A 57,671-nucleotide genomic window follows, 5' to 3' on the forward strand; every position below is an offset into this window, starting at 1 on the left:
ACCATGTAACACAGCGCACCGACAGCGACTTTTGGCGTTACTGTAAAAACATGCCAATTCCAGAGTCGCTTGCCAAACGCATTGAGCTATTTAAGCAAAGTGGGCATGTTTATAAAGCAGAGCAAGAGTTATTTGGTGAAGCCTCGTGGTTACAAGTGATGTTAGGGCAAGGGCTAGTGCCGCAAAATTATCACCCGATTGTTGATAGCATGAGCGATGATGAGCTTAAACGATTTTTAGAGTCAATAAAAAATCATGTTGCTAAAAAAGCAGATAGCTTACCGAGTCACATTGATTTTATTAATCATTATTGCAAGGCTAAGTAAGCAATATGCTAACACTTGGCAATAATTTACAGCCGCAGTATGAGTTTATAGGGCAAGAGCAAACGCCAATTATTATAATTGACGACTACCTGAGTGAGCCGCAAAAACTTATAAACTTAGCTAAAAGTGCTGAGAACAACAGTGGCGAGTTTAAGCCTGACGAACTCACTCAATACCCTGGTTTACGCATGCCGCTGCCAAAGCAATGTGTGGTTGATTACTTAAAGCCGCTTATACAGGGGTTTTATAACGTATTTAATATTGAGCAAACACTTACCCCATACCCAAAAGATAATACCTTATCGTTAATTACTAAAACGCAGCAGCAGCTATCACCAATACAAACCTTGCCACACTTTGATACCAATGATCCTAACTTAATTGCCATTATTCATTACCTTGGCAGAGGCGAGCACGGCGGCACTGGATTTTTTAGGCATAAAAAAACAGGGTTTGAAACAATCAGCACCAAGCGCAAAAACACGTATGTAACACATGCTCAGCAATACCTTGAACGCAGTAAGGTAAAGCCTAGTTACTGCACCACACAGCACAGTGAGTTTGAGTGCTACAAGCACATAGAATATAAGCCAAATAGGCTTATTGTGTTTCCTGGGTATTTGCTGCACACCAGTTTACTTAATACGTCTACCGATATTTCGTCGTGTCCACAAACAGGGCGGCTAACGGCTAATATGTTTGTTCATTTTAAATAGGAATATTATGTTTTTTTCTTTATCTAGATTCGCATATAAAGGTTGGCTATTATGCTTTGTTGTATTGACGCTGAGTATGGTAACAGTGCAAAAAAGTCATGCTACAGGGTTTGATACGCTCCCTAAAAAGCAATTTAATGTGCTGCTATTTACAAAAACCGCAGGGTGGCACCATAAGTCGCAAACCGAAGGGGTTAAAGCGTTAGAGGTCTTAGCCGATAAGCATTTTTTTAACTTAATTTGGCACGAAGAGAGCCATTACTTTAACGACGATTACTTAAAAAATGTTGATGTAGTGGTATTTTTATCAACCACGGGCGATATTTTAAACCTAAAAGAGCAAGCCGCGCTTGAGCGATTTATAAAAGCAGGTAAAGGCTTTGTTGGCATTCATAGCGCATCAGATACCGAATACGACTGGCCTTGGTACCAAAAGCTGGTGGGGCGCACCTTTAACATTCATCCTGTTATTCAAACTGGCGTACTACGTAAAGTGCCGAATACTGTCTTTATTGGCTTAAACCATATGCCGCAGGAGATACTTTGGACCGACGAGTGGTACGAGTTTGGGCCCGAGCTAACTAAGTTAAACTACTTACTCACGGTTGATGAGCAAACTTACAACCCAAATGCCGATTGGGGTAATAACAAAACAGGCTCAGGCATGGGGGCGTTTCATCCTATTTCGTGGTATCACAATTACGATGGTGGTCGCTCGTTTTATACAGCCCTTGGGCATACTAATGCGGTGTATAAAAGTGAATTTTTAACCGAGCATATCTATGGCGGAATTTATTGGGCAGCAACAGGGAAAGGACTAAAAGAGCTGTAGGCAATATGTCGGGTAATCATCAATAACGAACCACATAAAGGTAATACATTGATGCAATGATTTTGTTGAGTTTACGTTTCTTTAATGTTAAAAAGACAACGTTGTCATAATGTTTGTTTAACTTTATGCTTTAAGTACTACGGGCAATTGAGCGTAAAATTAAATTTAGACAGATAGAGCAAATCAAAAAAGACAACGTTGTTTATTTGCAAGGGTAAATAGACATGCAATGAGAAAACACACAATTTAAGCATTTTAAAACCATAATTATCAAGGTATTGGGTATTGCTCTTATACACTGATTTAGCGCATCTAATTACCAGATAAGTATGTAACTTAAAGCTTTAATAAGAATATAAATGCGCCCATTGTCGTGCTTTGATTAAATTGGCGCCTATAAGCAATAAGAGTTGATATGAATAAGATTATTTACTGGTCAATAACAGTCGCTGTAGCGGGGTTTTTATTTGGCTTCGACACGGCGGTTATATCTGGGGCAGATAAGCCCATTCAAGCAATGTGGGATACGAGTTCGTTATTTCATGGCTTATTTATTATGTCTTCAGCTTTATGGGGCACATTAATTGGAGCCTTAGGAGGTAATTACCCTTGTGATAAATTTGGCCGCAAACCCACATTAGTGTTGGTTGGCGTATTATTTTTAGTTTCTGCTATTGGTTCTGCAATTGCGCAAGACCCTTATACTTTTGCCTTGCTGAGGTTTATTGGCGGTGTAGGTGTGGGTATCTCTTCTATAGTGGTACCCGCTTATATATCAGAAATAGCCCCTGCTAAATATCGCGGGCGGTTAGTTGCGCTTTATCAGTTTCAAATTGTGTTTGGGATTTTAATTGCATTTATTTCAAATTTCCTAATTTCAGGTACATCTGGAAACGATTGGCGTTTAATGCTTGCCGTAGAGGCAATACCTGCCGTTATCTATTTACTTATGGTTGTGAGAGCGCCTGAAAGTCCACGTTGGTTAGTACAAAATAAAAACGCTATAAAAAAAGCGCGGTCAATATTAATCCAACTAGGAGAGTCAAAGCCAGATACCGTTTTACTAGCAATTGAAAAAGATAAAAAACAAAATGTTGAGTCTAAACTGTTTTCAGGTACTTACAGTAAAGCCGCTCTACTCGCATTTTTGTTTGCGGCATTTAATCAATTATCGGGTATTAATTTCATTATTTACTATGCTCCTCGGCTTTTTGAGCTAGCAGGATTAGATGTAAACCAGGCACTACTATCAGGTGCAGGGATAGGCCTAGTTAACTTATGTTTTACTATGCTTGGCTTATTATTAATTGATAAATATGGCCGCCGTTCATTAATGTATGTTGGTTCTATTGGTTACATTATTTCATTGGCTGTCGTTGCATGGGCATTTAGCAACCAAACAGGAGGAGTATTGGTTGTTGCGTTTGTATTTGTATTTATAGCCGCACATGCAATTGGACAAGGCACAGTAATTTGGGTTTTTATAGCCGAAATATTCCCAAATAAAATACGCTCTAAAGGTCAGTCTTTAGGCTCAGGTACACATTGGTTGTTTGCTGCAGCAATCACTTTATTTATGCCTTATTTTTTAGAAAAATTTAGTCCAGCAGAGATTTTTGGCTTTTTCACTTTAATGATGGTGGGGCAGCTTATTTTTGTAGCTCGTTTTATGCCTGAAACAAAAGGGCGTTCTTTAGAAAATATTTCTATTAATACCAATAACTAAGTGTGGGGCATTCGATGCAACTAATAATTATAATACTCGTTTTGTCTTTTTTAACTGCATGTGATGCAGTAAATCAATCTCAAAACAACAAGCAATATGTAAAAGAACAATTGGCAAACGAAGCGTTTAGGCCTGCTTATCATTTCACACCTTCTAAAAATTGGATGAATGATCCTAACGGAATGGTGTATTACCAAGGTGAATACCATTTATTTTATCAATATAACCCTTATGGTTCGGTGTGGGGCCCTATGCACTGGGGGCACGCAATAAGTTCTGATATGGTTGAATGGCAACATCAAGGTGTAAAGCTGTACCCAGATCAACACGGAACGATATTCTCAGGCAGTGCCGTTGTTGATTGGAAAAATAGCAGTGGCTTTGGTACAAAAGAAAACCCACCTTTGGTGGCTATTTACACATACCATAATGAGGAAAGAGCAAAACAAGGGTTAGGCGATATTCAGACACAAGGATTAGCGTATAGCATAGATAAAGGGCGTACTTGGCAAAAATATAAACATAATCCTGTACTTAAAAATTCAAATATCCGTGATTTTCGAGATCCAAAAGTTAAATGGCATCCAGCAACAAAGCAGTGGGTTATGGTATTGGCCCAAGATGACCACATAGGTTTTTATACTTCAACTAATCTAAAAGATTGGCAGTTTAAAAGTACTTTTGGAGCCCAATGGGGTAGCCATGGTGGAGTGTGGGAATGTCCTGATTTAATCCGTGTAAAAATACGCGGCACTGATAATTATAAATATGTTCTACTAGTAAGCATTAACCCAGGTGCACCTAATGGCGGCTCAGGAACTCAATATTTTATAGGTGATTTTGATGGAACAAAATTCACTTTAGATGAAAACTATCAGAAAATGCTAGCGCCTACATCGGCTGTATTTCCACAAGGTGTAGAGTTTGCAAATTTTAAAAATGGATTAAGTAAATGGCAGGTAGAAGGAAATGCATTTCATATTGCAAGTGATCAACAAGGAAAGCCAATACTGAGCTCATTTAACCAATCTGACGAAGCAACTGGTTCAGCTTTATCTGAGGCTTTTAATATTGAGCACGATTATATCAATTTTAAAATATTAGGTGGTAAACATAAAAATCGAACTGCAATTGAGTTATTGATTAACGGTGAAGTAGTTAAAAGTACAGTAGGTAGTAACTCAAATGTTATGTTAGAAACTGCGTGGGATGTGCGCAGCTTTAAAAATAAGCAAGGAGTAATTAAAGTAATCGATAGTAAAAAGGGTGATTGGGGCCACATTAAAGTTGCTGATATCACCTTTTCTGACCAAGCAGCTAGGCCAAAAATAGAGCCTGCAATTTGGCTAGATTATGGCACTGACAATTATGCTGGAGTGACTTTTTCTGATGCACCTGATAATCGTCATTTATTTATGGGCTGGATGAGCAATTGGCAGTACGCTAATTTTGTGCCAACAACAACCTGGCGTAGTGCAATGACCTTACCAAGGGAACTTGAGTTGATAAAAACATCTCAAGGGTTACGCTTTGCATCACAGCCAGTTAAAGAGTTGCAGAAAATTTTGGCCAGTACTCAAACCAAAGCTGTGCTAGAAGGTAAAAATAATTACCAACTTGACCAGGTATTTAATGTTGCTCCTGGGCAATTTAAACTAAGTTTTACCTTAGTAAACGCCAATCAAGCAATTGATATTATATTAAGTGCCGACTCGGGGGAGCAAACAATACTCTCGCTCAACCCACTAAAAGGAACACTTGTTTTAGATAGGACTAAGTCTGGACTGATTGACTTTGAGGCTGATTTTGCATCTATTCAAACGAGCCCACTGCAAAAAAACCTTACAGATTATCATGTAGATATCTGGGTTGATAAAGCGTCTGTCGAGGTGTTTGTAAATAAAGGAGTAAGTACAATGACCTCTATTGTTTTTCCTACTCAGCCGTACCATAAGGTGAGCGTAAAAGCCCTGCAGCAATTTACCTTAAAAGACATTCAATTTAATAATGTTGCTATAACAAAATAAATTCAAACACGTCTCTATATCACTTAGGGCCGTTTGGGTTTTATCGGCAAAAAATAATTTACTAGTGATTACACAGACAATACTCTTGTACCAATTTTAAAAAGCACTTAATTATTTTTAGGCTGAATTTTATGTTAACAGCATTAAAAGTGAACATTTAAAACAACTAAATAGCGCAATTTCTTAGCTACCAGCACGTTTTTATGCTTTAAAGTAGATCACTTAAGTAAATTGATACTAGGGCGTGCTGACCTTTCGTGGGTGAATTTGCAGCTGTATGTTTGGTTTTTAGGCAAGGCCGAGCCTATGTAGTGTGGTTATTCCTCATAAATAGGCGATAACGCAGCATAAATACCAAACATGCGCTGCCCGTTGGGTTCTTTCTAGGGACGATTAACTCTTTGTTGCCTACATGGATGTAGGTAAGGGGCGTGAGCAGGACGCGGAAGCTTTGCTCGGTTTTTACTTAGCCCACTAGGTTACAAACCTCGCGCCGCGATTAAATCGCCCCTAGATTGAACAAATTGCAATCCACAAAGATCAACACGCCCTAAAAGGAATCTCGTTTTATTAATTTAAATGGCAAATGTTGATGAACTAAGTCGACTCTAAGGTCTATAAGGTATTCCATAGCCCAGCGACCCATTTGTAGGTGCGGTAAAGCCATAGTGGTTAAATTTGGTTGTAATAATTCAGGTATACTGCCCCAATTATCAAAGCTAGCTATACCTATATCATCGCCTATTACCATGTTTTTTTCATGCGCCACAAAGTAAATTTCCATAGCCATTGGGTCTTGCCCACAAATAATAGCATCGGGTTTAAAGCTATCGATAATTTTAGCAGCAGACTCTCGAGATATAGAGCGTTCAATTCCGTCATCTTGCTTAATGATAACCGATTCAATAAGTAAATTGCTTAAAGGTAAGCCGTGGCGCGTAAATGCATTAATAACACCTTGCTTTCGGCCTTTTGCAGCAATTATATCTTCATTTAAATTTAGAAATGCAATTCGGCGATAGCCTTTATTGATTAGTGCTGTGGTAATTTCTTCCCCGGCTTGTACTTCATCAGGTACAACACACGGAAAATCCCCATTTATTGGAAAGCAATTAGCCAATATAGTCGGGATTTTTTTTAATTCATCGGGTAATTGAACTGCACGGTGGCACATTGCTGAATAAATAACACCTTCAACCCTATTCTCTAATAGACTTACTATAGCCCTATCTATGCTTGCTTTTGTTTCATTGATGTTGAGGATTAGCAGTTCTTTGTTCTTTTTCCAGGCAACTTCTTGAGCGCCCCGAATAATATCAAAAGTGTAGGGTACGTTAAGCAGCTCATCAGCAATAATGGCGTATATATTTGTTTTTTTTCGGCGTGTTAGGCTTGCTGCTCGATTTGGGCGATAGTTTAATTCTTTTATCGCATTTAGCACTTTTTCACGGTTTACACTTTTAACACTCGGATCGTTGTTAACCACACGAGAGACTGTCTTAAATGAAACGCCAGCACGGGCAGCCACTTGCTTGATTGTAACCATACTAAATAATACCTCTTAAGAATAAAAAGAGTATACCAGCACATCTTATTTTATTTTTATGTTTTTACACTGCTTTATTGCTAATACTAAGCAAAATCTTACATACCTTTCTTTCGAGTTCATATTATCTAGGTACGAAATGAATGCGTCATTGATATGGTATTTACTGGGTGCATATTTTATTAAATTGCGACATTTTAATTGATTAAGTAAAAATTTAAGTTTTATCGAAAGTAAAATAAATGTGAAAATATCTTGATCAAATAGTCTAAAAGACTATATTGGTTTTGCACGCTGATATAATTCACAAAAAGAGGATAAATATGAACGTAATTTTAAAATCTACGGCTATGTTGTTAGTGCTTGCATCTAGCCACTCTTATGCAGCTTTTAACGTAAATCCCCCGAGTGTTGGTGCTGATAGCTCGGGTACTTACCGTAACCTTGCACAGGAAATGGGTAAAACAAACATACAACAAAAGGTGAATAGTACTTTTGACAATATGTTTGGCTATAACAACACTCAACAACTTTATTACCCGTACACCGAAAACGGTGTTTATAAAGCACACTATATAAAAGCAATTAACCCAGACGAGGGCGACGATATAAGAACAGAAGGGCAGTCGTGGGGAATGACCGCCGCTGTCATGCTAAACAAACAGCAAGAGTTTGATAACCTATGGCGCTTTGCAAAAGCGTATCAAAAAAATCCAGACAACCACCCTGATGCTAAAAAACAAGGCGTTTACGCGTGGAAACTAAAGCTTAATCAAAACGGCTTTGTTTATAAAGTAGATGAAGGCCCCGCTCCCGATGGCGAAGAGTACTTTGCTTTTGCACTACTTAATGCCTCCGCTCGTTGGGGCAATTCGGGTGAGTTTAACTACTACAACGATGCCATTACCATGTTAAACACGATTAAAAGTAAGTTGATGGAAAACCAAATAATTCGCTTTTCACCTTACATTGATAACCTAACAGACCCTTCTTATCACATACCTGCGTTTTATGACTACTTTGCAAATAACGTAACTAACCAAGCAGACAAAACTTACTGGCGACAAGTCGCCACAAAAAGTAGAACCTTACTTAAAAACCATTTTACAAAAGTAAGTGGTAGCCCGCATTGGAACTTACCTACATTTTTATCGCGCTTAGATGGCAGCCCTGTTATTGGCTACATTTTTAACGGCCAAGCAAACCCAGGTCAATGGTATGAATTTGATGCATGGCGCGTAATTATGAATGTGGGTTTAGACGCGCATTTAATGGGTGCTCAAGCGTGGCATAAAAGCGCAGTAAATAAAGCACTGGGCTTTTTAAGTTATGCAAAAACTAACAACAGCAATAACTGTTACGAGCAAGTGTATTCGTACGGTGGAGCGCAAAACAGAGGCTGTGCGGGCGAAGGTCAAAAAGCCGCGAATGCAGTAGCGTTACTTGCTTCAACAAACGCTGGGCAAGCAACTGAGTTTTTTAACGAATTTTGGTCTTTATCGCAACCAACGGGTGACTACCGTTACTATAATGGTTCGTTATATATGTTAGCTATGCTGCATGTATCGGGTAATTTTAAGTTTTATAACAACACGTTTAATTAAAATAACGCTACCTAAGTAGCAAAAACTTAGATAATAAAAAACCGGTGTAACTAAGTTACACCGGTTTTTATACTTAACGAGTGAGCTTAACTTTCTCTTTAATACGTTGCTTAACTAATTTAGCTAATTAGCCAAACCCGCTACTTTTACATCAAGCGTAAACAAGCCCTTAGCGGTGGTTATTAATAACGTTTTGCGATTTTTACCACCAAACGCAAGGTTAGTTACATTAGGGCCAAGTTCAATTTTATCGATAAGTGAGCCGCGTGGCGTGTAAATATTAATAACGCCTTTGCTATGGCTGCTTATATAAATATTGCCAGCAGAGTCTACTTTTATACCATCGGGTGAGGTTACTTTAATAAAGTCTTCGCGCGGTAAAATATCACCGTTTTCATCAATAGTGTATTTGCTGACGCGGTTGCTAAAGTCGCCAACATAAAGGGTATGCTGATCTGGGGATAGTGCAACACCGTTGGGCTTTTCAAGCGTAGCGTCAATTAAACTAAGTACGCCCATATTACTTAACTTATACACACCGGTATAAGGTATTTGCTGAGTGCGTTCGCCTAGTTGCCAATTAGGATCTGTAAAGTAAATATCGCCATTTCTGTGCATAGTCATATCGTTTGGCGAGCTAAAGCTTAACCCATCAAACTTATTGACTATTACGGTATTGGTCTTGCTTTTTATATTAATTTTAGAAAGCGACTGCGTATTGTGGTTAAGGTTATAAAGGTTGCCGCTTGTTGCATACAGGCCATTTGTACCACTGTGTTTTAAATAAGTGGTGATGGTATTAGGCAATTGCAATTTATAAATGGTGGAGTCGGGGCCTAGTGCTTGCAGGCTTGCAAAGTTCATTTCTGAAAAATAAAACGCATTGTCTTGGCTTGACCACGTTGGGCCTTCTAAAAACAAAAAATCGTCACTAACAAGTGTGGGTATTACGCCCTTTATTAGCGGTGATTGCTCATTGCTTTGGCTGTTTACAGCGTTTAACAAAGCTGGGTTTTGAAGTTGTTGTGCCAGCGCTGTTTTATTTATACAGAGCATTAATATAACTAAGCTTAGCGTTTTTTTGTGTGTTTTTAGCATAGACGTTTACTCAGGTTTGTTTAATTTATAATTAATGGTCATTTCGACTATATCATTTATTTTTTTCGTTGTATGATATTTATCGAAAATAATAACGATTCAACGGAGCACACACATGCATAAAAAACACACACTCAGCCTGCTTTTACTTGCAGGATCATTAAGTGTAAACGCTGCACAAGACCCAGCCCTTAAAAACACCTTTGCAGACTCATTTAAAATGGGGGTTGCTGTAAATCAAGATATAGTGACAGGCAAAAACGCAGCCGCGCAGTCAATTATTGCTAAGCAATTTAATACAGTCACCCTAGAAAACGCCATGAAAGCAGAAGTAATTTACCCACAGCAAGGTAAGGTCGATTTTAGTGGTGCAGATGCGTTTATAGATTTTGCCAAGCAAAATAACATGTTTACCGTAGCCCACACCTTAGTGTGGCATAACCAAACACCTGACTGGTTTTTTACAAATAGTAAAAATGAGCCAAATACCCCAGCAGAGCAGCTTGAGCAAATGCGCAAACACATAGAGCTGGTAGCAGGACGCTATAAAAACAAAGTAGATGCATGGGACGTAGTTAACGAAGTAATTGCTGATGACGGCTCTTATCGCCCAACTGTGTGGGTTAACCGCGTAGGTGATGGCGATACCATGGTAAAAGCCGCATTTAAATACGCCCAGCAGTATTCACCTAATACCGAGCTTTACTACAATGACTTTAATGCATGGCGACCAGAAAAAAGAGACGGCATTATACGTATGATCAAAATGCTGCAAAAAGAAGGTATTCGAATCGATGGCATTGGCATACAAGCGCACTGGGGGCTTAACTTTCCTAAAATGCAATATATTGAACAAGCCATTGACGCCTACGCCGCGCTGGGTATAAAAGTGATGATCACCGAGCTTGATATAGACGTGCTGCCTTTAACAAAAGAAGGGCAGATTACCGGCACCGATATGATGAAACCGCAGTTTCAGCTAGAAGAGTTTGAAACTTACCTCGACCCATACAAAAATGGCTTGCCAAGCGACGTAGAGGCGCAATTAAACGCTCGTTATAAAGCCTTGTTTGAACTGTTTTACGCAAAACGCGATAAAATAGACCGCGTAACCTTTTGGGGATTACACGATGGTATGTCGTGGAAAAACGATTACCCAATCCCAAACAGAACAAACTACCCATTATTATGGAACCGCAATTTAACCCCTAAACCAATTATAAAAACAATTTCTGACGTAGCTCAGTAAACAAGTCGATGTGTGAAGTGTAAAGCCGAGTATTTTTAAATGCTCGGCTTTTTTTGTTGTCGCCTCTAGCTTATACCAATCCGCAATAATACTTAATCATTTTGAGGGGCTAAAAGTGTCGCTATCAGCGTTAAAAAATTCTCATGTAAAACAATTGAATAGCAATTTTTTTGCCTAGCTATCAACACGTTTTTCCATCCTCAAAATAGATCACTTAATTAAGCGGATTGGTATTAAAACAAAAAGGTACCCTAAACATATTTCAGCGTTTGTTACCGAATAGAGTAAATATTGCACTTGATCGTTATTGTTAATTGGACTATAACTATGTTGGTTTTTAGTTAAATTAATAACACTGTATTTACACACACAATAAAGCAGTAATAATTTAATTTTAATCTAAGTGTAAGTTATTGTAATTATTGCTTTGTATTATCTTTAATGAAGCGTAAATAATTCAATAGTAATTAAAAAAATAAAAGTAAATGTATAATTATTTGACTTATTTACCTAGTGGTCAAATTGAATAAAAGGCGAGATTTTTCCATCGTTCATATTCTTAAAAAATGCATTTATTACTCAAACTTAAGGATTAAAAATGAAGAAATTTTTTATTCAAACCACTGGATTAGTGGCCTTGATGTCACTGATTGTCGCATGCGGAGATAATAATAAAGACCCCGAGGTGCCTGTGGTTGTGGAAGTTGTAGTCCCCGATACCCCTGAGGTCGAAGCGCCAGAAGCCGCTAAAATAACGAATGGCGGTTTTGAAGATGATGCCGCGGGAGAAACCACAGCAACAGGAAACTGGGTTTTTAGACCCGATCAAGAGCCTACTGCGTCCTCCACAATAAACATTATTGAGTCAGAAGAAGGGGTGAATACTTACAAAGGCACAAAAGCAGTTGAAGTGGTTGTTAATACGCTGGGCGATAATCCATGGGGCATTGAAATAGCCTACGAGGATATACCTGTCACGGGTGGTAAAAATTATGAGTTTAGTGTTTGGGCAAAAGGTGAAGAGGGCACCAGTGCAGATTTTTGGATACAGACTCCAGCCCCAGAATACGGCCAGCTAAGCTTAGTAAAAGAAACACTCACTGGAGAGTGGCAAAAAATAACATTAACAGCCGCTACCGCTGAAACGGATTCACTGATCAGATTAGCTATACATTTTTCTAAAGAAGAAAACATCGAGAAACCACTATTTATTGATGAGTTTTCGGGCATCGTTTTAGAAGATGTACCAGCAGAAGAAATACCTGATGTTCAATACAGCGAAGTGACAGCACAAAGTTTAAAAGCATTAGCACCTAATTTTAATATTGGCGTGGCTGTGCCAGCGGGTGGATTTGGTAACAGCATAATAGACAGACCAGAGATTAAAACGATTATTGAAAAACATTTTAATCAACTCTCTGCTGAAAACATTATGAAGCCTACCTATTTACAACCAACCCAAGGTGAATTCTTTTACGATGATTCTGATGAGCTAGTTAACTACGCCAAAGACAACTCACTTACTGTACATGGTCATGTTTTGGTTTGGCACTCTCAAATTGCGCCTTGGATGCAAAGTTTTCAAGGTGATAAAGCCGCGTGGATAACCATGATGGAAAATCACATCACTCAAGTTGCCACTCATTTTGAAGAAGAAGGCGATAACGATACCGTAGTTAGCTGGGATGTAGTTAACGAAGCGTTTATGGAAAACGGTAAATACCGTGGTGAAAAAACCACAAGTGACAGTGCCGACGAATCTGTGTGGTTTGAAAACATAGGTGCAGAATTTTTACCGTTAGCCTATAAAGCAGCAAGAGCAGCCGACCCCGATGCCGACTTATACTACAACGATTACAACCTGATTTGGAACGCCGACAAATTAGATGCCGTTATATCTATGGTTAACGATTTTCACAACAATGGCGTGCCTATTGATGGCATAGGGTTTCAATCTCATATTTCACTTAACAGCCCTGACATTTCAACCATTCAGGCACACCTTCAAAAAGTGGTCGATATTCGCCCTAAAATAAAAGTGAAAATTACCGAGCTAGATGTTCGTATGAACAACGAAGGCGGCATTCCTCTAACTTACTTAACAAGTGAAAGAGCGGATGAACAAAAGCAGTACTATTACGATATTGTTAAAACCTACCTAGAAACGGTACCTGAAGATCAGCGCGGTGGTATTACTATTTGGGGTGTAATTGATGGTGATAGTTGGTTACAAACTTGGCCAGAACCGACAACTGAATGGCCACTGTTATTCTTTAATGACTATACACCAAAACCGGCTTTGCAAGGTGTTGCCGATGCGCTGCAAGAGCTAATTGAAGTAGCAGAGCCAGAGCCTTCAGCTGAGTTGCTAACTAATGGTGACTTTGAAGCAGGGCTTGATTCATGGCAATCACGAGGCAGTGCTACTATTTCACTTGAAACAACCCAAGCTCACAGTGGTAATAATAGCGCTTTAGTACAAGGGCGAACTGAAACGTGGAATGGGTTACAAAAAGATGTAAAAGGCTTATTTACAGCAGGTAAAACCTATAATGTATCTGCGTGGGTTAAGTTATCTGACGATAGCACCGCGGTATCGCCTGGAGTTAAGCTCACACTGCAAATTGAGCATGCGAGCACTGAATACCTCGAGCTAACCACTGTTACAAACGTAGTTGCAGGCGATTGGGTACAGCTTTCGGGCACTTATACCCATTCAATTACAACCGAGGAAAGCGCCGCTTTACTTTATGTGGAGTCAAACGAACTGACTGCTGATTTTTATGTAGACGACGTATCGGTCACTTTGGTAGAACAATAAACCAAACTAACAGTAATTAACCCCACATTTGATAGTCTGTATTTTTATACAGACTATTTTTTGAGGGCTTTCATAAAAAGAAGTGCACTATGCTTTTATATTAGTAATGGGTATCGCTTTAAAGCGACATATACCGTCGGTATAAATAAATTAGCACGATAACGCCGGTGCGTGAAAAGCTATATTAGTTTGACTCAAATGACGAAAGTTTCTTTTGAACGTTATTTCGTAATACATCGTCTATGTACTCATTAAATGCCTTATTACCGGTTACCACGGGGTTTTGTTGATCAGATTTACGATTTTTTAATGTATTAATTTGATTAATTAGATCATGTGAAAACGGGTGGTTTGAGATACTTCCATCAACATCGTTTTTGTTTGCAATTTTTTGAAAATAATTTAAAGAGTGCAAATAAGTTTGATTTGCTTCTTTAGTATCCGGTAAACCGGTACCTCCCCAAAGTGCAACTGTATGAGGTATGCCATTATCTGTAACAGGTATTATCAAAGACAACCCACCAGGCGTATGCCCTGGTGTAGCAAGTACAGTTAAATTAGTTTTACCTAAATTTATTTTTTCACCATCGATAACTTGGGTGTAAGTGCTAGGTAATGGTATTTCGGTAGAAAAATTACCGAAAGGATCAGTTAATACAGGTGCATTTGGATTATGGATGTAGTCCCACTCATTTTTTCTCATTAAAATTTTAGCGCCATAATGTGATTCAAAGTAGTGAGCGCCACCATAATGGTCGCTGTGGCCGTGAGTAACTATTACGTATTTAATATCTTCAGGATTTAAGCCTAACTCTCTCAGTCCAGGAACAATCACATGTTTGGCATCGTGCGGGGTCCACATGGTATCGATTAAAATAATGCCCTCAGTTGTAGTGATAACAAAAGTGCCTACGCTGATATATCCTACAAAATAAAGATTATCAAATAGCTGAGTGGGTTCAACAACAGTGGTATTGAACAAATCACTAGAGGTTAGCGAGGAAGGTAATTTATTTAATCTAGTACTTATTTTATCTTCACTCAATTTTGTAATATTACCGTTATTTGATGTTGTGCAGCCGCTCAGTAAGTAAGTTATTACTGTAATCGAGAAAATGCCTAAAAATGTTTTTTTCATATTTTACACCTTAGTTAATTAGGCATATTAAAAGCCCAAGTAATAAACTTTAGTACGTCGTCTATTTAATTATTAAATACAGGGTATGAACTCAAAATTAAAATTTAATGAATAAAACAACCTTAGCCTTTGTTTGTTTAGAGATCGAGTTTGTTATCTTTATCCTAAATTAGAGATGCGAAAGCATTTGTCATTTTGTAAATGAGGGTTTGAATAACGATAGAAGCGAATATATCGTTATTCATTGTATTGAAAATAGCTCTAGGTTACTTACTATCCAAGGCGTTTATATCATTGACTCGGTTAATTATGATATTAATTAAAAAAGCACATAAAATAACGGCAGGTATTGCATTGGCAACACTGTCGTAAACTACATGAAAAAATGTTGCACCAGCCATAATAACTAACAAACCACTTGCAGCTAAAATGCTTAGTTTTTTTATCCAAATAGCAATAGCACCTGCAAGTTCACTTGCACCAATAAAATAGCCAAACCAAGCAGGTAAACCCATGAGTGCAAAAGATAAGTGCATTTGCTCAACTCCTACTAGTTTTGCAGAGCCTGCAGCTATAAAGGCAAGTGTTGTTAATCCTAGTGATGTATACATAAAAATTCTTTTTACTTTTGTGCTCATGTTATTCCCAGCTTTAATAAGAGTGATTTAAGCAGATGCTTAGCTTTTGACGTTAGAATAATCACAGTTCTTATTAATTAATATTGAATGTTTTTTTATAAGATATAAACTTTAGCTTTACATGTTTGGCGTAAATTATGAAATTAGAACAGCTTAGTATGTTTGTTACTGTTGCTCAGGTTGGATCATTGAGTGAAGCAAGTGCTCTTTTACACAAAACTCAACCAGCTATAAGTCAAGGTATTAAGCAACTAGAAAATACCCTTAACTTTGCCTTATTTAGTCGTAATGGTTATCGGTTAGAGCTTACCAGTGCAGGAAAAACTATGTTTCATAAGGCTATGAAATTGCTAGATGATGCAGCACAACTTAAACAAGTTGCACACCACATAGCACAGGGAAACGAGGTAAGTATAACGATTGCAATTGAAGCATCATTTAATTTAAAAGGTATTTTACCATTACTAAAAAATATGCAAAATCAGTTCCCTGAAACTCAAATAATAATCATGCAAGAGTACATAACAGGTGCAATTGAAGCCTTACTTGATGGCGGTGCCGAACTGTGTATAACACCAACAATGGAATTTTCTGCACAAGAAGAGAAAATTGAAAAGCATTTGTTAAATAGCGGCTCATTAATCAATGTAGCTTCCCCTTTGTTGTTAAAGCGAAATCCAAACCTTAGGCAAGCCACTGATTTGTTGAACGAATACCAAATAATTGTGCAGGACTCAGGCACTGGTTCAAAAAACATAGAGTGGGGTGTACAGCAAGGTCAGCGACGATGGTATGTAAATGACTTTCCAACTAAAAAAATGCTTATCGAAAGTGCAATGGGTTGGGGCAAATTACCAGGTTATTTAGCTGATGAAGGTATTGCAAATAATACTCTGAAAATGCTGTCACTTAGTGATGTGCAAAATATAACGCCTCTAAAATATTACATTATTAAGAAAAGGGGAGAAGTGTTGGGACCTGTAGGTGAGGCCGTGTGGGAGCAATTTAAAAACTATCAGATATAGCAATTACATATATGTGAAAAACGTATTTAAATTACTTCCCTAAAAAAGCCACTAAAACCTACTTAGTTCGATATCTTACTACCACAAACTTAAGCGGCACATCGCCGTTATTATAAATGCCGTGTACGTCGTTAGGGGCTGCAAATAAGATATCTCCAGTATGAGCAGGCTGGCTTTTGCCATTAAGCGTCCAGGTACCTGACCCCTCTAAAATCATTAAGTATTCTTCATCGGGATGCTGGTGGGCGGGGTGTATTTCGTTATTAGGTTTAATAACCGCAACGCCCGTAATAGCGCCTTTGGTGAGTGGTGTATCGCCATGAAAGTAGGTATGAAAATCGCCGCCTTCGTAATGAGTAATGTGCGCGTCTTTTTGACTCACAATAGCTGATGTAAGTTGAGTGGGTTTATCAGCTGCGTTTACAGTTAATGCAAAGATGGCTACTGCTATTAATGATAAGGTGGTTGTTATATTTTTCATGTGTGTCCTTGCTAATTTTCGTGCTACTTAAAAGTGTTATTTTTGTTCAGTCTATTTTAATAAAACGTTGTTGTCAAAAAGACTATATGGTGTTAAGTTTACGTTGCACACTAAAAAACACACAACAGGTACATCATGCATAAAAATAAATTTACGATTACTATTTTATTAGGAATGTCGAGCCTTGCACTTGGCTGTAATGGCTCAGCAGAGCAAAGTAAACCAACATTAAAAGCGCCGGAGCAATTAACGCTAAAAGCGCAATTTAAAGGCCACTTTAAAATTGGTACAGCGATTAGCCGTGACCAAATATTAGGGGCTTTGCCTGAAGATTTAAACGTAGCTAAAGCGCAATTTAATACCTTTACGCCAGAAAACTCAATGAAGTGGGAGCGTATACACCCAGAGCTAGAAACCTATGATTTTGAAGCCGCTGATGCGTTAGTTCAGTACGCACAAGAGAACAACCAAGAATTAGTTGGGCATACATTAGTGTGGCATTCGCAAACTCCTGACTGGGTTTTTGAAGACGAACAAGGCGAGCCGCTAACCCGCGATGCATTACTTAAGCGCATGCAAAACCATATTAATGCTGTTGCAGGGCGTTATCAAAACCGCATTTTTGCATGGGACGTGGTAAACGAAGCACTTAACGAAGACGGCACACTGCGTGAATCTAAATGGAGCACCATTATTGGTGACGACTTTATAGAATATGCGTTTAAATACGCTAAGCAGGCAGCGCCTAATGCCAAGCTATACTACAACGATTACAACTTATATAAGCCAGAAAAAAGAGCCGGTGCAATTGCGCTTATTAAAAATTTACAAAGCAAAGGCATTGAAATAGATGGTATTGGTATGCAAGCGCATTATTCGCTTGATAACCCAGAGCTTTCGTTAATGGAAGACTCTATTGTGGCATACGCTGCAACGGGTATTGATGTGATGATAACCGAGCTTGATATTTCGGTATTACCATTCCCTGAGGGTGAAGAACAAGGGGCTGATATTTCGTTAGATATTGCGCTGCAAGAGCGATTTAACCCATACCCAGATGGTTTACCGAGTGAAGTAAATACCCAGTTAGGCGAGCGCTACAAAGCCGTGTTTGACATACTTAAAAAACATGACGATAAAGTAAGCCGTGTTACTTTTTGGGGCATAAGCGATGCACGCACTTGGCGCAACGATTGGCCAATGCAAGGGCGCACCGATTACCCATTATTAATTGACCGTGAGTTAAAACTTAAAAGCTTTGTAAGCGATTTATAATCGCACTAAACATTTAATCTCCCGTAAAGGATCGCTTAATAGCGATCCTTTTTTGGTTTATAAAATAGCTATTTTTTATTGGTTTTAGTTAAGCAGTAACTAATATGCGTTTGCAAAGGCACTTGTGGTGTTAAATAGCTAAATGGGAAGTGTGGGTTATTAGGGCTGTCGGGGCAAAATTGCGGCTCTAGGCAAATACCGTCAAATTGGTTAAACGGGCTTTTTAAATGCTGCCCTGTATACACCTGAATGGCAGGGTAGTTAGAAAGCACACTCAGCATGAGTTTTTCATCGGCGCTTGTAAGCGTCGCGTGTTGCTTATTGGCTTGCAGATTAAGTACTTGCTCGGTTACAAAGTTATGATCGAGTTTATCGGTTTTATTAAGCACCCGCGCATTTGTGTAGTCAAAAGTTGTATTTGCTACAGGGGCTATTAAACCTGTGGGAATGGAGTTTGTATCTACGGGGGTATAATGCGCGGCGGCCAGTTTTAATGTATGCCCTTGTGCGCTGTTAGTAATGCCATTTAAATTAAAATATGGGTGCGCTGTTGGCCCTGCAATGGTTTTTTTATTACTGGTAATCGTAAATTTAATATCAAGATTACTTTGGTTTTTACTGTTAGTGGTAAAGGTATACAGCACGTTAAATATAGTTTTACCGGGGTAGCCGTTGTAACCATCAGGCAGGGTAATACTTAAACTTAATGCATTTTTTTGATGATAATCGAGCTGCCAAAATAAGTCGCTTAATGCTTTTTGGCCGCCGTGAAGTTGGTTTACGCCTTCGTTTTTATTAAGTACATAGGCTTTATCATCAATGTTTATTTGGGCGTTACTTAGCCTGTTTGCATAAGGGCCGGCTACAGCGCCTAAGTAAAACGTGTCGTTTAAATAGTCATTAATATTAGAATAGCCAAGTATAATATTTCGTTTTTTATTATCAACATGGGTAACCCAGCTGGTAAGCCGGGCACCGTAGTTAATAATAGAAATAGTGTCGTTTGCTTCATTACTTAGTGTGTATTGAACAATTGAAGTTGTCATGTTGGTTACTCTTTTAATTGTTCGTTCTTGCTTTTTTAATTTCTTCTTTTACGATTGGGTACAAATCGTATGTTGGATAAAACTCAGTGCTGTAGGCTTTCCAACCATAACGTTCAATCGATAAATTTACTTTTGGTAATAACGCTGCCGGAAAGCGCAAGGTAACAACTTGCCCTATGCCCATCATTACTTTCCAAGATTCTACTGTTGCGCCCTCTGGTGGGAAGTGTTTGTAAAAGTTAGCGTTGTTTAGTATTTCTTTTATTTCAGAGAGGTTTTTTGATTGGTCGTGCTTTAAAAAAATCGTTAGCATTAGTTCATCATTTTGCTCGTCACTTGCCCATGCGTTAAAACTAGTACTTGCACTAAAAAGCATAATTAATAGTAAATATTTCATAGTTCACCTTTGTTAGTTAATTATAAAAATGCGCCGAGCTTTGAAAGGCTTAGCGCATTAATTGGATAAAATTGTATTATTGCGCGCATTACGCGTACAAAATGTATTAGGCGTTGGCTTTAATTAACGCCTGCGCGGTGCTCACTACATTTTTGGTGGTAAAGCCAAAATGCTCTAATAACACGTTACCTGGCGCCGACTCACCAAAAGTGCTCATACCAATTACTTTGCCTTGTAAGCCAACATATTTAAGCCAGTAATCTTGGTGTGATGTTTCAATCGCAATACGGTTTGCTACCGAGTTTGGCAATACACTTTGCTTGTAATCGTCTGATTGTAGATCAAACAATGTGGTGCTTGGCATTGATACCACACGCACTGCAACGCCTTGTGCTGTAAGCTCTTTTGCGGCTTGCATTGCTAAATCAACTTCAGAACCCGTTGCAATTAAAATAAGCTCAGGCACTTTATTGCTATCGCTAAGAATATAGCCGCCTTTTTCTATGTCGCTAATTTGCTGAGCGCTGCGTGGCTGGTGGTTGAGCCCTTGGCGACTAAAAATAAGCGCAGTAGGTTGCTGCTGATTTTGTATCGCGTTTTTCCACGAAACGGCGGTTTCTACTGCATCACACGGGCGCCATGTGACTAGGTTTGGCGTCATACGTAGGTTGGCTAGTTGCTCAATAGGTTGGTGAGTTGGACCGTCTTCACCTTGACCAATAGAGTCGTGGGTATACACAAATATATTTTGAATACCCATAAGTGCCGACATTCTTACTGCGTTACGGGCGTATTCCATAAACATTAAAAATGTAGCACCGTAATTAATAAAACCACTGTGCAGTGATATGCCATTCATAATGCCGCTCATACCAAACTCGCGCACGCCATAAAACAGGTAATTACCGCTGGCGTCATCTGCGCTTATGCCTTTGGAGCCAGACCACAGCGTTAAGTTAGAACCGGCTAAATCGGCAGAGCCACCTAGTAACTCTGGTAAATGCGGGGCAAAGGCTTCAATGGTGTTTTGCGAGGCTTTTCGGCTGGCAATGTTAGCTGCGTCATTGTTGCACTGTGCAATATAGTTGTTTGCAATAGCTTCGAAGTTGTCAGGAAGGGTGCGTTTAATTACGCGTCGCTCAAATTCTTTAGCAAGCTCTGGGTGGCTTTTGGTGTAGTCGCTAAACAGTTGCTGCCATTGTTTTTGTTTTTTATCACCGCTTTGTTTAGCGTCCCAATGGGCGTAAATATCATCACTGATACTAAATGCTTCATTTGGTAGGTTTAAAAATTTGCGCGCCGCAGTTATTTCGTCATTACCTAATGGTGAGCCATGGCAGTCGTGCGAGCCTGATTTATTTGGCGAGCCAAAACCAATCACGGTTTTACAACAAAGTAGAGTAGGTTTATCGCTCACTTGTTTGGCTTGTGCAATGGCGCTGGCAATTTGCTCTGGGTCGTGGCCGTCTATATCTTTTATTACATGCCAGCCGTAAGCGTCAAAGCGTTTAGCGGTGTCGTCGGTAAACCAGTCCTCAACGTGTCCGTCGATAGATATGCCGTTATCGTCCCAAAAAGCAATAAGTTTACCCAGGCCTAATGTGCCTGCAAGCGAACATGCTTCGTGCGATATGCCTTCCATTAAACAGCCATCACCCATAAAACAGTAAGTGTAATGATCAACAATATCAAAATTCTCTTTGTTAAATTGTGCTGCTAGGGCTTTTTCGGCAATAGCCATACCTACGGCATTTGATAAACCAGCGCCAAGCGGACCTGTGGTTGTTTCAACACCTGGGGTATAACCGTATTCAGGGTGACCTGGGGTTTTTGAATGCATTTGTCTAAATTGTTTAAGCTCGCTAAGTGGTAGTTCGTACCCGCTTAAATGCAATAAAGAATAAATAAGCATAGATCCGTGACCGTTACTGAGTACAAAGCGGTCTCGGTTTGGCCAATTTGGATCGGTTGGATTGTGGTTTAAAAAATCGTTCCACAGTACTTCGGCTATATCGGCCATACCCATAGGTGCGCCCGGATGCCCTGAATTTGCTTGCTGTACCGCATCCATACTGAGTGCGCGAATGGCATTAGCAAAAGGCGCACGAGAAGAAAGCTGAGTCATGTATTACCTCAAATAAAATTAAAAAAGCCCGCACGTAATGTGGCAGGCTTGAGGGAAATTAGTTTAGTAAGTCTTCAACCAATTTAGCCAAAATACGCTGATCTTTGGCAAAGTTACGAATACCTTCACCGAGCTTTTCGCTGGCCATTGGATCTTCGTTGTGCTGCCATAAAAATTGCTCATGGGTGAGTGGGGTTATGTCGCTTTGCGGTGCTTTGGCAATGTTTGCAGCGTCAAGCTTTGTAACCAGTTCACCTTCTTGGCTTTGTAAATCATTGAGTAATGATGGCGAGATAGTCAGTAAATCGCAGCCAGCAAGCTCGATTATTTCCTGGGTATTTCTAAAGCTTGCGCCCATTACCACGGTTTTATAATCGTACTTTTTATAGTACTGATAAATACCTGTAACCGACTGCACACCAGGATCTTCGCTTGGGGTGTATTTTTTATTATCGCGGGCTTTGTACCAATCAAGAATACGACCAACAAACGGAGATATAAGCGTTACGTTAGCTTGTGCGCACGCAATGGCTTGAGCCATCGAAAAAAGCAGCGTTAAGTTACACTTAATGCCTTCTTTTTCTAACTGCTCGGCGGCTTTAATGCCTTCCCATGTTGAAGCAAGTTTAATAAGTACGCGGTCTTTTGAAATACCCGCTTGCTCGTAAAGTGAAATAAGCTTACGCCCTTTGGCAATACTTGCTTGGGTATCAAACGATAAACGCGCATCTACTTCGCTCGATATACGCCCAGGTATTACTTTTAGTATTTCACAGCCAAAGTTAACAATAAGTTGGTCGCATATAGCGTCAACGTTGTTGCCAGCTTTATTTATAGCGTCTTCAATTAAATGTTTATATTGAGGTAATTTTGCAGCTTGTAAAATTAACGAAGGATTGGTTGTTGCATCAACCGGTTGTAGGGCTTTGATTGACTCTACATCGCCACTGTCGGCAACGACCGTGGTTACTTTTTTGAGTTGTTCTAACAAGTTCATAATGATGTACGCCTCGGCTTTAAAACCGAGGCGATGTCCTTATACGTAGCGGTTAACAATATTCTCAAGCAGCTCTTGTCGGCCAGAAACTTGCTTAGGATCGATGTTGTTTTCGTGTACTAAGGCTGAAAGGCTTTCAAGTGATTGCTCACCATTTAGAATGCTTTGACCTAGGTCTTCTTTCCAACCAGCGTAACGTTTTTCAACAAAATCAGTCAGCTCGCCACCTTCAATCATTGCTGCTGCATTGAGTAATGCTTTAGCCATTGTATCCATACCGCCAATGTGACCAATGAATAAGTCATCACGCTCACACGATTGACGACGAAGTTTAGTGTCAAAGTTAAAGCCGCCCGTTGTAAAACCACCCATTTTTAAAATTTCGTAAACAACAAGTGTGCACTCAGCTACATCGTTAGGAAATTGGTCAGTATCCCAACCGTTTTGCACGTCGCCACGGTTAGCATCAATACTACCCATAATGCCTTCTGCGCAAGCAACTGCAATTTCGTGGTGGAAGCTATGACCCGCAAGTGTTGCGTGGTTTGCTTCAATGTTTACTTTAATTTCGTCTTGTAAGCCGTGCTTGTATAAAAAGCCTGCAACCGTTGCTGTATCGTAATCGTACTGGTGCTTAGTTGGCTCTTGTGGTTTTGGCTCAATTAATAATGTGCCTTTAAAACCAATTTTTTTCTTGTGTTCTACAACCATTTTCAAAAAGCGTGCGTACTGTTCGCTTTCTTGTGCAAGGTCTGTATTTAGTAGCGTGTCGTAACCTTCACGACCACCCCAAAGTACGTAGTTTTCGCCGCCTAAACGATGCGTAATTTCCATTGCATGTTTAACTTGTGCTGCTGCATATGCATACGTATTAGGATTAGGGTTTGTTGCACCACCGGCACAAAAACGCTGATTTGAGAATAAGTTAGCAGTACCCCACAGTAGTTTTACACCTGTGCGCTGCATTTCTTTTTCGATAATGTTAGCTATGTGCGTTACGTTATCGTGGCTTTCTTGTAGTGTTTTGCCTTCAGGGGCAATATCAACATCATGAAAACAAAAGTAAGGAACGCCTAATTTTTCATAAAATTCAAAGGCTACTTTTACTTTTTGTTCAGCAAGTTCTAATTGATTGCCTACAGGTTGGATCCAAGGACGATCAAACGTACCTTCACCAAAAATATCAAACCCTGTAGAACAAAAGTTATGCCAGTAACAGGCTGCAAAACGTAAATGTTCTTTCATTGTTTTGCCAAGCACTACTTGGTTTTCGTCGTAATAACGAAATGCAAATGGGTTTTTAGAGTTTTCACCCTCAAATTTGATTTTTTCAACGTTTGTAAAAAATTGTTCGCTCATATTGTGCTCCATTAATTTTATAATAGTGTTTTAAAAGTATGTTTTTACACTTTGATAAAGTGCTTTGTATGTTGTGTATTGCTGTGCGTAAAAATCTTGCATAACTGGATTTGGTTCAATGGTTTGCGTAACTTTACCGTTAACACATACCTGTTGTGCTGGGCATTGCTCTGTGGCTACTCTGGCCAATCGTGCTGCGCCAAATGCAGGGCCAACTTCTGATCCTTCTCGGTAAATTAGAGGGCGGTTAAGTACACTTGCGAGGACTTCTCCCCACAGTGAGCTTTTAGCGCCACCACCAATAACGGTTACATCGTCAATTTGTGCGCCAGCATCAAGCAGTACTTGTTGGCCATCGGCAAAAGCAAAGGCAACGCCCTCTAGTACTGCGCGGCCAAGGGTTGCTGCATCGGTGTCGCTGTCTAAACCAAAAAACACGCCTTTTGCGTTGGAGTTATTGTGCGGCGTGCGCTCACCAGTTAAATAAGGCAAAAATATCACTGAGCTTGGTTTGCTAAAGTCGCATTTACTTACTTGTTCAAGGAGTGCGCCTTCGTTTTCAAAACCGGTTAATTTAGTGACCCAGGTTAAGCAGCTTGCTGCGCTTAACACCACTGACATTTGGTGCCAGGTGTTTTCAATGCAATGACAAAAAGTATGTACAGCACCTTCTGGGTTAGGCAGGTATTTATCGTTAGCAACAAAGTAAACGCCCGAAGTACCTAATGACAAAAACGCTTGTTTAGGCCTTACTACGCCAACACCGGCAGCGCCTGCGGCATTATCGCCACCACCTGCAACAACAGGCACTTGTTCCATACCCCATTTAGCAGCAACTTGGGCTGTTAATTTGCCAGTAATTTGTGTGCCCTCAAAAAGAGTAGGCATGTGTTGCTCTGTTAAGTCGCAGGCGCTAAGCATTTTTTGCGACCATGCTCTTTTTTCTACGTCTAGCCACAGTGTGCCTGCTGAGTCAGACATGTCTGATGCAAAATCACCGGTCATTAAAAAGCGTAGGTAGTCTTTTGGTAATAATACTTTGGCTACTTTTGCAAAGTTTTCTGGTTCAAACTCTTTTAACCAAACCAATTTAGGTGCAGTAAAACCAGGCATTGCTATGTTGCCGGTAATATTACGAGAATTTGGTTCGCGTTTTTCAAGCTCTACACATTGTGCTGCACTGCGCCCGTCGTTCCATAAAATGGCTGGGCGAATAATGTTATTGTTTTTATCAAGCAGCGTAGCGCCATGCATTTGCCCAGAAAGGCCCACAGCCTTTACCGATTTTAGTAATGCAGGGTGAGTATTTTTAAGCTCCTCGATTGCACTACAGGTAGCAAGCCACCAATCTGTAGGGTTTTGCTCAGAAAAAAGGGGGGCTGGGCGTGAAACGCTTAAAGATCCACTTGCTTGAGCAAGTAATTGGTCTTGCTCGTCTAAAATAATTACTTTTACACCTGAAGTGCCTAAATCGATACCAAGGAACATAAATGTGATACTTAATGTTGTTTTAGTGTTAGCGCTAACATTAATGATTTGATATTGTTAAGTCAAGCTGGTTTTAAACTATGTTTAACAATTAATTTGCAAGTTTATTGCTTGGTTGTTGGAGTTCACTTAAATTTCTTTTTAAGATCATAAGGAAACACTATGAAAAAAATAAACTGGGGTATTGTTGGTTGTGGCCGAATTGCTGCACAATTTTGTGAAGACTTAGCACATACAAATAATGGTGTTGCGTACGCAGTTGCAGCAAGAAATGGAGATGATGCAACCGCTTTTGCGAGCAAGTATGGTGCGGCCAATGCCTACGAAGGGTATCAGGCATTATTTGACGATAAAAACGTTGATGTAGTTTACATTGCGACCCCGCATAACTTTCACTTTAAAAATGCCAGCGATGCTATTAAATCAGGTAAGCATGTATTGTGCGAAAAGCCCATTACGGTTTCGGCTGAAGAGTGCAAGCAGTTGTGTTTACTGGCTAAAAAGCACGACGTATTTTTAATGGAAGCCATGTGGACGTACTTTTTACCTGCAATACAAAAAGCAAAACAATGGGTAGAGCAAGGGCGAATTGGCACTATTAAACATGTTAAAGCTGACTTTGGCTACCCTGTGCCTTTTAACCCCGACGGGCGTGAATACAACCCAGATTTAGCGGGCGGTTGTTTACTTGATATGGGAATTTATCCGCTTGCCATTGCCAATTACTTTTTAAATAACGACCTTGAAAACTTATACGTAAGAGCAAATATTCGCTACAAAGGCGTGGAAGACGATGTACTTATTACTGCTAATTGTGGTGATGTAATGGTGAGCTTAGCAACGTCATTTCAATGCCGGTTAGGGAATGGCGCGTATATTATTGGCGACAAAGGCTATATAAAAATACCCGATGCATTTAGGGCTTATGAGTGCTCTTTGTATGAGCTTGATGATTTAATTGAGCATTTTGAAGATGGCAGGCAGTCACAAGGTTATAGCTTTGAAGCGCAAGAAGTAGGGCGCTTACTGAGCGAAAATAAACGAGAGAGTGACATTATGAGCCACTCTCAAAGTTTACTTTTACAATCACAAATGGAACGTATTAAAGCCCTGTTTTAAGAGAGCTTTAAAAGAGCTTTAAAATGGTTTTATATCAGCTTTTAATCAACTAACAAACTTAACTAGCGGCGATTTATTCGCCGCTAGGTTCGTCATAATTAAAAAATGAAAAGTGAGCTTCTTTACTTCTCCCCGATAAGTCTTGGCAAGCCATACCAACAAAAGCGCCGGTAAAACACGGGCGATACCCTTGTGGTGATTGCTGCACGTAATCATCAGATAAAATACTGCCATCGAGCACAGGACCAAACTTTATCCAGCAGTTTTTCTCGGTGGCGTAGTAAAACTGCAGCTGAGCGCCATTAAAATCAGCTTTTAAGTAAACAGGTTTGTTTGTTTTAAGCAAAAGCGGTGCAACAGGCGTGCTTGTTTGGTATTTATCGCAGCTTAGTATATTTAAATAACGCGGTGTGGCTTCATCACCTACATCGCCGCCGCTTATATGCAAATAGTAGTAATGCGCGGTGTTGTAATAACATACTAGCCCCGCCATTTGTTGAAAACTGCTTGGTGCAAAATCAACGCATGTGCTGCTAACAGTATGATGAGCCTGTACACGCCTGGCAATAAAACTTTGCTGATGCAATGAGCTTAAAGACTCTTTTCCCACTAGGGTGAGCGATGCTTTTTGAGTATTTTTATACACCCAGCTTTTGCACATGGGTATACGCAATGACTGAAAATCAACAGTCAGATCATCTTTACTAAAATCAATATGTGTTGTGGGTTGCGGCTGTGGGTTTAGTGCTAAACCTTCAACGGGTACGTGTATTCTCGGAGCTTTATTTGTGTGTTTGGCATAAGGCCAGTCATCGTCTTTCCAGATTATTTGCTCAATCCCTGTTTCACGCCCTGTAATGCAGCGGCCGCGCTCAGTCAGTGGTCTAGATGTTAAAAATACCGTGTACCAATCACCGGCTTGCGTTTGAAAAAAATCTCCATGGCCACATTTTTGCAGCGCATTACTCGGCTCATGTACTGCTGTTATTACGGGGTTGTGTGGGTGTGCTTGGTAAGGGCCAAATACGTTTTTAGCACGCGCTACACTAATGCAGTGTTCATACCCAGTGCCACCTTCAGCGGTTATTAAATAATAGTAAGCACCGCGTTTTAAAATATGTGGACCTTCAGTGCAACCAAGCTCTGTGCCTGAAAATATAGGTTTAACATCGCCTATTAGCTTATTGGTTTTTAGGCAAAGCTCTTGCATTACTATGCCACCAAATAGTGTGTTGTTGCGGTGATCAACCAGCATGTTTAGCAAATAACTTTTACCGTCATCATCGTGAAAAATAGACGGATCAAAACCGCTAGAATTTAAGTAAGTCGCTTGTGACCAGTTACCGGTAATATCAGTGGTTGATACAAAATAGTTTGGCGTGTCTTTGTAAGGGCCATCAAAGCTTTTTACATTGGTATATACCAAATAAAAACGGCCATTATTGTAACTAAGTTGCGGTGCCCATACGCCGCAAGAGTCGGGCACTCCTCGCATATCGAGTTGCTCTACGGTGTTAAGTGCTTGGCCTATAACTCGCCAACTTACTAAATCGGTAGAGTGGTAAATTTGCACACCGCCAAACCATTCAAATGTTGAAGTGGCTATGTAGTAGTCGTTATTAACTCTGACAATGTTTGGGTCTGGGTTAAAGCCTCTTAGAATTGGGTTTTGCAGCATGCTCATAATATAGGCCTTTTTAAGTTTTTTATATTATTGGGTATGAATATTACAAATTTGTTGTTAGCGCTAACATTTTCAGTGTAGTATAAGACTTTGTCAATAAGTAATCATATAAAACGCGCTGTAAACAATATCAAGCTTTACAATTATGTATAATGAAAATTAAGAAAGTTAATTATAACAATCACATGATTGTGAGTAGGTAATAAGAATATGGCCGATCCTAAAAGAGCAAGAATACAAGATGTAGCCGAGCAGGCTGGTGTATCAATGATGACAGTTTCGCGCGTGCTCAATCAAGACAAAAAAGTAAGCGACAAAACCCGCGAAAAAGTAATGGCGGTTGTTGAGCAATTAAATTACAGGCCAAATGTGTCTGCTAGGCGCCTTGCTAGTACTAAGTCATTCTTTTTAGGACTTTTATACGATAACCCAAGTGACTCTTACATAAGCCAGTTTTTGTTAGCAGCGCTTAAAAAATGCCGCGCACTGGGCTACCACCTAGTTGTTGACGAAGCGCATACCGATATTGACAAAACAATTGAATCGGTAAAGCAACTTATTGATGTTACACAGGTTGATGGCATGATTTTACTGCCCCCTATGTGCGACAACGAACAGGTTTTAGATGTGCTTACTAAAGCACAAGTACCATTTGTAAGAATAACGCCAGATACAAAATTAAATCGCTCCCCTTATATATGCATGGACGATTACCAAGCGGCGTTTGATGTTACAGAGCATTTAATAAATCAAGGGCATAGCAAAATTGCACATATTATTGGCGACACTAAACAAGGTGTAAGCCGTTTGCGTTACCAAGGTTATTTAGATGCGCTGCGCTCTAATAAAATAATAACGCCACCTGAGTATATAGAGCAGGGCAGTTTTACCTATCAATCGGGTATGAAAGCGGCGATAAAATTACTTTCGCTTGATGATAAACCAACGGCTATTTTTGCAGCTAACGATGATATGGCAGCCGCTGTAATCTCAATAGCTCAAAAACAAGGTATTAATATTCCAAGCGAACTGTCGGTTGTGGGCTTTGATGACACGCAACTTGCAACTATAGTTTGGCCAAATATTTCTACGGTAAAACAGCCTATTAATGAAATGGCTGAGCTTGCTATTACTTTACTTGCATCGGGTCAGTATAACGATTTAAGCAATGTAAAAAGCTTAGACTTAAGACATATTTTAGATTTTGAATTAATAGAAAGAGAATCAAGCTCAACCAATAAAAATAACTAAACAACGCACACACTTTTGAGCTTCAAAATCTATATAAAATAACAACAACACACAATATGGATACTTATGAACGAGAAAGAAAATGTACTTTTAATAGTACTGGTTTGCTTTGTTGCGACCATTGGCGGGTTTTTATTTGGTTTTGACAGCGGCGTAATTAACGGCACTGTTGATGGATTACAAACGGCGTTTGGCTCCAGTAGTGCGGGTACGGGATTTAACGTATCAAGCATGCTAATTGGTTGTGCCATTGGTGCGTTTTGCGCAGGTCGATTGGCTGATAAATTTGGTCGGCGTCCAATTTTACTTTTTGCCGCTGCTTTATTTATTATAAGTGCTTGGGGCTCGGGTGTGTCAGTCACATCGTTTGAATTTGTGATTTATCGCATTTTAGGCGGCTTAGCGGTAGGGGCTGCATCGGTTATGACCCCAGCTTATATTAGCGAAATTGCCCCCGCACGATACAGAGGCACGCTCTCTACACTTCAACAAGTGGCTATTATATTTGGTTTGTTTAGCGCATTTGTGAGTAACTATTATTTAGCAAATACGGCTGGCGGCTCTACGGCTATATTTTGGCTCGACTTTGAAACATGGCGTTGGATGTTTTGGGTTGAGTTATTACCTGCATGCTTGTTTTTAATCGCTTTATTTTTTATCCCTGAAAGCCCACGATACTTAATTATGGCTGGTAAAAAAGACGCTGCTGCACGTGTTTTATCGTCATTATATGGTGCTGAAACTGCCGCTCTTAAATTAAATGAAATAGCAGAGTCTCTTGCTGGCGATAAACACCAACCTAAATTATCTGATCTTATTGATAAACCTAAAAAACGTTTACGCCCCATTGTTTGGATAGGAATTGGCTTAGCTACATTTCAGCAATTAGTCGGCATTAACGTTGTTTTTTACTACGGCGCGGTACTTTGGCAAGCAGCAGGCTTTACTGAGTCTGACGCGTTACTCATTAATATAATAAGCGGCTTTGTAAGTATTTTAGCGGTGTTTATTACCATGTATTTTATAGACAAAATTGGCAGAAAACCTTTTTTGTTAACCGGCTCAATTGGTATGACGGTGACGCTTTCGGTTATTGTTTATGCCTTTTTAAACGCAGATATTGGCTCAACAGGCAACTTAGAATTAGGAGAGCAGGGCATAGTTGCTTTAATTGCCGCTAATGTGTATGTATTCTTTTTTAACTTATCGTGGGGCCCTGTAATGTGGGTTATGTTAGGCGAAATGTTCCCTAACCAAATTCGCGGCTCTGGTCTTGCAGTTACCGGCTTTGCCCAGTGGATAGCTAACTTTTTAATTACCTGGTCGTTCCCTGTTATGCTCACAGGCATTGGTTTAGCTGGGGCTTATGGTTTTTACGCATTTTGCGCGTTTGTTTCAGTTATATTTGTATTTAAGTTTTTACACGAAACCAAAGACAAAGAGCTTGAACAAATGAAAGGGTAAATATTACCCCTTTAATAAGCGCCAAAACTATTGTAATGGTTTTGGCGCTTATTTTATTAATTTTCATATCTGCAATAATAAAGTGAGGTTATAGTTACCTTTGTTTTTTCTATAAAAGTCTCTCAATTGATAAAGCCATATTTAGGAGTCGCTAATTTCCTTGCTTACACTGCCAAAAACCTTACATAAATTATGCTGGCTAAGTGGCCTTAATAATAGTTACCCTATTTGTATGGTTGTTTTAGCAAATTTAAGAGGTTGTAATTTAGGTCTTGCAAAACAATAAGCAAATGTCAGTGGACCTACTCTGCCAATCAGCATAAGTAAAATTATTATTAGCTGGCTTGGCATACTTAAATTACTAGTAAAATCACGAGATAGCCCTACAGTGCTCAATGCCGAAATTACTTCAAAAGTAATATCTAAAAGAGACGTTTTCTCGATTTTACTCATAATCATGATGCTTAAAAAAGCCGTAAATAAGTATAAAATTACAACACTCAATGCTTTTATCACAAGTTTGTCGCTTAGCTCTCTGTTAAATATGGTTACCTGTGGTTTTTGGCGTAAATAGCTATACATAGCAAGTAGTAAAATAACAAAAGTTCCTATTTTAATGCCGCTTGCTGTACTTACCGAACCACCACCTATTACCATTAATAACAATGTAAGCAATGTCGAGTCGGAACTGAGCTGGCTAATAGGTAAAGTATTAAAGCCTGCAGTACGTGGTGTTACAGCTTGAAACCAGGCAGCAATTACTTGCTCGTTAATAGGTAGGTTGGCAAGTGTGGCTGGATTTGAATATTCAAATAAAAAAATAAGCAAAAATGCACAGCAATTAATTACAGCACTTGCAATTAATACAATACGTGTATTAGTTGCTAATTTATGCCAGCGACGTTGTTGATATATATCTATTAAAACGGTAAACCCTAAGCCACCGATTATAAATAATGCACTGATAATAAGATTAACAGATACATCACTTTTAAAAGCCATTAAGCTATTACTGTCGAGTGCAAACCCGGCATTGTTAAAAGCCGAAATAGTATAAAATAGACTTTGATAGGCGCTACCCACAATACCATAGTCATCTACCCAGCTAATAAAAAGTAAGCAAAATGCTATAGTCTGAATTATTAGCGAGTAAGTTATTACACATCGAGCTACATGGATCACTCCATTTAAATCGCTGGTATCGAATGCTTGGCTTGCAAGTAAACGTTGTTTTAATCCTAAGTTTTTACCAATACTTAAAAATGAAATAACGGCTACGGTCATAAAGCCGATTCCTCCAATTTGAATAAGTACCATAACAACACATTGCCCAAATGTGGTTAGCGCAGTACCTGTATCAATAACAACTAAGCCTGTAACTGTAACCGCAGAGGATGCAGTAAAAAAAGCTTGAATAAAGCTAAGCGATTCAACACTTGCAAAAGGTAATAGTAATAAGCAAGTGCCGAAAATAATGAGAGCAAAAAAACCAGCAGTTAAAATTAAAGGGGGGTTAACAGGCCTTTTGAAATTTTTTAAACGGCGATTAAATTGCTTTGGAAGTACGTGTGCTTGCCAGTTAATCATAAAGCTTTAAACCGTTTGGTGAGTTTTGTTAGGTAATGTTTAGAGCCCAGTAATACAAGGCTATCACCATGGCGTAACTCGGTGTCGAGTGTTAGGTCTGTATTGAAATTATCATCTCGGCGTAAGGTGAGCGGTTTTATATCTGAGTTACGCTCTTTTAGAAGCCAGCCAATATTGCGCCCTGATAAATGTAAATCTATGGCAAGCTCAACAATAAATGTAGATTGTGTAAGTGCAAAGTACTGGTTAACCATAGGGTAGTTAAGTGCATGTGCTACTCTGATCCCCATTTCTTCCTCGGGGTGAATAATACGAGATACGCCAAGTTTACTTAAAATTTGATGGTGACTTTTAGAGCACGCCTTAACCCATATTTGTTTAACACCAAGGTTTTTTAAATGCAGCACGCATAAAATACTCGCTTCTATATTTTCACCAATTGCAACTAATACAGCTTGGCAGCTAGTTAAGTCGAGTCGAGCAAGCTGTGTTTCATCACTAGCATCTAAAATGACAGTGTAATTTAACTGATTAGCAAACGTGTTAATGGTGCTTTCGCTTATATCGGCTGCGCAAACGTGATGCCCCTGATTAGCAAGCTCAAGCGAGGCGGTAACACCAAAACTACCTAATCCAATTACTGCAAACTGTGCCATGTGCGTTCCTATTTAAAAAATACTACATAGCAAAGACTATGGAATTTTAAAAAAGAGTCACCCCATATCAATTAAGCTTTATAAACATTTAACACTACAGCCAAAAATCTTTATAAAAACTTTATACACAACGTATTAAAAAGCAGTAACCTATAAAAAGAGAATTTTATGGGAGTGCACAAATGGGTATTAATAAATGGCTTAAGCCGCTTTTATTAACAACAATTGCGCCTATTTTTATTGTGCTGGCTATTTTTCCAGTTCGAGAGTGGCTAACGACCACCGACATTGTGATGTTGCAATTACTTTGGGTGGCATGGGTTGCGGTGCGTCAAAATGCCGCCTTAGCGGGGATTACAACGTTAGTTAGTGTGGCATGTACCGACTGGTTTTTTGTACTGCCGTACTTTACATTTCATATCGAAAAAATTGAATACTTAGTCACTTTTACTGTCATGCTTATAGTTGGCTTGATGATAAGCAAATTGGCGGGCGAGCTAAGTAAAAACGTTCGTGATACTCAGTTACATGCCAGTAATACACGATGTTTATATGAGTTAGCTAAGGCGCTTAATGGGCTTGATGATATAAACGCTCAGCGCCAAGTATTTACAACATCGATTAAAAACCATCTAGGTATTACACTCCGTTGGAACAATAATACAATGGTTAATGGAGAGTACTTCAATATCGAACAAAACACACAATGGGGCGGCTTTATTTCAGATGCCGAACTTAGTCCTGAAAACCGTGCATTTATAGATACGGCACTGTCTTTGTTGTTTCAGGTCCACGAAAACTCAAATCTTAGAAACCAGTCGGCATCGATGAAAGTACAAGCAGAGTTAGAACGTGCTAAAAACGCATTGCTGCGTAGTTTATCTCATGATCTACGCACGCCTTTAGCTACTATTATGGGTTCATCAAGCATGTTAGCTGACGAAAATATTGCGCTGAGTAAGGCATCAATTACAGAACAAGCAAAAAATATTTATGAGCAAAGTGAAATCTTAAATCAGCATTTTAATAAAGTGATGGAGCTTAGCCGGGTAAATAAAATAGGAGAGCAGCTAGCGTGGCAAGCTATCAACGTACATACACTTGTTACTGAGGCTAAAGCACGCAGGCAGCAGCAATTAAGTGGTTTTAACTTAGCGTTAGTCTTTGATAAAGCCACTTGTTGTATAGGTGATATAACACTTTTAGAAATCGCGCTTGCTAATATATTCGAAAACGCGGCACGTTACGGTGATGGAGTGGCGACAGTGGACTTTAATACTGAACGAATTGGTAATATAACACACTATAAAATAGCCGTAAGCAACCTCATAGTTACTCATCCAAGCAGTTCGGATGAAGGAGTTGGGCTTGGTAGCGTAATTTGCGATGTAGTTGCTCAGTTTCATCAAGGCGAATTTGTATTAGCTATTGATGAGCTGACCCAAGTAGCCACAGCAATACTTAGCTGGAGTGCAAAGAATGATTAATGTATTGGTGCTAGAAGACTCACCTGCATTGCAAAGTTTTTTAAAAACATTACTAGGTGCCAGTGGCTATAACGTATCAATTAGTGCGAAAGGGCTTGATGGTTTTTCATTAATGAGTGAGCAAAGCTTTGACTTAGTGTTACTTGATTTGGGATTGCTTGATATGGATGGACAAGCTTGGTTACTTGAAGTACGACAATGGAGCCAAATACCAATATTAGTGCTTTCGGCTCGCGATGGCGAGGTAGAAAAGGTTACAGCCCTTGATAATGGGGCAAACGATTATATAACCAAACCTTTTAGTGCAAACGAACTTCTGGCAAGAATGCGTGTGCTACTAAGAGTAAATACACAGCCCAGTTTGGCATTGCAATGCGGTAGCATCATTATAGATCCGCATAAGCACACAGTTACGCTTAACAGCAGCGATGTAAAGCTCACTAATAAAGAATATAAAATTTTGCTTATGTTATTTCAAAATAAAGATAAAGTGCTTACTCATAATGCTATTTTAAGTCAGGTATGGGGGGAGCAATACATTAATAGACCTGAGTATATTCGTGTACATGTAGCGCAACTAAGACAAAAGCTTGAGGTAAACCCTGCAAGCCCTATTCATATCTTAACTGAGCCAGCGGTAGGTTATAGATTAGTTGGGTAGGCACTAAAAAATTATCGTCCTAAATTTAGCTATTTAGGACGATAAAGTTACACGTTTTCTAGTTTCGTTCCTTTGGTTTCTGTTACTAAGTAAATAACAAAAAGCACCGATATAAATGTGAAAAATGCATAGAGCGAATATGCGAGTACAAGCCCTCCACCGGCTAGCAATATGGGAAAGGTAATAGTGACTAAAAAATTAGGCCGCCATTGAGCAAGCCCTGCAACCCCTAAGCCTAATCCTCTCATGCTATTTGGAAATATCTCGCCGAGCATTACCCACATTACGGGACTCCATTAAAGGTTAAAAAAGAATACATATAAGTTGGCCTTTACAAGAAAACCAAAGCAGCAAAATCTTGATTCCATACAAAAAATTAGTAATAACCGCTCATGGACATAGCCGAAGTTGATATAAAAGCTGAACATTCAGCTAACCCAATACAAAGCGAATTAAACCTGCTCTACAGAGTAGTGCTCTCTTTATTTCAATGTGAGATACCCAAGTTAGTAATACTTATTTCTGATATACTCAGTCAGCACTTTTACTCAAAAGGTAATAGGCTTCAGCTTGCAACTCAATGCAAGTTAACTCACTGCTCTTCATTATTTATTGTCAAAATTACACCTTTGTAAAATAGAGTTGGTTCATCCGAGCCAAAACGTACAGAACAAACACCGCCTAAGTTTATTGGCGAAGTATGATGATTCGTTGGTGAACTCAAGCGTACTTACTTTATAAACAGGACTTAGCATGAGTGAATTAACTATCGGCGTTATCGGAACATCCCGCAAGACAGATGAAAGACGGTATCCTATTCACCCAGAGCATTTATTACGAATTCCCGAAAATCTTAGAAAACAAATGGTGTTTGAACAAGGCTATGGCACCGCTTTTAATGTTAGCGATGAATATATTGCAACGTTAACGGGTGGCATTGCATCTCGCAGCGAAATACTTACCCATATTGGCACGGCCATTATTGCAAAGCCTGTACTTGCTGACTTAGAAGAAATGCGCGAAGGAGGCACTATTTGGGGCTATGCCCACTGCGTTCAACAGCATGAAATAACACAAGCGGCAATTGAACGTAAACTTACCTTAATTGCTTTTGAAGATATGTATGTGTGGTCACCACAAGGAAATGTAGGGCGCCATACTTTTTATAAAAACAATGAAATGGCAGGGTATTGCGCTGTAATACATGCTTTGCAACTTAAGGGTATTGATGGTCATTATGGCGATCAACGTAAAACGATTATATTTAGTTTTGGTGCAGTGAGTAGAGGCGCTATTTACGCTCTTAAAGCGCATGGCTTTAGAGATATTACAATTTGTATTCAGCGTCCTGATCACGAAGTGCGTGAAGAAATATTAGATTGTCATTATGTTAAGGTACGAGAAGGTCTTGAAGGGGAGGCGCGCATGATGGTTGTTGAGCATGATGGGACTAATCGACCACTTGGCGATCTTATTAGCGAAGCCGATATTATCGTCAACGGGACTTATCAAGAAACAGCTCATCCGGTTAACTTTGTCATTGAATCAGAAGCCGAGTGTTTAAAACCAAACAGCTTAATTATTGATGTTAGCTGTGATGAGGGGATGGGATTCTTTTTTGCAAAGCCGACAACGTTTAAAAACCCTTTATTTCGATATAACAACACGGATTATTATGGCGTTGATCATACACCGAGTTATTTATGGGAAAGCGCGACGCGTTCAATCTCTGCGGCGCTCATAGTTTATTTACAAACGATACTTAAAGGTGCTTTGCAGTGGCAAAAAGATGAAACCATTCGCCGTGCAATAAACATTGAGCAAGGAATAATTAAAAATACGGCTATTTTGGCATTCCAAAACCGAGAAAATATTTACCCTTATAACGTAATAACACAATGATTAAATCTATCTCTAATCTAATTTTACATTAGGGGTGTGCACTTCGTCTTAATGCTAGTAATTTTAAGGCGAAGTGTTTGTTGACTGATAGTAAAACTGGAGAACTTAAATCTTAAAAGTTTTGATAAAACGAACACCCACAATTTATAAGGCTACCTGATATGCCTAACGATTCTAAAAATATACTAAATCGTGGCTTAGACTATATGCACACCCCATTTTCTAATTTTATGCGTGCTCAAACCACCTCTAGTTTGTTTCTTCTAGTATCTACAATCATTGCACTTTGGTGGGCAAATTCAGCTTATTCAGCTACCTATCTGAACTTAGTGCATACGCCTATTGGGATCTCATTAGGAAACTTTGAGCTACAAACCTCGCTTAAACACATTATTAATGATGGTTTGATGGTGATATTTTTCTTATTGCTAGGGCTTGAAATAAAACGAGAGGTACTTGCTGGAGATTTAGCTGAGCCCAAAAATAGACACATGCTCATTTTTTGCGCCATAGGCGGAATGGTTGTGCCAGCTGGTATTTATTCGCTGTTTAACTGGGGGCAAGATTCACTGATTGGTTGGGGTATACCCATGGCAACCGACACTGCGTTTGCATTAGGTGTGCTTACAATTGTAAGAAAACATATACCAACAAGCTTGTTGGCTTTTATTGTAGGTCTTGCGATTGTTGACGATGTGGGGGCAATACTCGTTATTGCCGTGTTTTATACCCAAGAAATATCGGTGATGTATTTGTCATGCGCCGTTGTTCTATTTGCTTTTTTAGTAGCCGCCAATTATGCCGGAATAAGGCAGCCGCTTTTTTACATTATCATTGGTCTTGCCACCTGGTGGATGATGTTACAGTCAGGTGTGCATCCTACTGTAGCAGGTGTTGCTATTGCTTTAACGGCTCCTGCACGCTCAATGTTGGGCTCAGGAAGGTCGCTTGAAAAGGCAAAAACAACTATTACCTCTATGCAAAAAGAAATTGAGAAAGTAGATGTTCTGGCTAGCAGACAGGATCATAAACAGGTACTCGAAATTCGTGATTTAGCCGAAAATGCAGGTACACCTTTGCGTCGGTGGGAAGATGTGCTGCACCTGCCTGTCGCACTGTTTATTTTACCGCTATTTGCTTTAGTTAATGCGGGTGTGGTTTTTAACTTTAGTTCATTTGTTGAGAGTCTCAGTGATCCCGTTGTCTTAGGTATTATTAGTGGTCTTGTTGTTGGTAAGTTTATTGGTATTTCGGGTGCGTGTTGGCTTGCTTTACGCTACAAAATAGGTTGCTTGCCAGAAGGTATCAATCTTCAGCATGTTATCGGTGCTTCACTTATCGCCGGGATTGGATTCACCATGTCTACTTTTATTGCTACGTTGGGGTTTGATGGGCAAGCCGAGCACCTTCATAACGCAAAAACATCGGTTTTAGTGGCTTCGGTTCTTTCTGCAATACTTGGGGTTTTATATATTCGAGTGGTTGCCTCAAAAAAGAGCAATAAATCAATTAATTCAACGCCAAAATAGGGCGTGAAGGGGCTAATTGGTATTCAATAATGTGTACTCATTAGTTGTACTTAACCCTTTATTTATCAATTAAACCTATTGTTTAAAACACGCTATGTGTTGTAGCGAACAGACCAATTAAAATAAATACGCTAATGTCTTACTAAGGTTTTTTGGCTTTAAATTAATCTATAAATATATGAATTTAAATCTTAAAACTATTCCTTAAAGCATTACCCCTAAATTATTACCCTTAAATTATACAGAGGAAGTTATCACCTAGATTGCGAAGCACGCTAGGGCTTATGAGAATCTAAAGTAGTAATAAGGCTCCATATTTTTGGTTTCTTAAAAAGGAGAATATTATTTCTACACAAAACGAAAATAATCCAAATTCTAAAAGTAAAAGCGGTCCGCCAGATATCGATAAAGTGATGAGCGGTGCGTTTAAAAAGTATAAGAAGTTGCTGAGTGGAAAATTTAGCACTAGTTTAACCATAGTACTGTTTTTGGGATTGATTGCTACAGGCTATAGCGCAGTCTATACCGTTCCCAGTGATTCAGTTGCTTTGGTATTAAGGTTTGGTAAGTTTCAAGAAATTCTGCCTGCGGGCTTACATGTAAAAATCCCATTAGGTGTTGATCACGTCACAATAGTGCCTACTAAGCGGCAATTAAAGCAGGAGTTTGGTTTTTCTACTCCTGGAGCCTCCGACCCAGATCAAAATATTAATCCTGAAAATAATATTCGCTCATTTGCGCCAAAAATTTCACCTGCAACAAATCAACGCGAAGAAACCCAAATGGTAACTGGCGATTTAAACACTGCGCTGATTGAATGGGTAATTCAATATCGGATAGCCGATCCCCAAAAGTACTTATTTGAGGTGCGCGACCCGGCAGGCACTTTACGATATGTGTCTGAATCAGTTATGCGTGAAGTTGTAGGCGATAGAACTGTAGATGAAGTAATTACCATTGGCAGGCAAGGGATTGAAATTGAGGCATTACAAAAAATGCAGGCATTGGCAACCAAATATGTAATGGGGATTAGTATTGATCAGGTTCAATTAAAAAATATTAACCCACCCGTACCAGTACAAGGGTCGTTCAATGAAGTTAATCAGGCTCAACAAGAAAAAGAAAAGTTGATTAACGAAGCGCGTCGCGAATATAACCGCGTTATTCCGCTTGCTGAGGGGGAGCGCGACCAACGAATAAGAGAGGCTGACGGTTATCGCCTTAAGCGAGTTAATGAAGCTGAAGGCGACGCTTTGCGTTTTAATGCGCTGTTTGCACAGTACCAACTGGCACCTGAGGTAACACGCAGACGAATATATATAGAAACAATGACTGATGTTATGCCAACGATAAAAAATAAAATTATTATCGATAGCGAAGCACGCGGTGTATTACCTTTACTCAATTTAACTTCACTAAAAGGACAGCAGCCATGAAATCTTATTTAATCTTTGGCAGCAGTATTTTAGCTGCACTTGTAGGGGTTACTTTATATAGCGCTTTATATACGGTTAACGAAGTAGAGCAGGTTGTTATTACTCAGTTTGGTAAACCGGTTGGTGAGCCAATTAGAGAGGCGGGTATTCAACTCAAAATGCCATTTGTTCAGCAAGTTAATTTTATTGATAAGCGCGTGCTGGAATGGGAAGGAACACCTTCTGATATGCCGACCAAAGATAAGCTTTATATTTCTGTAAGTCTTTACGCGCGGTGGCAGGTTACCGATCCGTTGCAGTATTTTTTACGCTTAGGTGATGAGCGAAGCGCACAGTCTAGGCTCGATGATATTTTTGGCAGTGAAACGCGTAATGCAGTAGCCACACACGAATTAATCGAAATTATTCGTACAACGAAAGATCGCCAACCTTTGCGTGACTCGTCACTCACCGAGGCTGAAAAAGAGCAAAATATTGGTAGTTTAGTGCCTATAAGCATGGGACGCTTAGTTGTCGAGCAAGATATATTTAATGCCGCAGCCAAAAAAGTAAAAGTATTTGGTATTGAGCTTATGGATATTCGCTTTAAACGTATTAATTATAATGAAAGTGTACGTCCTAAAATCTATGAACGTATGATCAGCGAACGTCGTCAAATAGCAGAACGCTTTTTGTCAGAAGGAAAAGGCGAAGCTGCCCGTATACAAGGTAACAGAGAGCGAGACTTAGATAAAATTCAATCTGAAGCCTACCGAGCAGTAACAGAAATTAGAGGTAAAGCTGATGCTAAAGCAGCCGCAATTTACGCCTCAGCCTATAACAAAAATGATCAAGCAGTCGCATTTTATGCATTTACCCGTTCGTTGCAGGCGCTTGAACTCGCCCTTAGCCAAAACACAACATTGGTTTTATCGACCGACAGTGAGCTATTTCAGTATTTACAACACACTCAGGCGAGTGAGCCTAATCCTAAAAATTAGCATGCTTCATATTTAAATATTGTATAGATATCATCAAACTTAGGAGCAATAAATGCAAATTGAAACAATTAGAGATGTACTCAATTGGACCGTTTTATTTCACAAAAACTTAAAAGATAGCCTAAACCAGAGCTCTGAACAAAATAAGGATGAGGGAGCACGAATGATGCTTCGCTACCTATCTGAGCATGAGGAGAGTTTAGAGAATATTGTACAAGGATTTGAAAATACGGCAGACGTAAAAGCGCTAAACACCTGGTGTTTTGATTACATTGAAAAGCACTCAATTATTGAGCGCGTTGATTGCAACTCACTCTTTGAAGAGCTAGATATCTCGGACATTATGGAGAAAATAGTAAACCATCATGAACAAGTTATTGAGTTATACATTCATATATATTCTCGTGTAGATATCGAAAGCGCAAAAACGTTGCTTGATACAATAAAAGATATTGAAGAAAATGAGATAAAAAGAATTGTGCAATCGGCTAACCGATTTTCAGATATGTAATCGACTGATTGAACTGGCAATATTTCTGCAAAATGTCAGTTTGACCAAAAATATGCTTAGCTAATTTTTTGTACTATAGCGCAACCAGTTAAATTTATTTTGTTACTGGAATATCATTTAATAGCTTTATGATAGCGCTGTTATTACCGAGTTTAGCTAAGTCTAACAGGTAGCTCTTTTCTAGCTCTTGCATTGACTGATCTGCTAATAATTCTTTTACCGATTGTTCTTCCCCATTTGCTATTGAAGTTTCTAAGGCTGCAAAGTTTGCGATTGAGTGTTGAATTTCATTAGTCATAATAAGTCCCGTTTGTTGTGATGCAAGGTGAAGCGAGTAATTGGATTAATTTATCATCGCTATTGACTAAATGCTGGTACAAAGACGACATTGTTTGCTTAGAGCGCTCATTGTTAGCTGCACCAACTTTACACCTACTGAATCAATAGCGCACCATTAAAAATGTTCATAAAGTTTATCTTATTGCTGAATACATACATCAACATATATCAAGCAACGTTAATGGTCGGTTCGTCAACCCACATAGTCTAATAGTAGAGTTCTATTTTGTTTTTTATAACAGGGAGTTGTCGCTATATTGTGGTGTAGATTATCTTTAATCTCCATCAATCATTATGGATATATATTAACTAAAGGCAGATAAATTTAAACTATGTGTGTTAGCGTACATATTCGCCTTGTTGTATTGAACATTTTATTATTTCAGTGAAGTACAGCGGGAGTGTCGGCTTATATTAAAAGTGAATAAGCGTAAAAAGGCACCTTAAAATTCTTTAATAAAAATAGAACAATTTTTATTATCAAAAAGCAACGACCTTTCATTTCTAGCGCCCAATAACTGTATAAAAAAATCCGAGTTTATTATTAAAACATCCTGACTTACATGCTTTTAAGCCATTACTTTGAGGTTTTATTAGTTATAAGTTGGGCATATAAAAAGGAAATTCACACTCGATGGGTCAATTGAAGAACACACTGCTTAATGCTTTAACTACTGATGCACAACACCGCATGTTTCCGCTTTTACAGCGAGTCAATTTATCCCTTGGAGAAGTTATTTATGAAACAAGTGAAAAGCTTGATTACGTTTATTTTCCAATAGATAGTATTGTTTCATTATTGTATGTGATGATTGATGGCTCATCTGCTGAAATATCAGTTATCGGTAATGAAGGGGTTGTAGGTATAGCTGTATTTATGGGGGGAGAGAGCACCCCTAATCGGGCTATTGTGCAAAGTGCTGGGACCGCTTATCGCTTACCCGCTTGTGAATTACGCAGGCAGTTTAACAGCGAGCCTGATATGCGTATGCTCATGTTACGTTACACGCAATCATTAATTACCCAAACGGCGCAAACCGCAGTTTGTAATCGTCATCATAGTATAGTGCAACAACTAAGCCGCTGGCTTTTGCTATCGATTGACCGTTTACCGAGTAACAATTTAATAATGACTCAAGAGCTAATAGCAAATATGTTAGGCGTAAGACGTGAAGGGGTAACTGAGGCCGCTGGTAAACTACAAAAACTAGGTGTTATCACTTATAAACGTGGTCATATTAGTGTGATAGACCGACCTCAATTAGAGCACCAATCTTGCGAGTGCTATGAGGTTGTAAAAAGAGAAGCAGATAGGTTGGAGTCTTATATGGAAAAAAAACCTAACACGAAAGAACCATCAATTATCAGTTAATATATTCTGGTATCTAATAAGTTTATTTATATAAAAATAAAATTCAGTAATAGCTTCAAAAAACACAGCCTAGCAAGTTGTTCACTGAGTCTGGGCTCTAAAATAAATTTATTAAATGACACGAACAAGTTTAGGTTACTGGTCACTTAATCTTCAATTGCAAAGTGGTAAATTTGTAAGGTAGAAGTTGAGTTTTTAGTGAGATTAAAGGCTAAAAATATGGTTTGGACGTTTTAGGTAAATCGATAAAACTATAATTTTTACAATGATCTTTTAGGTCTTAGCTTTAGTTTTTTTTGTGAAAAGTAAACGAGTAGATTGGAAGCGTTTTAACTATCTGAAATGTAAACTTTAATTGGTACGCCTGAGTGAATTCGAACTGCTGACCTTTGGATCGAGTGATCAAGAGTAGGGAGTGCTTTTTCTTTGATTTTTTTATTACTTTGAAGTGGTACGACTGAGTGGATTCGAACTGCTGACCCTTGGACCGGGTGATCAAGAGCGGGTAGTGCTTTTTCTTTCAAATGTACTTTATTTATTTTACTTAAATGTTGGTACGACTGAGTGGATTCGAACTGCTGACCCTTGGACCGGGTGATTAAGAGTGGGTAGTGCTTTTTCTTCGGTTTTTTATTACTTTGAAGTGGTACGACTGAGTGGATTCGAACTGCTGACCCTTGGACCGGGTGATCAAGAGCGGGTAGTGCTTTTTCTTTCAAATGTACTTTATTTATTTTACTTAAATGTTGGTACGACTGAGTGGATTCGAACTGCTGACCCTTGGACCGGGTGATCAAGAGTGGGTAGTGCTTTTTCTTAGGTTTTTTTCATTACTTTGAAGTGGTACGACTGAGTGGATTCGAACCACCGACCCCTACCATGTCAAGGTAGTGCTCTAACCAACTGAGCTACAGTCGTACAATTTTTGAGGTTTTACTTAAATAGATTTACTCTTTAAGTTAAGAATAAATTTTGGTACGACTGAGTGGATTCGAACCACCGACCCCTACCATGTCAAGGTAGTGCTCTAACCAACTGAGCTACAGTCGTATTACTTTATTTAAGTAAGTGTTAATTGCTTAACAACGGCGGCTAATATATAGCGTGGCGGTTGGTGAATCAAGCAAGTTTGTTGTTTTTGAGTTTATTTGCCGTTTTTTTATTCACATTGGGCTTATTTCACACGTTTTATAAAAACCTTGCCACCAAACCACATGCTTTTTAGCTGAGCTTTTAAGTAAGTTCAGTAAGTTACTTGTCGAGCCCGTTTTGACTAAGTTATTAATTTGAGGGCTTGAGATACTTTCGTTAAACCAAAGCTCATTATAAAGCGGTTGTAGTACCTCTAGATAACCAGTTAATTGCGCTTGATAGGGCTGAATTTCTTTTAGGTAAAACTTTTGAAATACGTTGCTTATGATTTTTGCGTTTTTATTATTTTTATCCTCTGGGCACAGCGTATTAAAGTTTAGTGTTTTTACAAACTGTGTAGCGTTGTTATTTAATACGACCTGCATGCGGACTGATTGAATGAGTGCTTGGTTAAATTGAAATTTATTAAGCTGCTCGAGTGCACTAAAAATAGAGTCGCTATTAATTTCACTAAATTCTTTAGCCTTAATTTGCTGTTTAATGAGTACAAGTTGCTTTAGCGCAAATACGGTATCGCTAAAACCAGCGGGTTCAGTAGTGAGCTCGTTTGAGGTGAGTTGCCAGGTACGATTTAACTCAGGTTCTTTAAATAACATGGTATTAAAAAAGTACATTAGGTGTGTTTCTTTATAGTTTTTGGCTGCGAGTATTTTTGTGTAACTAGGACTATTTTTATCAAGCGTGTTTAAGCAAACCTGCGCACTTTTAATAAAGTTTATTTGATATTTTAATTGCCCAGCAGCGCTGGCGGTTTTTCCTAATTGGTTGTTGTGCTCACTTATAAGTACGTTGAGCTTACATTGGCTAATGCCTGCAAGCTCCACAATACTCAGTGTTAAGTCACTTTGTGCTATTGGGGGAGGCTGCAGTAAAGAGAGTTGCTTGAGCGGCGTAGGCTTTGTTGGACTTGCATTAACTGTGCTACTTAAGCGTTCAATATAAGTAGCGTTTACAGTACTTTGTGGTTTGTTGCAGCCAGTAACCATTAAAAAACACATTACCAGCAAAGCAGCTGGTAATGTTTTAAGGCTGAGCTTATTAGTTTTGATTGAGTGCATCACTGTTAGCAAATTCATATTTTAGACGCTTTCTTACTGTTAGCATTAATAAAATAGCAGCGACACTAAGGCCTACTATTATTCCAACCCAAAAGCCATGCGGCCCCATAGCTGGCACAATTATGTCTGTTCTTGCCAATACGTAACCTAAACAAAAGCCGATTAACCAATACGATATAAACGTAATATACGATATAGGCGTGGTGTATTTTAACCCACGAAGCATGCCATTTGCAGCAACCTGTAATGCATCGGGTAACTGGTAGACACACGCTAGTATCATAATTGATGAAGCCAGAGCCATTACAGCGGGGCTGTCGGTATACAGTTGGCTAATTAAATCACGACCTGTAAAAGTCATAAGCGCCAAAAATAGTGCAATTACAATAGCTAATATGTAACTAGTCGATACGGCAACTTTTAACTGCTGTAAATTATCTTGACCATATAGATTACCAATACGAATACTTATAGCGATAGAGAGGCTCAGTGGCATCATAAACAGCAATGTAGTTACACTCGCTGCTATTTGGTGCCCCGATACAGCCACTGCACCTAAATGCGCAATAAATAGCGGTATACATGCAAATAAAGTGACTTCAAAAAAGGTGGCCAGTGAAATTGGTATACCTAACTTCGTAATAATACCAATGGTAGTGAAATTAGGTTTTTCGAATGATGAAAGCAGGCCTTTAGCATCTACCTTTTTACTCATTTGGCAGTAAGTAACTTGTGCTATTGCCATAACAGTTAAAACAATTGCTGTGGCAATGCCACAGCCTGCGCCGCCATAAGCAGGAAAACCAAATAAGCCATTTATGAAAATATAATTTACTGGAATATTAACGGCTAAACCTAATAGGCTTATATAAAAGGCGGGTTTGGTCATCCCCATGCCTTCGGTAACGTTTCTGTATACTGTAAAAATTAAAAATCCAAACACACCCCATTTCACAAAATGGATGTAGTCAATGGCAAGGTTTGCAATAGCAGGCGTTGTATCGAGCTTTAAAATAATGGCATCTGCTAAATGGGCAATACCAAAACCTGTAAAGCTTAAAATAGCGGTTAAATAAAGCGCTTGTTGAAAATAGTGGCTAATGCCTTTGCGGTCATCGCTGCCTGAAAACTGCGCAATAATACCAGTAAGCGCTAATAAAATACCTTGCAGAGCAAGTAATAATGGGTTCCATATTCCTGTTGCAATAGAAAGTGCAGCTAAGTCAGTAGGGCTAACTTGGCCGGCCATAATTGTGTCGACTACCGACATTAAAATAAGTGTAACTTGTGCTAAAAAAACAGGTAAAGCTAGGGAAAGTAAACGCTTGGCTTCCCAATTGCAAAAGGTCATAAAAAAAGCTATTAAATAAAACAGGCGGCAATTGTAATCTATTGCGTTTCAAATAAAAATCACAGTAGTGAATGATTTTATGAGTTGATACGTTAAACTAGCACTTTGTAATAATTTTAAGTGATTTTATGTTTACAGGAATAGTGCAAACACAAGCAACAGTGGTCTCTAAAACTCAAGCTGATGGTGTGTTACGCTTAGTTGTATCGGTGAGCGATGAGTACGTTAAGCATTTAGATTTAGGCGCAAGTATTGCTATTAATGGCTGTTGTTTAACGGTTGTGCAAGTTGAGCTAAGTAATCATGATGTGGTGGCGCAAGTGCATTTTGATGTGATTGACGAAACTCTAAAGTTAACTAATTTAGGCCTGCTTGAGCTAGGTAGTTTAGTAAATTACGAACGCTCTGTTACGTTTGGTACTGAGCTAGGTGGGCATATAGTGTCTGGGCATATTCATTGTAGGTCACAAATCTCTCAAATAGTGAAACTTGAGAATAACTGCAAAATACAATTAAGCTTGCCAAAAGAGTGGCAAAAGTACGTGTTATATAAAGGCTTTGTTGCTATAAATGGCGCAAGCTTAACCGTAGGCGAAGTTGATGAACAAGGTTTTTGGATACACCTAATTCCGGAAACGCTCGCCATTACAAACATTGGTGCAGCGCAAGTGGGTGACAAGTTTAATATTGAAGTTGATCAGCAAACTTATACTATTGTAAATACGGTAGAGAACTACTTACGCCATCAGGCTTAAGTTAAAATATTTGTTCGTCGTCACTGTCTACGTGTAGCTCCAATTTATTGTTAGCATGGTCTATATGCATATTTAAATGAATTGGGTTACAACAGGCAGTGCAATCTTCTATATAGTCTTGATCGCCGCTGCTTGCGTCTAAGTCTAGATGTATGTGGTGACCGCAGTGTGGGCACGTTATTCGTTGTGATAAAAAATCTTTCATAATCACTCCAGTTATAAATAATTAAGTTAGGTTCAACTTAATCGCTTACAGATGAACGTCTACTTACTCATTAAATATAGTGCTGAAATGCAGCTTATGACACTTATTTTATACCTTCAAATACTAGCTTTTCTATATGTTGTTTAGCTTCAGTAAGATAGTGACCGGCAAAGATGTTGGCGTGATTTAAAATGGGGTATAGCTGGTATATTAACTTACGTTTTTCGTAATTTTGAGAAAGCGGGTAGTGCGCGTTATAGGCGCTATAAAAGTCTTTAGGCAGGGGGGCAAATAGTTCGCTCATTGCAATATCCACTTCCCGATCACCATAATAACAAGCTGGGTTAAATATTGTTGGTTCTGCTTTTAAAAATCCCATATTGCCACGCCAAAAATCGCCATGCAGTAACGAAGGTTGTACTTGATGGCTATGTAGTTGCTCTTTTACGGTATTAATTAAGCGTTCGGGCTCAATAAAGCTAATGCCTTTTTCAGCGAGTAGTTGTAATTGCCACCCTATACGCTCTTCGGCGTAAAATACATCCCACTTTTTGTGCCAGCGGTTTGGCTGTATGGTCGTGGCTAGGTAATTGTCTACATCAAAACCAAACATAGCTTGGTCATGTTTTTGATGCATTTTAGCGAGGTTGCGCCCCATATTAGTCCACGTGTCGTGGGGTTGTTTATCTAAAACAAGCCATTGTAAAACAATAAACGAAAACTCTATATTTGCACCAGTTGTAATACATTCAGGTACTTTAAAATTACTATTTTGCGCCAAAAGCTTTAAGCCAATAAATTCACTTTCTAAACGTTCGAGCTCGCTTTTTAGTGCTATTTTAACGAAGTAGTTATGCGTACCATTGGTAATATGAAATAGTTTGTCGGTGTTTGTACTTTGTAATTGGCGTTTGTAGGTGTGCTTAAAGTCAAAATTAATGGCTTGGCTGATGTGCTCATTTACTGTTTTCCACATAACAATTGCTCGCCTTTTAAACAGATACTTAAACTATGGCAAAAAGGTATTAATTTAACAATCTAAACGTTGTAAAATTAACGGCTATATTGAATAAAATTACACTTACTGTAGTGGAGTTAAAATGAACAAAAGTTTAATAACCAATTTGCTAGCGTGTTTATGTGTTGTTGTAGGTTTTATGTTTAACCAAGCAATTGTGTTGTCTGTTGGTTTATTTGCACTTTCTGGCGCGGTAACTAATTTATTAGCTATTCATATGTTATTCGAAAAGGTCCCGTTTTTATATGGTTCAGGTGTTATAGCGCTTAAGTTTGAAAGCTTTAAAGTAGCTATACGAAACTTAATATTAACGGAGTTTTTTTCAGAGCAAAAAATTAATAATTTACTCAATAAAGCGCAGCCCAATATCGACTTTGAGCCAATAATTAGCAATGTTGATTTAAACCCTGCATTCGACAATTTGTTAGAGGTAATAGAGCAGTCTCAGTTTGGTAGTATGCTAGGAATGTTTGGCGGTACAGCGGCAATAGAGCCGATGCGTGAAAAGTTTATTGAAAAAATGCAATTGTCTCTTAGTGAGATTTCTCAAACTGACGACTTTAAAGCATTAGCAAGCCAAACACTTTCACAAGGTAATAGCGCAGAAAGCCTACATAAAACGGTGCTTAAACTAGTTGATGAGCGCTTAGATGAGCTTACTCCTAAAATGGTTAAAGAGATTATTCAGACCATGATCCGCGAGCACCTAGGCTGGCTTGTAGTATGGGGCGGTGTGTTTGGTGGCTTATTTGGTTTAATAGCGGCCGTTATTTAAATCTAGCGACTAATAAAAAACATAATCATTCTATTGCATTAAATAGTGTACTTACTGCGTTAAAAATTATTTGTATAGAATAACTACACGTTGTTATTTGTGCCTGTTATTGCACTACTTTTTAGCGAAATAATAGAGCACTAATTTAATGCAATTGGTATAACTTATTTTTTCAGGCTGTTATTATCGCCTCCATAATTTAGTCGTGTTTTTTCAAGGAGCAACGGTGAGCAAAACGTTAGCCAGTTATTATCAGCAAGCATATGCGTGCGATCAGCAGCATTTTAATCAGTGTTTTTATTGTGGCTGTGAAGCGACAGAGCGCGATCATTGTCCGCCACTACATATGCTACAAAGTATCGTTGATTTAGGTGAAGAGGCTGACTTTATCTCAATCCCTGCGTGTTATGAGTGCCACGCACTTTTACATAACGAAAGACTGATGACGATTGATGAGCGCTTTACCAAGCTTAAAAAAAAGCTCTCAAATAAATATGCTAAACCACTGCGCGTTTATAACATGTGGGAAGAAAGCGAACTTGGCGACATGAGCGACGAGTTTGCCCATAGTATTCAAGCGGGTATGAAATTAGGAAAAGAAGCCGCTGAGCGTTTAGCCTTTACGGGTTTTAGCTATGCCACAGAAGATGCCAAAGTAGCAGTGCGCGAAAAAACAAAAGAGTTTGATGTAGAAGGCATGATATTTACCGACTTTAAAGAGGCGTTAAATTACTGCATTAACGATTTAAATGTTCAAAAAAGCGACTTTTATAAAATTTTGGTTGAAGACTATCAAGGCGATTTTAATAAAGCATTGAGCCAGTATCGTCATCGTCATGACAAAGTAACTGCGGCTAAAGATGGTAATACACTTATTAAAGATTTTTCTAAGCTACATAAGCAAAACTCTGATTTTGTAACGCGTACGGTTAAGCACTTTATTAGTAAAGATCCTTCGCTTACCACCGAAGGTGCGCTTGAAAAGCTATATAACAATTATATAAAGAAATAATTACAGAAATTCATCTTAATTAACTGCGTTTTCACCTGTTTTTTTGGCTTTATTCCTTAGCTTTCGCTAAAGTAGCAAAAAAACAGGAGATCCAAACAACATGCAAAAATTTGCACCTTCTTTATTAGCGGTTGGCTTAGCTGCTGCACTTGTAGGCTGCCAAGAAAACGGCCCACAAGACGATAAAATAACAATTAACAAAAATCCTTACCCAAGTACTTATCAGCCAATTTCTACATCAAGCACTCTTATTACAAATGCAACAGTACTTACCGGTACTGGTGAGCGTTTAGATGAGGCTGATGTATTACTTGTTGATGGTAAAGTACAACAAGTAGGTAAAGACTTAACAGCCACTGCTGATATAACAATTGATGCACAAGGAAAATGGGTAACACCGGGTATTATTGACGTACATTCACATTTAGGCGCATACCCAAGTCCTTCGGTCGAGTCGCATCAAGATGGTAACGAAATGACCAGCCCTAACACTGCAGAAGTGTGGGTTGAGCATTCTGTTTGGCCACAAGATCCAGGCTTTAATCGTGCACGCGAAGGCGGCATTACTTCTCTACAAATTTTACCAGGCTCAGCTAACTTATTTGGTGGACGCGGCGTTACGCTTAAAAACGTACCAGCGCACACTATGCAAGGGATGAAATTTCCAGAGGCGCCGTATGGTTTAAAAATGGCGTGTGGTGAAAACCCTAAACGTGTTTATGGTCGTCAAGGTGTATTGCCTTCAACCCGTATGGGTAATATGGCTGGTTACCGTATGGCATGGGCTGAAGCCGCTGAGTACAAACGTGCATGGGATAAATACGATGCCGATTATGAAGCCGGTTTAAACCCAGAAGCGCCAGTACGTGATATTAAACACGATACGCTTCGCGGTGTGCTTGAAGGCGAAGTACGTATTCATAATCATTGTTATAAAGCTGAAGAAATGGCAATGATGATTGACCTGTCAAAAGAATTTGGTTACCACGCAGGTACTTTTCATCACGGTGTAGAAGCATATAAAATTGCTGACTTACTTGCGCAAAATGGTTCGTGTGCTGCACTTTGGCCAGACTGGTGGGGCTTTAAAATGGAAGCCTACGACATGGTTCAAGAAAACGTAGCTATTGTTGATGCGGTTAAAAACTCGTGTGCAGTTGTTCACTCAGATTCAGATACTACTATTCAGCGTTTAAACCAAGAAGCGGGCAAGGTGATGTACCGAGCTAACGAAAATGGTTTTGATATTTCTGAGCAACACGCTATTAAATGGATCACGTCTAACGCTGCTAAATCGCTAGGTATTGATGACAAAACAGGTTCACTAGAAGCGGGTAAGCAGGGCGATGTTGTTATTTGGAATCAAAGCCCATTTAGTGTCTATGCTAAAGCTGAACAAGTGTTTGTTGATGGTGCAAAAGTTTACGATAGAAACGACAGCGCGTACCAAGCAACAAGTGATTTTATGTTAGGTCAACAATAAGGAGCACCCAGAATGAAAAATTTATCACGTTCGTTTTCGCTTTCTCTGGTTGCTGCAGGGTTATTAGCATCTGGTGCTGTAAGCGCACAATCACTAGCAATTATTAATGCAACATTGCATACGTCTTCTGATCAAGGTGTATTAGAAGCGGCAAGCATTGTAATGACAGATGGTAAAATCACAGCGATTAACCCAACTGAAATTAAAGTAGATCAAATTATTGATGCAAAGGGCCAAATTGTAACCCCTGGCTTTATAGCAAGTATTAATCAACTTGGTTTAGTTGAAGTTAGTGCCGTTGCAGGCTCTCGCGATGCAGGGGAAGAAAAAGCCGGTATTGATTTTGATGTAAGCCTTGCTTACAACGCACATTCAAGCTTAATTCCTTACGCTCGTAAAGGCGGCGTAACACGCGATGTAATTACTCCTCATGGCGGCGATAGCATTTTTTCAGGCCTTGCGAGTGTTGTTGATTTAAGTGGTAGTTTTGACAGCGACATGCAAAAACAAGCGGCTTTAATTGTTTACTTAGGTGAGCGTAGTAAAGGCTCACGTGCTTTTACTTTGCAAACACTTATTAATAAGCTTGATGAGCACAAAACTAAAGCCGGTAAAAAAGCGAAAAAAGATGACGACAAGCCAAGTACTGAAGATAAAGTAATGGCTAAAGTACTCAGTGGTGAAATGCCATTAGTGGTTGGTGTTTCGCGTGCGGCGGATATTATTGAGCTAATTAAAGTAAAAGAGCAATTTGGTATTAACCTAGTACTTAATGGTGCGCAAGATGCTGTCGTAGTAAAAGAGCGCGTTGCTAAAGCAAATATTCCAGTGATTATTAGTGCAATGGATAGCTTACCAGGAAGCTTTGATTCGCTTCATGCAAGTTTAGATAATGCTAGTGTGCTTGAAAAAGCAGGCGTTAAAGTATTATTAACGGTAGGTGGTGATGCAAGTCACAATATTTATCAGCTGCGTTTTGATGCTGGTAATGCTGTGTCGTACGGTATGAGCCAAGAAGGTGCGTTAAAAGCGCTTACATCAAACGTTGCTGATGTATTTGGCATTAATGCAGGTAGTCTTGAAGTTGGCAAAGCTGCTGATGTAGTAATATGGAGTAATGACCCGTTTGAGCTAAGCAGCCATGTGAGCAAAATGTTTATTAATGGCGTTGAGGTATCTACACAATCTCGTCAAGATAAACTGCGTGACCGCTATACGACAGATTCAAAAATGCCACGTGCTTATACCAACCCGCAATAATACTTAATCAATTTGAGGGATTAAATCTGACGGTAACTGCGTTAAAAATTTCTGATATAGAGCAACTAAATAACGAAATTTTTGCCTTGTTATCGACAAGATTTTCTTGCCTCAAAGTTGATCACTTAATTAAGCGAATTGGTATGATACTAAATAATTAATTAAATAAATTTAATTATTCAAAGGCCGCTATTTTATAAATAGCGGCCTTTATTTGTAAAGTTTAGACATAAAAAAGCCGCTTACTTTTGCAAGTAAGCGGCTTTTAAATTTAAACCGATATTTATACTAATTTAGCAAGAATATCGTTAAATGTAGTGCTTGGACGCATTGCTTTAAAGGCTGCATCATCGTTAGGCTGGAAGTAACCGCCTAAATCAACTGCAGGGCCTTGCGCATCGTTAAGCTCACTTACGATTTGCTCTTTATTAGACTCAAGGTCGCTAGCGATTTGAGTAAACTGTGCTTTAAGTTCACTGTCATCATTTTGCTTAGCAAGTTCTTGTGCCCAGAATAAAGATAGGAAGAAATGAGAACCACGGTTATCAATTTCTTTCACTTTACGTGACGGCGATTTGTTTTCAGCAAGGAACGTACCTGTTGCTTTATCTAGGGTATCAGCAAGTACTTGTGCCTTGTTGTTACCAGCAGTTACGCTTAAGTGCTCAAGTGATGCAGCAAGTGCTAAAAATTCACCTAAAGAATCCCAACGTAAGTGGTTTTCTTTTTCGAATTGTTGAACATGCTTAGGTGCAGAACCACCCGCGCCAGTTTCAAATAAGCCACCACCGTTCATAAGCGGAACAATTGAAAGCATTTTAGCACTTGTACCCAACTCTAAAATTGGGAATAAATCTGTTAGGTAATCACGTAAAACGTTACCTGTTACAGAAATCGTGTCTTTACCTTCTTTAATGCGCGCTAGTGAGAACAATGTTGCTTCAAGCGGTGCTAAAATTTGAATATCTAGACCAGCTGTATCGTGATCTGGTAGGTATTTATTTACTTTTTTGATTAGCTGCGCATCATGTGCACGGTTTTCGTCTAACCAGAAAATAGCTGGAACGCCTGTTGCGCGTGCACGATTTACTGCAAGCTTAACCCAATCTTGAATTGGTGCGTCTTTAACCTGACACATACGCCAGATATCGCCTTGCTCAACATTGTGCTCAAGTAATGTATTACCATTTGCATCAACAACACGGATAGAACCGTCCGCTTTTGCTTCAAATGTTTTGTCGTGTGAACCGTATTCTTCAGCTTTTTGAGCCATAAGGCCAACGTTTGGAACGCTACCCATTGTTGTTGGATCAAACGCACCATTTTCTTTACAAAAATCGATAGTTGCTTGGTAAACACTTGAGTAACAACGATCAGGAATTACAAAGCTAGTGTCTTGTAATTTACCATCGTTATTCCACATTTGACCGCTTGAACGGATTGCTGCAGGCATAGATGCATCGATGATCACGTCACTTGGCACGTGTAAGTTTGTAATACCACGGTCAGAATCAACCATAGCAATAGCAGGGCGGTTAGCGTAAACAGCTTGAATGTCTGCTTCAATTTCTTCGCGCTTAGCATCGTCTAATGTTTGAATTTTAGAATATACGTCGCCTAAACCATTATTTACATCAACACCTAGCTCTTCAAAAAGCGCACCGTGTTTAGCAAATACATCTTTGTAGAATACTTTTACAGCGTGACCGAAGATGATTGGATCAGATACTTTCATCATTGTCGCTTTCATGTGAAGCGAGAACAAAACACCTTTTTCTTTAGCAGCATCAATTTCTGCAGCTAAGAAAGCTTGAAGCTTAGAAGCGCTAATGCTTGAAGCATCAATAACTTCGCCAGCTAAAAGAGGTGTGCTTTGTTTAAGAACAGTAACGTCACCGTTAGTTGCAACATGTTCAATACGCACATCAGTGGCTGTATCAACAGTTACTGATTTTTCTGAACCGAAGAAATCGCCTTCGCTCATACTTGCAACGTAAGACTGAGAATCTTTGCTCCACGCACCCATTGAATGTGGGTTGTTACGTGCATATTCTTTTACAGAGCCTGGCGCGCGACGATCTGAGTTACCTTCACGTAGTACAGGGTTTACTGCACTGCCTTTAATTTTGTCGTAAGCCGCTTGAATTGCTTTTTCTTCATCATTTTTAGGTTCAACAGGGTATTCTGGAAGAGCGTAACCTTTTGCTTGAAGCTCTTTAATTACAGCGCGAAGCTGTGGTACAGATGCACTGATGTTTGGTAATTTGATGATGTTTGCTTCTGGTGTTTTAGCAAGCTCGCCAAGTTCAGCAAGTGCATCACCAATGCGTTGTTCTTCTGTTAAATAATCAGGGAAGCTAGCAATTACACGACCTGCTAATGAAATGTCGCGAGTTTCAACTTCAACACCGGCCGCATTTGTATATGCTTGGATGATCGGTAGCAACGAATAAGTTGCTAGTGCCGGAGCTTCGTCCGTTTTTGTATAGATAATTTTTGATGTCATCATCATTCCTAGATAGTCGACCGATAAGGTCTTATTCAACAATGCAAAGAAAATCATTACTTATGAGTGAGTACATATTATTAAACAAGTTAATGAACACGTACGCTCGTAATGAATAGTTTGTTAGGTGTTGGTACTCAGCGTTGCTCTTTTATAAAAGCAGAATAGTCACACCTGACGAACTGGAATCGTATTTATAGCTAAAAAATTAACAAAAATAAATCAGCCTTTAGCCTAGTACATATAAAAGAGGCGATAAGGTGTTATGCGCAATTTTTAGCACCAAGAGTGTAACAAGCTTAAATAAAAAGGGCTAGAGTTTGAGCATGCCCAATAAGCAGTTAAACAATCAACTCTTAGAACATTGGGGTATATAAAATAAATTCAAGGAAAAGGGTTGAATTTGAATGAAAAGAGGCAATAAATAAGGGAAGAAGAGATAAGTTAGTATGCTTAAGGAATTAAGCGAGGATCTTAAAAGGTCGCTCGCTTTAGTCGAACAAAACAATCGTCACTCAATAATGTCACCATCTGGGGCAATATTTTTAGCGTGTAGGCCTTTAGGCCCTTGTTCTAATTCGAATGTTACATCTTGACCAGCTTTAAGCGTTTTATAGCCGTCCATTACAATTGTTGAGTAATGAGCGAAGATATCATTCTCGCAGCCGTCTTCTACGATGAAACCAAAACCTTTGGCGTTGTTGAACCATTTAACTTTACCACAAGCCATACTTCTACATCCTTCAATAAGTTGACTAATTTAGTTATTCTAAACCGTATAATTTGCTAGACTGACTAAGGTTTAATCAATCTATGTTTGACTGTAGTTTATTTAGCCAACCAGTCAAGTGTTTTGAGTTATTTTTTAACATTTTATTTATTTTTTATTCAAGTTTGCTTGAGTTACAAAGACAAGACTATATTTAATTATGAGTGGTATGAAAGATTCAGGTGTTATCGACACAGTTCGCGACAGTGAAAAGCAAAAGCTACAGCCGCCGCGAAAATATAAAGTTGTTTTAAATAACGACGACTACACGCCGATGGACTTCGTAATTGAAGTTTTAACGACGTTTTTTAATATGGATAGCGATAGAGCAACCGATGTGATGCTTCAGGTTCATGAAAAAGGTAAGGGTATTTGCGGTGTTTACAGCGCCGATGTTGCCTACACCAAAGTTGAACAAGTTAACCGTTACTCACG

Annotated in this window: 48 protein-coding genes, 2 tRNA genes and 1 pseudogene (2 of these 51 cut by a window edge); 27 read left to right on the forward strand and 24 right to left on the reverse strand. The window is 39.1% G+C overall.

Annotation, left to right across the window (positions count from 1 at the left end; genetic code table 11):
• From I6E69_RS06725 to I6E69_RS06745, 5 genes are all read left to right on the forward strand, one after another.
• Positions 1-326: the end of a tryptophan halogenase family protein gene (locus tag I6E69_RS06725; RefSeq protein WP_197120881.1), read on the forward strand. Its footprint begins 1,159 nt before the window's first position; only the last 326 of its 1,485 coding nucleotides appear in the window; its start codon lies off the left edge, out of view; the stop codon is at positions 324-326.
• A 5-nt stretch (positions 327-331) separates the two neighbouring features.
• A complete protein-coding gene (locus I6E69_RS06730; protein WP_197120882.1) occupies positions 332-1,042 on the forward strand; it encodes a DUF6445 family protein in 711 nt (236 codons plus the stop codon).
• A 7-nt stretch (positions 1,043-1,049) separates the two neighbouring features.
• Positions 1,050-1,874, forward strand: a complete 825-nt coding sequence (locus I6E69_RS06735; RefSeq protein WP_039489524.1) for a ThuA domain-containing protein — start codon at positions 1,050-1,052, stop codon at positions 1,872-1,874.
• A 415-nt stretch (positions 1,875-2,289) separates the two neighbouring features.
• Complete coding sequence (locus I6E69_RS06740) at positions 2,290-3,600, forward strand: sugar porter family MFS transporter (protein ID WP_138489189.1); 1,311 nt, start codon at positions 2,290-2,292, stop codon at positions 3,598-3,600.
• A gap of 14 nt (positions 3,601-3,614) precedes the next feature.
• Entirely contained in the window at positions 3,615-5,627 is a 2,013-nt protein-coding gene (locus tag I6E69_RS06745; protein WP_197120883.1) for a glycoside hydrolase family 32 protein, read from the forward strand.
• A gap of 550 nt (positions 5,628-6,177) precedes the next feature.
• Here I6E69_RS06745 and I6E69_RS06750 read toward each other — a convergent pair.
• Entirely contained in the window at positions 6,178-7,173 is a 996-nt protein-coding gene (locus tag I6E69_RS06750) for a LacI family DNA-binding transcriptional regulator (protein ID WP_149602521.1), read from the reverse strand.
• A 323-nt stretch (positions 7,174-7,496) separates the two neighbouring features.
• On the opposite strand from I6E69_RS06750, the gene I6E69_RS06755 reads away from it, so the two are divergent.
• Positions 7,497-8,777 (forward strand): glycosyl hydrolase family 8, encoded by a 1,281-nt coding sequence (locus I6E69_RS06755; RefSeq protein WP_197120884.1) that lies wholly within the window; start codon positions 7,497-7,499, stop codon positions 8,775-8,777.
• Between the two features lie 123 nt (positions 8,778-8,900).
• On the opposite strand, the gene I6E69_RS06760 is transcribed toward I6E69_RS06755, so the two are convergent.
• Positions 8,901-9,875, reverse strand: a complete 975-nt coding sequence (locus tag I6E69_RS06760) for an SMP-30/gluconolactonase/LRE family protein (RefSeq protein WP_197120885.1) — start codon at positions 9,873-9,875, stop codon at positions 8,901-8,903.
• 115 nt (positions 9,876-9,990) lie between these two features.
• Here I6E69_RS06760 and I6E69_RS06765 point away from each other — a divergent pair, with 115 nt between their 5' ends.
• Positions 9,991-11,124 carry an endo-1,4-beta-xylanase gene (locus I6E69_RS06765; protein ID WP_197120886.1) on the forward strand — a complete coding sequence of 378 codons (1,134 nt, stop codon included), beginning with the start codon at positions 9,991-9,993 and terminating at the stop codon, positions 11,122-11,124.
• A gap of 598 nt (positions 11,125-11,722) precedes the next feature.
• On the forward strand, positions 11,723-13,945 hold the full coding sequence (locus I6E69_RS06770) for an endo-1,4-beta-xylanase (protein WP_197120887.1): 2,223 nt from the start codon (positions 11,723-11,725) through the stop codon (positions 13,943-13,945).
• A gap of 184 nt (positions 13,946-14,129) precedes the next feature.
• Here the strand turns inward: I6E69_RS06770 and I6E69_RS06775 are convergent, their stop codons facing one another.
• The gene (locus I6E69_RS06775) at positions 14,130-15,083 is read right to left on the reverse strand and encodes an MBL fold metallo-hydrolase (protein ID WP_197120888.1); all 954 of its coding nucleotides are present in this window, start codon (positions 15,081-15,083) and stop codon (positions 14,130-14,132) included.
• A gap of 266 nt (positions 15,084-15,349) precedes the next feature.
• Positions 15,350-15,694: a DoxX family protein gene (locus I6E69_RS06780; protein WP_002962591.1), complete on the reverse strand. Its 345-nt coding sequence runs from the start codon at positions 15,692-15,694 to the stop codon at positions 15,350-15,352.
• 164 nt (positions 15,695-15,858) lie between these two features.
• Here I6E69_RS06780 and I6E69_RS06785 point away from each other — a divergent pair, with 164 nt between their 5' ends.
• Positions 15,859-16,746 (forward strand): LysR family transcriptional regulator, encoded by an 888-nt coding sequence (locus I6E69_RS06785; protein ID WP_197120889.1) that lies wholly within the window; start codon positions 15,859-15,861, stop codon positions 16,744-16,746.
• A gap of 58 nt (positions 16,747-16,804) precedes the next feature.
• Here I6E69_RS06785 and I6E69_RS06790 read toward each other — a convergent pair whose 3' ends face one another.
• Positions 16,805-17,227: a cupin domain-containing protein gene (locus I6E69_RS06790; protein WP_197120890.1), complete on the reverse strand. Its 423-nt coding sequence runs from the start codon at positions 17,225-17,227 to the stop codon at positions 16,805-16,807.
• A 135-nt stretch (positions 17,228-17,362) separates the two neighbouring features.
• Between I6E69_RS06790 and I6E69_RS06795 the strand changes: the two genes are divergently transcribed.
• On the forward strand, positions 17,363-18,502 hold the full coding sequence (locus I6E69_RS06795) for an endo-1,4-beta-xylanase (protein WP_197120891.1): 1,140 nt from the start codon (positions 17,363-17,365) through the stop codon (positions 18,500-18,502).
• Positions 18,503-18,570: 68 nt separating this feature from the next.
• Here I6E69_RS06795 and I6E69_RS06800 read toward each other — a convergent pair whose 3' ends face one another.
• The 6 genes from I6E69_RS06800 to xylB all read right to left on the reverse strand — a co-directional run bounded on the left by I6E69_RS06800 (position 18,571) and on the right by xylB (position 25,914).
• Complete coding sequence (locus I6E69_RS06800; RefSeq protein ID WP_197120892.1) at positions 18,571-19,548, reverse strand: aldose epimerase family protein; 978 nt, start codon at positions 19,546-19,548, stop codon at positions 18,571-18,573.
• A 13-nt stretch (positions 19,549-19,561) separates the two neighbouring features.
• Entirely contained in the window at positions 19,562-19,945 is a 384-nt protein-coding gene (locus I6E69_RS06805) for a hypothetical protein (RefSeq protein ID WP_007585159.1), read from the reverse strand.
• Between the two features lie 106 nt (positions 19,946-20,051).
• Complete coding sequence (tkt, locus tag I6E69_RS06810; protein ID WP_197120893.1) at positions 20,052-22,070, reverse strand: transketolase; 2,019 nt, start codon at positions 22,068-22,070, stop codon at positions 20,052-20,054.
• Positions 22,071-22,128: 58 nt separating this feature from the next.
• Complete coding sequence (gene tal / locus I6E69_RS06815) at positions 22,129-23,070, reverse strand: transaldolase (protein WP_369122927.1); 942 nt, start codon at positions 23,068-23,070, stop codon at positions 22,129-22,131.
• A gap of 36 nt (positions 23,071-23,106) precedes the next feature.
• The gene (gene xylA / locus I6E69_RS06820; RefSeq protein WP_197120895.1) at positions 23,107-24,426 is read right to left on the reverse strand and encodes a xylose isomerase; all 1,320 of its coding nucleotides are present in this window, start codon (positions 24,424-24,426) and stop codon (positions 23,107-23,109) included.
• A gap of 30 nt (positions 24,427-24,456) precedes the next feature.
• Positions 24,457-25,914, reverse strand: a complete 1,458-nt coding sequence (gene xylB / locus I6E69_RS06825) for a xylulokinase (protein ID WP_197120896.1) — start codon at positions 25,912-25,914, stop codon at positions 24,457-24,459.
• A gap of 162 nt (positions 25,915-26,076) precedes the next feature.
• On the opposite strand from xylB, the gene I6E69_RS06830 reads away from it, so the two are divergent.
• Positions 26,077-27,033 carry a Gfo/Idh/MocA family protein gene (locus I6E69_RS06830; RefSeq protein ID WP_197120897.1) on the forward strand — a complete coding sequence of 319 codons (957 nt, stop codon included), beginning with the start codon at positions 26,077-26,079 and terminating at the stop codon, positions 27,031-27,033.
• A gap of 73 nt (positions 27,034-27,106) precedes the next feature.
• Here I6E69_RS06830 and I6E69_RS06835 read toward each other — a convergent pair whose 3' ends face one another.
• Complete coding sequence (locus I6E69_RS06835; protein ID WP_197120898.1) at positions 27,107-28,717, reverse strand: glycoside hydrolase family 43 protein; 1,611 nt, start codon at positions 28,715-28,717, stop codon at positions 27,107-27,109.
• A gap of 210 nt (positions 28,718-28,927) precedes the next feature.
• On the opposite strand from I6E69_RS06835, the gene I6E69_RS06840 reads away from it, so the two are divergent.
• Together I6E69_RS06840 and I6E69_RS06845 are read left to right on the forward strand one after the other, a co-directional pair.
• A complete protein-coding gene (locus tag I6E69_RS06840) occupies positions 28,928-29,968 on the forward strand; it encodes a LacI family DNA-binding transcriptional regulator (protein WP_033028786.1) in 1,041 nt (346 codons plus the stop codon).
• A 54-nt stretch (positions 29,969-30,022) separates the two neighbouring features.
• Positions 30,023-31,432: a sugar porter family MFS transporter gene (locus I6E69_RS06845; protein WP_331459124.1), complete on the forward strand. Its 1,410-nt coding sequence runs from the start codon at positions 30,023-30,025 to the stop codon at positions 31,430-31,432.
• Positions 31,433-31,651: 219 nt separating this feature from the next.
• Here the strand turns inward: I6E69_RS06845 and I6E69_RS06850 are convergent, their stop codons facing one another.
• Together I6E69_RS06850 and I6E69_RS06855 are read right to left on the reverse strand one after the other, a co-directional pair.
• Entirely contained in the window at positions 31,652-33,019 is a 1,368-nt protein-coding gene (locus tag I6E69_RS06850; protein ID WP_193226554.1) for a TrkH family potassium uptake protein, read from the reverse strand.
• On the reverse strand, positions 33,016-33,675 hold the full coding sequence (locus I6E69_RS06855) for a TrkA family potassium uptake protein (protein ID WP_024596486.1): 660 nt from the start codon (positions 33,673-33,675) through the stop codon (positions 33,016-33,018). The genes I6E69_RS06850 and I6E69_RS06855 overlap by 4 nt, the downstream gene beginning before the upstream one ends.
• A 182-nt stretch (positions 33,676-33,857) precedes the next feature.
• On the opposite strand from I6E69_RS06855, the gene I6E69_RS06860 reads away from it, so the two are divergent.
• Positions 33,858-35,162 carry a DUF4118 domain-containing protein gene (locus tag I6E69_RS06860; protein WP_197120900.1) on the forward strand — a complete coding sequence of 435 codons (1,305 nt, stop codon included), beginning with the start codon at positions 33,858-33,860 and terminating at the stop codon, positions 35,160-35,162.
• A complete protein-coding gene (locus I6E69_RS06865; RefSeq protein WP_154903778.1) occupies positions 35,155-35,823 on the forward strand; it encodes a response regulator in 669 nt (222 codons plus the stop codon). Before I6E69_RS06860 ends, I6E69_RS06865 begins: the two co-directional genes overlap by 8 nt.
• Before the next feature lie 47 nt (positions 35,824-35,870).
• Here the strand turns inward: I6E69_RS06865 and I6E69_RS06870 are convergent.
• Positions 35,871-36,161: pseudogene (locus I6E69_RS06870) on the reverse strand (MFS transporter); the annotation flags it as partial.
• A 415-nt stretch (positions 36,162-36,576) separates the two neighbouring features.
• Here I6E69_RS06870 and I6E69_RS06875 point away from each other — a divergent pair.
• The 5 genes from I6E69_RS06875 (at position 36,577) to I6E69_RS06895 (ending at position 42,181) form a co-directional block, all read left to right on the forward strand.
• Positions 36,577-37,725: a N(5)-(carboxyethyl)ornithine synthase gene (locus I6E69_RS06875; RefSeq protein ID WP_197120901.1), complete on the forward strand. Its 1,149-nt coding sequence runs from the start codon at positions 36,577-36,579 to the stop codon at positions 37,723-37,725.
• Between the two features lie 161 nt (positions 37,726-37,886).
• Positions 37,887-39,254, forward strand: coding sequence for a Na+/H+ antiporter NhaA (gene nhaA, locus I6E69_RS06880; RefSeq protein ID WP_197120902.1), 1,368 nt, complete (start codon positions 37,887-37,889; stop codon positions 39,252-39,254).
• A gap of 494 nt (positions 39,255-39,748) precedes the next feature.
• On the forward strand, positions 39,749-40,690 hold the full coding sequence (gene hflK / locus I6E69_RS06885) for an FtsH protease activity modulator HflK (RefSeq protein ID WP_002962612.1): 942 nt from the start codon (positions 39,749-39,751) through the stop codon (positions 40,688-40,690).
• Positions 40,687-41,670, forward strand: coding sequence for a protease modulator HflC (gene hflC / locus I6E69_RS06890; protein ID WP_039489568.1), 984 nt, complete (start codon positions 40,687-40,689; stop codon positions 41,668-41,670). The genes hflK and hflC overlap by 4 nt, the downstream gene beginning before the upstream one ends.
• A 163-nt stretch (positions 41,671-41,833) precedes the next feature.
• Complete coding sequence (locus tag I6E69_RS06895) at positions 41,834-42,181, forward strand: ATPase (RefSeq protein ID WP_231609162.1); 348 nt, start codon at positions 41,834-41,836, stop codon at positions 42,179-42,181.
• 94 nt (positions 42,182-42,275) lie between these two features.
• Here the strand turns inward: I6E69_RS06895 and I6E69_RS06900 are convergent, their stop codons facing one another.
• On the reverse strand, positions 42,276-42,479 hold the full coding sequence (locus I6E69_RS06900; RefSeq protein WP_002962616.1) for a hypothetical protein: 204 nt from the start codon (positions 42,477-42,479) through the stop codon (positions 42,276-42,278).
• A gap of 675 nt (positions 42,480-43,154) precedes the next feature.
• Here I6E69_RS06900 and I6E69_RS06905 point away from each other — a divergent pair.
• Positions 43,155-43,892 carry a Crp/Fnr family transcriptional regulator gene (locus tag I6E69_RS06905; RefSeq protein ID WP_024596492.1) on the forward strand — a complete coding sequence of 246 codons (738 nt, stop codon included), beginning with the start codon at positions 43,155-43,157 and terminating at the stop codon, positions 43,890-43,892.
• Positions 43,893-44,733: 841 nt separating this feature from the next.
• On the opposite strand, the gene I6E69_RS06910 is transcribed toward I6E69_RS06905, so the two are convergent.
• The 4 genes from I6E69_RS06910 to I6E69_RS06925 all read right to left on the reverse strand — a co-directional run bounded on the left by I6E69_RS06910 (position 44,734) and on the right by I6E69_RS06925 (position 47,453).
• A tRNA-Val gene (locus tag I6E69_RS06910) sits at positions 44,734-44,810 on the reverse strand.
• 55 nt (positions 44,811-44,865) lie between these two features.
• Positions 44,866-44,942, reverse strand: a tRNA-Val gene (locus I6E69_RS06915).
• 113 nt (positions 44,943-45,055) lie between these two features.
• Positions 45,056-46,120, reverse strand: a complete 1,065-nt coding sequence (locus I6E69_RS06920) for a DUF3080 family protein (protein WP_231619730.1) — start codon at positions 46,118-46,120, stop codon at positions 45,056-45,058.
• Positions 46,083-47,453 carry an MATE family efflux transporter gene (locus I6E69_RS06925; protein WP_197120903.1) on the reverse strand — a complete coding sequence of 457 codons (1,371 nt, stop codon included), beginning with the start codon at positions 47,451-47,453 and terminating at the stop codon, positions 46,083-46,085. Before I6E69_RS06925 ends, I6E69_RS06920 begins: the two co-directional genes overlap by 38 nt.
• Before the next feature lie 128 nt (positions 47,454-47,581).
• On the opposite strand from I6E69_RS06925, the gene I6E69_RS06930 reads away from it, so the two are divergent.
• Positions 47,582-48,208 (forward strand): riboflavin synthase subunit alpha, encoded by a 627-nt coding sequence (locus I6E69_RS06930; protein ID WP_197120904.1) that lies wholly within the window; start codon positions 47,582-47,584, stop codon positions 48,206-48,208.
• A 1-nt stretch (position 48,209) separates the two neighbouring features.
• On the opposite strand, the gene I6E69_RS06935 is transcribed toward I6E69_RS06930, so the two are convergent.
• On the reverse strand, positions 48,210-48,413 hold the full coding sequence (locus I6E69_RS06935; RefSeq protein ID WP_002962509.1) for a CPXCG motif-containing cysteine-rich protein: 204 nt from the start codon (positions 48,411-48,413) through the stop codon (positions 48,210-48,212).
• Positions 48,414-48,516: 103 nt separating this feature from the next.
• Entirely contained in the window at positions 48,517-49,389 is an 873-nt protein-coding gene (locus tag I6E69_RS06940) for a fructosamine kinase family protein (RefSeq protein ID WP_197120905.1), read from the reverse strand.
• Positions 49,390-49,513: 124 nt separating this feature from the next.
• Here I6E69_RS06940 and I6E69_RS06945 point away from each other — a divergent pair, with 124 nt between their 5' ends.
• The 4 genes from I6E69_RS06945 to I6E69_RS06960 all read left to right on the forward strand — a co-directional run bounded on the left by I6E69_RS06945 (position 49,514) and on the right by I6E69_RS06960 (position 53,961).
• On the forward strand, positions 49,514-50,206 hold the full coding sequence (locus tag I6E69_RS06945) for a DUF445 domain-containing protein (RefSeq protein WP_197120906.1): 693 nt from the start codon (positions 49,514-49,516) through the stop codon (positions 50,204-50,206).
• 226 nt (positions 50,207-50,432) lie between these two features.
• Positions 50,433-51,218 (forward strand): hypothetical protein, encoded by a 786-nt coding sequence (locus I6E69_RS06950; RefSeq protein WP_002962505.1) that lies wholly within the window; start codon positions 50,433-50,435, stop codon positions 51,216-51,218.
• 100 nt (positions 51,219-51,318) lie between these two features.
• Positions 51,319-52,701 (forward strand): amidohydrolase, encoded by a 1,383-nt coding sequence (locus I6E69_RS06955; protein ID WP_182672155.1) that lies wholly within the window; start codon positions 51,319-51,321, stop codon positions 52,699-52,701.
• Positions 52,702-52,713: 12 nt separating this feature from the next.
• A complete protein-coding gene (locus I6E69_RS06960) occupies positions 52,714-53,961 on the forward strand; it encodes an amidohydrolase family protein (protein WP_138489161.1) in 1,248 nt (415 codons plus the stop codon).
• A 283-nt stretch (positions 53,962-54,244) separates the two neighbouring features.
• Here I6E69_RS06960 and I6E69_RS06965 read toward each other — a convergent pair whose 3' ends face one another.
• The gene (locus tag I6E69_RS06965; RefSeq protein ID WP_197120907.1) at positions 54,245-56,467 is read right to left on the reverse strand and encodes an NADP-dependent isocitrate dehydrogenase; all 2,223 of its coding nucleotides are present in this window, start codon (positions 56,465-56,467) and stop codon (positions 54,245-54,247) included.
• 511 nt (positions 56,468-56,978) lie between these two features.
• Positions 56,979-57,197: a cold shock domain-containing protein CspD gene (gene cspD / locus I6E69_RS06970; RefSeq protein WP_002962500.1), complete on the reverse strand. Its 219-nt coding sequence runs from the start codon at positions 57,195-57,197 to the stop codon at positions 56,979-56,981.
• Between the two features lie 208 nt (positions 57,198-57,405).
• Here cspD and clpS point away from each other — a divergent pair, with 208 nt between their 5' ends.
• A protein-coding gene (gene clpS, locus I6E69_RS06975) for an ATP-dependent Clp protease adapter ClpS (protein WP_021032429.1) crosses the window boundary here: on the forward strand, positions 57,406-57,671 show its 5' portion. 43 nt of this gene lie beyond the right edge of the window; the window shows 266 of its 309 coding nt (coding positions 1-266); its start codon is at positions 57,406-57,408; its stop codon lies beyond the right edge, outside the window.

It is taken from the genome of Pseudoalteromonas sp. NZS100 (genome assembly GCF_015864815.1).
GTDB classification, from domain to species: Bacteria; Pseudomonadota; Gammaproteobacteria; order Enterobacterales; family Alteromonadaceae; genus Pseudoalteromonas; species Pseudoalteromonas distincta.

Excerpts from the sequence above, each read along its gene's own strand:
- I6E69_RS06805 (WP_007585159.1), bottom strand. The coding sequence starts at position 19,945 with ATGAAATATTTACTATTAATTATGCTTTTTAGTGCAAGTACTAGTTTT.
- I6E69_RS06735 (WP_039489524.1), top strand. The coding sequence starts at position 1,050 with ATGTTTTTTTCTTTATCTAGATTCGCATATAAAGGTTGGCTATTATGC.
- I6E69_RS06840 (WP_033028786.1), top strand. The coding sequence starts at position 28,928 with ATGGCCGATCCTAAAAGAGCAAGAATACAAGATGTAGCCGAGCAGGCT.
- I6E69_RS06755 (WP_197120884.1), top strand. The coding sequence starts at position 7,497 with ATGAACGTAATTTTAAAATCTACGGCTATGTTGTTAGTGCTTGCATCT.
- I6E69_RS06760 (WP_197120885.1), bottom strand. The coding sequence starts at position 9,875 with ATGCTAAAAACACACAAAAAAACGCTAAGCTTAGTTATATTAATGCTC.
- tkt (WP_197120893.1), bottom strand. The coding sequence starts at position 22,070 with ATGACTCAGCTTTCTTCTCGTGCGCCTTTTGCTAATGCCATTCGCGCA.
- I6E69_RS06785 (WP_197120889.1), top strand. The coding sequence starts at position 15,859 with ATGAAATTAGAACAGCTTAGTATGTTTGTTACTGTTGCTCAGGTTGGA.
- I6E69_RS06770 (WP_197120887.1), top strand. The coding sequence starts at position 11,723 with ATGAAGAAATTTTTTATTCAAACCACTGGATTAGTGGCCTTGATGTCA.
- xylB (WP_197120896.1), bottom strand. The coding sequence starts at position 25,914 with ATGTTCCTTGGTATCGATTTAGGCACTTCAGGTGTAAAAGTAATTATT.
- I6E69_RS06780 (WP_002962591.1), bottom strand. The coding sequence starts at position 15,694 with ATGTATACATCACTAGGATTAACAACACTTGCCTTTATAGCTGCAGGC.
- I6E69_RS06905 (WP_024596492.1), top strand. The coding sequence starts at position 43,155 with ATGGGTCAATTGAAGAACACACTGCTTAATGCTTTAACTACTGATGCA.
- nhaA (WP_197120902.1), top strand. The coding sequence starts at position 37,887 with ATGCCTAACGATTCTAAAAATATACTAAATCGTGGCTTAGACTATATG.
- I6E69_RS06775 (WP_197120888.1), bottom strand. The coding sequence starts at position 15,083 with ATGAAAAAAACATTTTTAGGCATTTTCTCGATTACAGTAATAACTTAC.
- I6E69_RS06920 (WP_231619730.1), bottom strand. The coding sequence starts at position 46,120 with ATGAATTTGCTAACAGTGATGCACTCAATCAAAACTAATAAGCTCAGC.
- I6E69_RS06860 (WP_197120900.1), top strand. The coding sequence starts at position 33,858 with ATGGGTATTAATAAATGGCTTAAGCCGCTTTTATTAACAACAATTGCG.
- cspD (WP_002962500.1), bottom strand. The coding sequence starts at position 57,197 with ATGGCTTGTGGTAAAGTTAAATGGTTCAACAACGCCAAAGGTTTTGGT.
- I6E69_RS06790 (WP_197120890.1), bottom strand. The coding sequence starts at position 17,227 with ATGAAAAATATAACAACCACCTTATCATTAATAGCAGTAGCCATCTTT.
- I6E69_RS06855 (WP_024596486.1), bottom strand. The coding sequence starts at position 33,675 with ATGGCACAGTTTGCAGTAATTGGATTAGGTAGTTTTGGTGTTACCGCC.
- I6E69_RS06930 (WP_197120904.1), top strand. The coding sequence starts at position 47,582 with ATGTTTACAGGAATAGTGCAAACACAAGCAACAGTGGTCTCTAAAACT.
- I6E69_RS06795 (WP_197120891.1), top strand. The coding sequence starts at position 17,363 with ATGCATAAAAATAAATTTACGATTACTATTTTATTAGGAATGTCGAGC.
- I6E69_RS06750 (WP_149602521.1), bottom strand. The coding sequence starts at position 7,173 with ATGGTTACAATCAAGCAAGTGGCTGCCCGTGCTGGCGTTTCATTTAAG.
- I6E69_RS06895 (WP_231609162.1), top strand. The coding sequence starts at position 41,834 with ATGATGCTTCGCTACCTATCTGAGCATGAGGAGAGTTTAGAGAATATT.
- I6E69_RS06960 (WP_138489161.1), top strand. The coding sequence starts at position 52,714 with ATGAAAAATTTATCACGTTCGTTTTCGCTTTCTCTGGTTGCTGCAGGG.
- I6E69_RS06875 (WP_197120901.1), top strand. The coding sequence starts at position 36,577 with ATGAGTGAATTAACTATCGGCGTTATCGGAACATCCCGCAAGACAGAT.
- I6E69_RS06730 (WP_197120882.1), top strand. The coding sequence starts at position 332 with ATGCTAACACTTGGCAATAATTTACAGCCGCAGTATGAGTTTATAGGG.
- I6E69_RS06865 (WP_154903778.1), top strand. The coding sequence starts at position 35,155 with ATGATTAATGTATTGGTGCTAGAAGACTCACCTGCATTGCAAAGTTTT.
- xylA (WP_197120895.1), bottom strand. The coding sequence starts at position 24,426 with ATGAGCGAACAATTTTTTACAAACGTTGAAAAAATCAAATTTGAGGGT.
- I6E69_RS06925 (WP_197120903.1), bottom strand. The coding sequence starts at position 47,453 with ATGACCTTTTGCAATTGGGAAGCCAAGCGTTTACTTTCCCTAGCTTTA.
- I6E69_RS06835 (WP_197120898.1), bottom strand. The coding sequence starts at position 28,717 with ATGAGCATGCTGCAAAACCCAATTCTAAGAGGCTTTAACCCAGACCCA.
- I6E69_RS06765 (WP_197120886.1), top strand. The coding sequence starts at position 9,991 with ATGCATAAAAAACACACACTCAGCCTGCTTTTACTTGCAGGATCATTA.
- I6E69_RS06935 (WP_002962509.1), bottom strand. The coding sequence starts at position 48,413 with ATGAAAGATTTTTTATCACAACGAATAACGTGCCCACACTGCGGTCAC.
- I6E69_RS06900 (WP_002962616.1), bottom strand. The coding sequence starts at position 42,479 with ATGACTAATGAAATTCAACACTCAATCGCAAACTTTGCAGCCTTAGAA.
- I6E69_RS06850 (WP_193226554.1), bottom strand. The coding sequence starts at position 33,019 with ATGATTAACTGGCAAGCACACGTACTTCCAAAGCAATTTAATCGCCGT.
- hflC (WP_039489568.1), top strand. The coding sequence starts at position 40,687 with ATGAAATCTTATTTAATCTTTGGCAGCAGTATTTTAGCTGCACTTGTA.
- I6E69_RS06940 (WP_197120905.1), bottom strand. The coding sequence starts at position 49,389 with ATGTGGAAAACAGTAAATGAGCACATCAGCCAAGCCATTAATTTTGAC.
- I6E69_RS06745 (WP_197120883.1), top strand. The coding sequence starts at position 3,615 with ATGCAACTAATAATTATAATACTCGTTTTGTCTTTTTTAACTGCATGT.
- I6E69_RS06800 (WP_197120892.1), bottom strand. The coding sequence starts at position 19,548 with ATGACAACTTCAATTGTTCAATACACACTAAGTAATGAAGCAAACGAC.
- I6E69_RS06740 (WP_138489189.1), top strand. The coding sequence starts at position 2,290 with ATGAATAAGATTATTTACTGGTCAATAACAGTCGCTGTAGCGGGGTTT.
- I6E69_RS06945 (WP_197120906.1), top strand. The coding sequence starts at position 49,514 with ATGAACAAAAGTTTAATAACCAATTTGCTAGCGTGTTTATGTGTTGTT.
- I6E69_RS06965 (WP_197120907.1), bottom strand. The coding sequence starts at position 56,467 with ATGACATCAAAAATTATCTATACAAAAACGGACGAAGCTCCGGCACTA.
- I6E69_RS06955 (WP_182672155.1), top strand. The coding sequence starts at position 51,319 with ATGCAAAAATTTGCACCTTCTTTATTAGCGGTTGGCTTAGCTGCTGCA.
- I6E69_RS06830 (WP_197120897.1), top strand. The coding sequence starts at position 26,077 with ATGAAAAAAATAAACTGGGGTATTGTTGGTTGTGGCCGAATTGCTGCA.